We start from the raw sequence: 51,938 nt of genomic DNA, 5'->3' as shown, positions 1-51,938 counted from the left end.
GGCTGCCAGGTCTCGCGCGCGGCGACGGCCTTGCCCGGATCGGGCGTGAAAAGACGCTTGAGCGCCGGCTCCCACTGGTCCGGCGGCAGCATCTCGCCGCCGCTCTCTTCGGCCAGGCGGCTGAGCAGCGCCGTGTCCGCTTTCAACTCGCGGTACTCGCGCGGATAGGGAACGATAAAAGGAATCGTCGCGACCGTCGCCGGCGCTTCGTCTTTCTTCTCTTCCTGGAGCGCCAGCAGATAGGCGCCGCGCTCCGCTGCAGTGAGGCGACCTTCGTATCTGCCCGGCGCGATCTGGCGGAACGGCGCGGCGGCGGCCGTCTGCGCCGTAGCTACGAGATTCCCCGATAGCTTGAGCTGGTTGACGAAGTCGCCTCCTTTGGTAAGAAAATCGACGACGGCTTTGATCTCATCCCCTTCCTGGTGAAATTCCGCCCGTACATTGGCCTCCGCGAGCGTGCGCCGCGCGCTGCGCGCGAGCTGTCCGGCCCATTGGGGAAAGTCACGCCACGCGATCCATTCCCTGCCCCAGCGCCCGGTCAAATCCGACGTGAAGGCGGCGACTTTGCCGAGGCCGTAGCGCCACGAGATCAACAGCGGGTCTTCATCAACCCGCATCAGCAGTTCCGCCTGCGGCTTGGGATGCGTCAGAACGTAACCGAAAAGCGGCGGCAGGCTTGCCTGCGCGAAGCCTTTGAGCGGCCCCGTCGCTGCGACGATTTTCGGCCGCACCGGCTTTTCGACCAGCAGGTCGCGCGCGATGAGAAGCGTTTCGGTGGTAAAAATCTGCGGCACCGTCTGCGGGTCGATCGCCGCATAGACCCTGCCTTTGCCGCCGCGCGCGATGTCGGCCATCAGGCCGTAATCGGCGTCCTGTCCCACGGCGACCGTGGAGACGGTCACTCCCTGGCCGGCCATTTTCGCGACCAGCGACTGAAAGTCCGCCTTGTCCGTGAGGCCGTCCGAGAGGACGAGCACGTGCTTGATCGCCGCCTGCTTGGCCGCGAGCGAGCGCTCCGCTTCGACCATCGCCGCGTACATGTCGGTGCCGCCGTCCGACTGGATCGCCGCGAGCCGATCGGAAATCCATTCGCCCTTGCCGACCATGCGGAACGGCAGCAGCCATTCCCATTTGGCGTCGAAGGTGAGAATTCCCATCTGGTCGTTGGGATTTAAGAGATCCGCGGCGGCCAGCGCGGCGGCCTTCGCCAGCTCGAGCTTGGTCGCGCCCTCCGGGCCCGCCGCCATGCTGCCCGACTTGTCGAGGACGAAGAGCAGCGCGATGTGCGGCATTTCCAGGCGCGCCGGCGGCCGCATCTCGACCGGGAGGATGCGCTCGAGCGGCGTCCTGTAGTAGCCGCCCGCGCCGTAGCTTTGCGCGCCGCCGAGAACGATCAAGCCGCCGCCCAGGTCCTTCACGTACCTCTCGATCGCTTCCATCTTCGCTTGCGTCAGGCGAAACGCCGGAACGTTGTCGAGCACCAGGAGATCGAACGACGCGAGCTCGGGAAGCGAGAGGCGGCTTTCTTCGGGCGACGACTCGAACACCGAATAGCCCTGGGTTTGGAGCACGCGCGCGGGCGCGCGCCGGCTTTCCGCGGACGAATAAAGGTAGAGCACCCGCGGCGGCCCTTTGACCTCGACGATCCCCTGCAGGCGGTTGTTTTCGGAGAGCGTGTCCGCCGCCGACTCGACCCAAAGCTCGTACGTATGGCTCCCCGGCTCGGCGAGACTGTCCTTGAAGCCGACCCAGTTCGTGCCGGGGTTGAGAGACAGCGTCTCATCTCTCAGGATGACGCCGTCGCGGGCGAGCTTCACGCGCGCCTTGGCGTCGCCGAGCGTTTCGATCGCGCCCTTCACCTCGAAGCTTGCGCCGCCGTCCACCTGCTGCGGCAGCTTGAGATCGGTCAGATAGATTTCGTTCTTGCCGCGCGCGAGACTCACGGGCAGGACCGAGACGGAGACGCCGCGCGAGCGGAGAAAGGGCAGCGCGCGGAAAGCCTGGCCGCGGGTCTCACGGCCGTCGGAGATCAGCAGAATCTTCCCCTGCCGACCTTCGCCGATCTGGGCGACCGGCGCTTGCAGCGCGGTTTCGATGTCGGTCTCCTCGCGCCCGACCACGGGGGAAAAATCGGCCAGGGGAAAATCGGCGCGGGGGAAAAATTCCCACGACGGGCGTTGTCCGAAAAAGAGCAGCCCGGCGCGCGTATCCATGACTTTCAAGCGCCGGGCCGCCGCGAGAATTTCCAACGCCTTTGACGTTCCTTCCCGGCCCACGCTGCGCGAGGCGTCCACGGCCAGCACGACGTCGAGCGCCGCCGCCGGCTGGAAGATTTTTGGATTCCACCAGGCGAGGAGTAGCGCGCCCGCCGCCACCGTCCGGAGCGCCAGAGGATAGAGCGCCGCGCCGCGCCGGAATACCAAATAACCCTCGACGAGCAACAAGGCGAAAACCGTGGCAAGCAGGAGCGGCCAAAGCGGAAATCCCGCCTCTGTTCTCTCGGCGCTTTCCGCGCGGCTGGCGCTCCTGGCAGGATTTGCCGCCACGCGGGAGCGGATTTGCGACTCGCTCTCGCTTAGAAGATTGACTGCGAACTCACCCGCCCCGCTCTGACTGCTGTAACTGTAAAATCCCGCCGCGGCCGTGTTCGTAAACGGAAACGGACGAGCCGTGGCTCTCAAGACCTCGCGCGCGCCCGACGGGCTTTTCACCTCCACCCGGTCGTCCGCCGGCGCGAGCGGAATCGGATAGGGCTTGCCGGCCTGGACTTGCGCGCCGGGAAATTCCGCGCCGCGCGGCCGGAACCATTCGAACGCGTTGCCGAAGAGAACCGGAAAGGCGACGCGCCAGGGAAGGTCCGAAGCCAAAAGATCGAAGCCGAGAACGAGAACCCTGAGTTTTCCCCGCTCGAAGGCGAAGACGAGCGGCGCTTCTCTCGATTGCGCCAGGATTGCCGCGCCGCTCGGCGGGACCATTTGCAGCGCTTCGCGGATATAGAGGTCATCGAAGCTGAGCCCTGCGCCGAGCGGATGGCGCGCCGCCGACGGAAGAACGCGCGGCCGGGAAATCTTGCCGCGGGCGGCAAATGGTTTGGCAGAGGTATTGATCAGGATGAAGTTGCCTTCGTCGAGCACGGGCGGCGCGACGCCGTCGAGCACGATCGCATCGTAGAGCGAACGCCGCGCCGAAAGCTCTTCCTGAGTCAGACGATCCACCCGTGTGACCTGGAGGTGAGGTAGAGAATGAAACAGGTGCTCCAGGTATGGGTTGCCTTTTCCCGCGTAGAGAACCCGTACGGGCGCAGAGCTTCTGAGCGTGAGGTAGGCTCGGTCGTCGGTCGGAAAATCGTCGGCGACGCCCAAGCGCGCCTCGAGCCGCTCCGGCAAGGCTCCCCCGTAAGAATAGACGAGCACGCGGCTTTCGCCGGCGCCGATCTCGACCGTCTCCTGAGCCCAGGATTTTTCCGCCTGCGCCAGCGCCACCGGCACGCGCGCCGGCCGGGAGGTGAAGTTTTTGACCGCGACCATCGCCTGATATCGATCCGCCTTATCCGGTAGCCGGCGCAGCTCGAAGCCGACGATGCCGATATTTTCCCCGCCGGCGCCGACGCTGACGAGCTGGAGACGCGAGGCGTCCCAGGGAAGCTCTTCGGCGCCGTCGAAAGCGCCGTCGCTGATGACGATGATCCGATCGCGGCCGCCGCGCTTGATGAACGAATGCGCGAACAGAACCGCCTCTTTAACGGGCGCCGGCGCGTCGGTGGGCCTGACGGCGCGCGCCAGATCTCGAAGCGTCCGGCTCTCGCCGCTCCACGGCGCGAGGATCTCCGGCCTCGGGCCCGCGCCGATAACCATCATTTTCTGCTGCGACCGCAGCGCATCGACGAGCCTCAGGAGCTCCGCGCGCGCGTCGTCGAAGCGGCTTCCGCCCCGGCCCTTGGCTTTCATGCTGGCGCTCAAATCGAGCACGATGACGAGGTCGCCCGCCGGTCCGCCAAGGCGGATGAGCGACGGATCGGCCAGCGCCGCGATCAGCGCAATGGCGGCGAGAAGCTGGAGGATCAAGAGAAGATTTTTTCTCAGCAAGCGGCCGAGCCATTGCCCCATCTGCCGCTCTTTCAGCACGCGCTCCCAGAGAAACAGCGTTGTGGTTCTCACCTGGAGCCCTTTGGGACGGAGACTGTGTAGGATGAGAATCGCGGGGATGGCGCCCAATAAAAGGAGGAGAGCTAGCGGTGATCCCCAACTCATGTCTATTTGACCCCTTGCGCCTCGCGCAACGTGAGCAGGACGAAGTCCTCGAACGGAACCGAAGTCCTCGTCCGGAGGTAGTCCATCCGGCGGCTGCGGCAGAACGACTCGATCTCGCCGCAGTAGGCGGTGAGCTCCTCTTGAAAGCGCCGGAGCAGGTCGGGGTCGAGAAAGAGCCTTCTCTCGCGCCCGCTCTCCACGTCCGCGAGCGAGAGATCGCCGCGCGCCGCCGGATCGAATTCTCCGTCGTCCATGATATGGATCACGAGGAGCTGGTGTTTCTGCTTGAGTAATTCTTCCAGCCCCGCGCGCCAGCCGCGCGGATCGAAAAGATCGCTCAACACCACCGCCAGGCCCGGCCTGGTGAAAAGAGCGGCGAACGATTCCATCGCGGCTTTAAGATCGGTTTCGCCGTCGCACGATACCGCGGTCAGGAAGTTGAACAGCGACAGGATCTGCTTCTTGCCCCGGCCGAGAGTGAGCGGCGCGTTCAGGTCTTCAGCGAAGCTCGCGCCGCCGACCTTGTCGAGATTCTTGAGGCCGATGTAGCCGAGCGCCGCGGCGATCCGCTTGGCGTGTTCGATCTTCGGCGGATTTCCCTCCGCCATCGAACGGCTCGCATCGATCAGGAGATAAATGTTCATCTCCTCCTCGGCGGTAAAGAGCTTGAGCCACAGACGCTCCAGCCGGCGATAGACGTTCCAATCGACGTAGCGGAGGTCGTCGCCGCTCTGGTATTTTCGATAGTCGGAAAATTCCAGACTGTATCCCCTGCGGACCGAGCGGTGCTCCCCTTTCGCCGCCGTCCAGGAGAGCCGCTTGGCGATCAGCCGAAGGCGCTCCAATTTTTTAAGAAAATCGGGCTGTAAAAAAAGCCCCGCTTCTTCCGTCATGCGTTTAATCCGCCATCTCCGCCACCTGGGCAACCACTTCCTCTACTATTTTCTCGGACGTGACGCCTTCCGCCTCGCCTTCGAGATTGAGAATGACGCGGTGGCGCAGGCTTTGCGGCGCGACCGCGCGGATGTCCGCGAACGAGACGTTGGGACGCTCGTCGAGGAGCGCGCGCGCCTTGGCGGCCAATATCAAACTTTGGAGCCCCCTCGGGCTCGAGCCGTAGAGCACATATTTTTCGGCGGCCGGCGCGGCGCCGTTTTTTTTCGGATGCGTCGCGAGAATCAGCCGCGCGGCGTAGTCCTTGACCGCTTCCGCGATCGGCACCTCGCGCACCCAGGCGCGGATTTTGAGGATCGTCTCCGCGTCCAGCACGCGGTTGAGTGCGGCGGGTGGCGGGCTGGTGGTAAGATCGGCGATCCGCCCCAGCTCCGCACGGCTCGGGTACTCGAGCAGCAGCTTGAAAAAAAATCTGTCGATCTGCGCCTCGGGCAGAGGATAGGTCCCTTCCATCTCGATCGGGTTCTGCGTCGCCAGAACCATGAACGGACTCTCCAGACGATGGGCCTTGCCCGCGATCGTGACGCTTTGCTCCTGCATCGCCTCGAGCAGCGCCGATTGTGTCTTCGGCGTCGCGCGGTTGATCTCGTCGGCCAGAACGATATGGGCGAAGATCGGTCCGTGCTGGAAACCGAACAGCTTTTTTCCCGAAGGATCTTCCGTGAGCATCTGCGTGCCGGTGATGTCGGCGGGCATGAGGTCGGGCGTGAACTGGACGCGCGAGAACGAGAGATTGAGCACGGCGGCGAGGCTCCGCACCACCAACGTCTTGCCCAATCCGGGCACGCCTTCAAGCAGGCAGTGACCGCCGCAAACCAGCGCGATGAAAACCTGCCCGATGAGATCGTGATGGCCTACGATCACCCGGCCCAGCTCCGACTTTACATCTGCGAAAGAGCGCCGCGCGCTCGCCATCCGGTCGCGTACTTCAGTCAACGCCTCCATAAGTTCTCCTCTGATGCTATTCCCCAATTCTTACTTCTTCTCCATTCCGAGCGAGAGAAAATATTTTTTCACCGTTTCTTTCATCTCGTGGGGAATTTTCTCCGACGCGAGATCCTCTTCGACCTGACGGCGGTACGAGGCGGCGATTTCCTCCTCGGGAATTTTGCTCGGGCCGGCTTTCGCTTCTCCCCGCAAGGTGAAGCCGCTGCTCTTGCCTTCGCGGAGAATTCCCTGAAGGCGGCTTATGGCGTTCGCGCCCGGCTGCGGGCTCTCAGCGCTCCCGGCCGGTGAACCGGGCTGATTGCCGGCAAGCTCTCCTCTACCTCCGGCCTTCTCCGATTCCGGCGAACGGCTTTCCCCCTCGCGGCCGCCGGCAGAAATCGATTCCGTGGGAAGCTCGCCCGCCTGATTGCCCTGGAGCAGCAGAGCGAGAAAATTCTCCACATCGGCGAGCGAGCGGCGGTCCATCTCGCCGGTGACATCCCGTTCGAGCTGGTCGAGAAAACTTTTTAACCCCTCGCCGCCGGCCTTGCCCCCCGGCGCCCGGCCCTGCTCCATCGCTTCGCTCAAGCGCGGCAGCGCCGACAGCCGCTCGAACAGCTCGCTTTCCTTGATCGTCGAGCCGCGACCAAGCTGTCCCTTCATCACATCCAACTCGGCCTTGAGACTCGCAAGCGCGTCGCGATGGTAGTCGCCGAGTCTTGCGCCGCCCTCGCCTTCTTGAACCTTTCGTCCAAGCTGCTGCTTGATCGCGGCCAGATTCTCCCCCAGCTTTTGATCGCTGCCCTGGCCCTTGAGACGCTCCTCCGCCATTTCCTTTAAAGCCCGGGCGATCCTGAGACTTTCCGCCAGCTCTTGGCTTTCGGCTTTGCGCCTGAGCTCCCCGGAAAACTCTTTGAGTTTTTCGGCCAGCGAAGCGGGCCGGGAACCGGTTGGGCGAAAATCGACGCTGCCGACGTCGAGCCACACGAGCGCGAGCCAGACGAGCAGCAGAGGCGCAGCCGCCAGCGCCTGCCAGGACCACCGGCGCTTGAACGCCGCTTTGACATCCAGATCCTTTAACCTCGTCCCGGCTTCCCTGAGCACATACCGTTCGACGGCGCTGGGCATGTCGCGCGTTAGAATCTCCGCCGCCGTAATCGCCCGCTCCTCCAGGCGAAGGGTTCGGTCCAAGTTAAAAAGAGCCAGGCGAGACTCTCTGGGTCCCCACGGCCGGAGCAAAAAATAGGCGGGCGCGAGGAGCAAAAAAAGAACGACCGGTAAGTAGATCGAAGTGAACGAATCCGGCAGCAGCCCCCGCGCCGGCAACAGGGCCAGCGAGACCAGAAGCGAGATACCAACGGCTCGGAGGAGGATCGTCTCCCGAAGCTTGGCCCGCTCCCAGCGAAGCAGCTCGGCAAATTTTTCTTGGAGCAGCAGAGCCTCGTCGCTCACGACTCGATCCTCTCGATCAGCGCGCGGCGGTAGATCCATAAACCCATCCCGAGCAGCAGCCCATGAAAGACGAAGTGGACCGCGCCTGCCGGCCAGCGAATCCCCAACAAGCTCAAGCGCGCCAGCTCTTTTTCTTCCAGAAAGGAGAGCAGAAAGGCGATCGGATTCAGCGGCAGATAAAGCGCCGCGGAAACGAACATCGTGGCGATGAAAAACGCGCGGACAAAAACCTGCCGGGTCTCGAGCTTGCGCTCCCATAACGAGAGCGCCGCCAGAGCCCAGATGCCGTACGCGAGCGCGTAAAAGAAAATCAGCGCAAACACCGAAAGAATAGCGGTCGCCGGGACGCGCGCGATCGCGCCCGCCCAAACGATTAGCGGCGCGGCGAGCAGCGCCAGAAGTAAAATCTGCAAGGTCAAAAGCGCGAGATGGGCGCCGGCGATATCCACCGGGCTCAGGTTTTCATCGACCAGCCGGCGCTTGAGCGAAATAAACCGCCACGGCGCAAACTCCTGGTTGGCCACTTTCAAGCTGAAGTAGACGATCAAAATCATGGCGGCCACCGCTGAAACCTTGAACACCTGCGCCGGTCCGATCCAGACCTGGGCCTCCAGCGAGGGCAGAAACAGCGTCAGGAACACCACGGGCGTAAGCAAGATCATCAGATAGAAATAGGCCGCGAAGCCGTGCCCCTCGACGAAATGGATCTCGAGCGATTCGCGGAAGATCGGACCGGGCCTCATGGTTCGATCTTCCTCACGCTTTGATTTTCCTCAGCGTCCTGAGGCACTCGAAGGACCATGACCCTGACCCATTCGACGGTTCGATTTCCCTCACCGTGGTGAGCCTGCCGAACCATAAACTCAGGGTCACCCTGAGCCCGTCGATGGGTGAGTTCAGTCGAAGGGGTCATTCTTCCTCCTCGCCCAGAGGAAAAAGCACGCGAAAAAACGTGAACTCACGCGCCAGGACGCGCCCGCCCTCGACGGACGCGCCGTGCGGACCGCCGTTCACCCAGCCCATAAATAACGCCGCGCCGCTCAAACGCTTCTGCTCCTCGGGAAAAAACGAATGGCGCGCCAGCGCGTCGCGGATCGGGTCCTTGAAGCGGATTTCGCGCAGGTCCGAGCGCGCCGAATAACCGTCCGCCGCGCCCGCCGCCGGCCCGCTCAAAGGAAACTCCCGGACCTGGTCGGCGCCGGACGGAATGTCCCCCAGAGCTACGAGCCGGTCCGGCATGATCATCCAACACTCCGTCAGATTTTGCGCGCTCCGGTTGGCGACTTTTAAAAGGCGTTTGTCGGGCTGCGTCTCGAGCTCGACACTGACGGGAAAGCGCCTCACCGACCGCACCCGGAACAGCCGATACTCCCATTGCTTCAAGGGCGTGCGAAAGCGCGGCCGGGCGCCTTCCTCTTCGACGATGAGACTGTTGTCTTCGGCGCCCGTGAAACGGCGCGCCAGCGGCTCGAACTCGGTCAGCCCGCTCTCGAACACGAGATCGTAATCGCGCCTCAAGGTCGAGAACAGGGCCACGTTGGAGCTGGCCTCGGCGTATCCTTCGGGGAGCGATTCCAAGAGAGTCGAAGCCACCAGAACGCCGTCCGGAATATTGCCGCCGCGAATAAACCATAAATAACCGCCGCAGGAGGCGAAGGTTACGACCGATAGAAACGAAACTCCGAGCGCCCGCCAACCCAACCGCCGGCTCTGCCAGAGCCAGGTCAGGACGCCGAGCGCAGTGAGATAAAAAACCGTCCAGACGAAAAAAGCGCGAATGGGCACGTAGCTCGCGGTCAGAGCGGGATTCAGCAAGAGCTGGGAAAATACCGCTTCGTCCCACAAAGCCTGCGAAAGCTTGTTTTCGCCGGACGGCGCCAGAAGATCCCGGAACAGCAGGGGCAGTCCTTGCCAGCGAGAGAGCGGCGGGCGGCCGACGTCCAGAGCGAGATAGAGAATTTTGCCTTTGCCTCTGATCGCCTCCACCAGCACCGGAGTGCCGCGCTCTTCGATGACGCTTCTTCCTTCGATCAGCCTGGAATCCAGCGCCGCGACATTTTGCAATAAAGGCGACGACTCTCCGTATGCCTTCTGCACGCCCGGAATCGAGCTGAAACTTTTGAGCCCGGAGACGCGCACCGGCAAAAAACGGCCGAGCGCAGGCTCCTGGTAGAGCGCGTAATGGATGCTTCCCAGCAAGACGATTTTCCCGCCCGCAGCGAGCCAGGCCTCGAGCGCCAGGCTCTGCGCGGCGGAAAGCTCGCGCAAAGACGGCTCATAGAAGACTACCGCAGCGACGCCGCCATAGGCCCGCGCGTCGGACGGCAGCTCCTCCAACGACACGGCGACCAGCGGACGGGTCGCGCCGGAAGCCAAAGGCAGGGCGGAAGAGAAGTTGCTTTCCGTCAAAAGAAGAACCAGCGGAGAAGGCGCAAAGTAACGTCTGAGATCGATCTCTTGGGTGACGGTCGAGCGCGCGCCGCGAAAACTGACCACGAGGGGACGGCTGATCGAGCCGGGGTCGATCGTGAAAGCCGCCGTCTTGCGCGCGTCCGCGCCGAGAAACAGCCGTCTACGGTGATAGACCGGAAACGCGGCGCTGCCCTTGACGGCGCCGCCCTTCCAAACGACCGCCTCCACGGTCCCTTCGACGGGCGGACCTTGATTGGCGATCTCGATGCGTATTGGAAAAGGACGGCCCAACTGGAATAGACCGTGGAAGCCGACCTGGACGTTGAGCGTTATTTCGTCGGCATGAAGGGACGGTAGTAGCAAAACGATCAGAGCCGCGGACAGGCAGAATAAAAGCGCAGTCTTTGTGAGCGAGAAGGGCATGGTCCCCTACGAACCTAGGATGGGAGCTTATCACATCATCATCACACCATCATAGGCAGGGGTCCAACCGAAGCAGCAGAATAGTTGCGCTGAAAATAATGCTTGCAGGTGGCTTAAAAAACTTTCATCGGCGAGGCGATCGAGGGCAACGATTGCGACCGACGGCGCGGGTGTCTCGCAACCTGCTATTCGATAAACTCGAGGCTGAGAATTTCGAAAGTGCGGATGCCGGTCGGGGTACGAACCTGGACTTCGTCGCCCTCGGATTTGCCGATGAGAGCGCGCGCCACGGGGGAGCTGATCGAGATCTTGCCGTTCTTCGGTTCCGCTTCGTGATCACCGACGATCTGGTAGACCACCTTATCGCCCGTGTCGGCGTCGGCGAGCGAGACCGTGGCGCCGAACACGACCTTGTCGCCGGACAGCTTGGAGACTTCGATGACCTGCGCGCGGGCGAGCTTGTCTTCGATCTCGCGGATTTGCACGTCGAGGAGAGATTGCCTGTCCTTGGCGGCGTGAAATTCGGCGTTTTCGGACAGATCGCCGTGACCGCGGGCCTCTTCAATCTCCTGGACAAGTCTCGGCCGCTCGACGCTCTTCAGGCGCTTCAACTCGTCCATCAGGTATTGATACCCTTTGTGCGTCATCGGCACGCGCAAGTCCTGAGTCGCCATAGCCGCTCCTAAATAAAAATAAAGACCCCTCGCAAAGAAGTTCACGAGAGGCCCGCAAAATTTCTTTCTCCTCAGAATGGGGAGATCTCAAGTAGACTAACCGTAATCTAACATCCTTCTCGGATAAATCAACCCATGAAATGGGCGGGGATACGGCGCGCCTGGGTATGGAGAGTTTAAGGTAATATGCTGAGAGTATAGTTGCCTGCGACGGCCACCGAGGCTCCTACCGCAATGTGGTTATCGGATGCTAATTCCGCCGTTACCGACCTGCACTGACCGAATCTCACGCCGGCCAATGAATCCACCAAAGCGCCAGCAGCGTCACGGGCGGTAACGTCGGCCGTTTGAGGGCCGGCAGTCGTCACACAGACAGTAACCAAAACTTTCTGGGTGGCGGTCGTGGCATTGGTATAAATACGAGCCCTGCCGTTGGCCGCCGCAGAAAATTTGCCTTCGTGCGCGCTCTGGGCCCGCAGAGCTTCCGGGAGCAGCAGGGGAGTCGCCAAGATCAAACCGAGAATGGCAGCGAGCCGGGCGACTTCTTTTACCGATATTTTAATCATAGGTTAACTCCTTCGGCCCCGATATGTACGCTCCGGTGGCTACTTTGTCAACCTGTGGTGCTAGACCCTCTTCCCCGGACCGAAGACGTGGCAGGAGGCGCCGTGGCCGTCGGCGAACTCGAGAGCGGGCTCAATTTTGTCGCAAACATCGACGCGATAGGGGCAGCGCGGGTGAAAGCTGCAGCCGGCGGGCGGATTGACCGGGCTCGGCACGTCGCCTTGAAGAACTATCCTCTCCTTCTTGCGTTCGGGATCGGGCATCGGCACCGCCGAGAGCAGCGCCCGGGTGTAAGGATGCTTGGCTTCTTGATAGATCTTATCGCTCGGCGCGATCTCCACGATTTTTCCCAGATACATGATCGCCACGCGGTGGCTGATGTGCTCGACCACTCTGAGATCGTGGGAGATAAAAAAATAGGTGAGATGCATTTTCTCCTGCAGCTCCTGCAGCAGATTGATGATCTGCGCTTGAATGGAGACGTCGAGCGAGGAGACCGGCTCGTCGGCGACGATGAACCTGGGATTGACGGCCAGCGCGCGGGCGATGCCGATTCGCTGCCGCTGGCCGCCGCTGAACTCGTGCGGATAGCGACCGTAGTGCTCTTCTCTGAGGCCGACCTGCCTGAGCAATTCCATCACCCGGTCGCGCTTTTTCCTGCCCGCGGCAAGCTTGTGGATCTCCAGACCTTCGCCGACGATGTCGCCCACGCGCATGCGCGGGTTCAGCGAAGCGTAGGGGTCCTGGAAGATGATCTGCATCTCGCGCCGCATGTCGCGCAGCTCGCGCGGCGAAAGCTTCGAGAGATTTTTTCCCTCGAAAACGACTTCGCCATCGCTTGGCTCGATCAACCTCAGAATGGCGCGGCCGAGCGTCGATTTGCCGCAGCCGGACTCGCCGACCAGCCCGAGCGTCTCGCCGGCTTCGACCTTGAGATCGACTCCGTCCACGGCCCGGACTTCTCCCTTGCGCCGCGAGAACAGCCCGCCGCCGACGGGAAAATATTTCTTCAGACCGCGAATTTCGAGCAGACTCATCGTCTCATTTCCGATTTTGGCTTTTAGATTCTATTGTTAAATAGCTCCAACAGCTGTGTCTTTGAACTCTTCAACGCTGGGTCCTGGAAAATAACACGCCACCCAATGATTTTTCTCTTTTTCCACCAGCTCGGGCTCGGCCTCGGCGCAGAGTCCGGCCGCTCTGGGGCAGCGATCGCGGAAGCGGCAGCCGCTGGGCAATTCCAGCGGGCTCGGCACTACGCCGGGAATCGCCGCCAGCCGCTTCTTCTTATGTCCTCTCGCGCCGGGAAGCGAATTTAACAGCCCGACCGTGTACGGATGGAGCGGCCGGCTGAAGATCTCTTTGGCGGTCGTCCGCTCGACGATCTTGCCGGCGTACATGATCGCGACCTCGTCGGCGCGCTCGGCGACGACGCCCAAGTCGTGGGTGATGAGCATCAGCGCCATCCCAAGCTTGGCTTGCAGCTCTTCCATCAATTCGAGAATCTGCGCCTGAATCGTGACGTCGAGCGCGGTGGTCGGCTCGTCGGCGATCAAGAGGCTGGGATTGCAGGAGAGCGCCATCGCGATCATGACGCGCTGGCGCATGCCGCCGGAGAGCTGGTGCGGGTAGTCGTCGACCCGGGACTCGGGATCGGCGATCTTGACCAATCGGAGCATCTCGATCGTCTTCGCCCGCGTCTCTCTCTTGTTCAATCCCTGATGCAGCCGGATCGCCTCGCCGATCTGGTCGCCGACGGTAAAAACCGGATTGAGCGAGGTCATCGGCTCCTGGAAGATCATCGAGATCTCGTTGCCGCGGATGCGGCGCATCGACTCTTTGTCGAGCTTCAAGAGATCGCGTCCGCGGTAGAGGATCTCGCCGCCGACGATCCGGCCGGGAGGCGACGGCACGAGACGCAGGATCGAAAGCGCTGTGACGCTCTTGCCGCAACCCGACTCTCCGACGACGCCGAGCGTCTCGCCCTCGCCGATCTCGAAGCTCACGCCGTCGACGGCTTGAACCTCGCCTTCGGGAGTAAAAAAGGATGTCCGGAGATCTTTGACCTGGAGTAACGTGGCCACGACGAGGAATCTAATAACACATGAGGGATTTTTTTTATATACCAAGGCGTCCTGTAAGTCGTCCGCGCCGCGGCTCCGCTTGATCTTCCCCTTCAGGTGGGTTAGACGACAGCGAGCATGGGCCGAGTGAAAAGTTTGGAAGAGATCAAGGCGATGATCCGCGAGCGCAGGGGCAAGCGCAACATCTTTCGCCGCGCCAAGCGCGAAGACGTCGAATCCGTGCTGGCGCGCCTCACCAGCAAAGACCCCGAGCTGTGGGCGGCGGAGTGGTCGCGGGTCGCGAAGCCCTACGAGGAAGAAGGCGCCAGGCTCGAAAAGGCGGGAAAATCCAAGGAAGCGCGCGAGGCCTACGTCATGGCCTACACCTACTACACGACGGGACGGTATCCGGTGGCGCACACGCCGGGAAAGAAGGAATGCTTCGTCAAGAGTCTAGAACTTTATGAAAAAGCTGGACGCTACTTCGAGCCGCCGCTGGAGCGGGTCGAGATTCCCTATGGCGATAAAAACATCCCCGTCTATCTGCGCGTCGCGCGCGACGGCAAAAAACATTCCGTCGTGATCAACTTCGGCGGCATCGATTCGTTCAAGGCGGAGAGCTACGAGTATGACGAGGCGCTGCAAGCGGCGGGGATGGGAACCTGCGCCGTCGATATGCCGGGCGTCGGCGAATGTCCGATCAAAGGCTCGACCACGGCCGAATCTCTCTTCAGCGCGGTCATCGATTATTTGGCGAAGCGGCCGGAGATCGATCCCAAGCGCATCGCCATCCAAGGAAGAAGCTTCGGCGGCTACTGGGCGGCGAAGATGGCGTTCGTCGAGGCGAAACGGCTCCGCGCCGCCGTCGTCTGGGGCGGCGGCGTGCACTATTTCTTTCAGGAAGATTGGCTCCGCGAATCGACCAACGCGGAAAGCTATCTGATGGACCACGACATCGCCCGCTGCGCCGCCTTCGGCGTCGCGACCGTGGATGAGCTGGCGAAGATTTTTCCCTCACTGTCGTTGAAGACGCAAGGCTGGCTCGACAAGCCCTCCTGCCCGATGCTCATCGTCAACGGCAAAGAGGACCTGCAGACGCCGATCGACGATCTTTATATTCTTTTGGAATACGGCGCGCCGAAAGCCGCGCGCATCTTCCCCGGCGGTCACATGGGCCAGACGCCCGAGACGCTGCCGACGATCATCCGCTGGCTTAAGAATGAGCTGAGCTGAACTCAATCGAGACTGTCCGGCGACAGTTGCTGAGGCGGCCTTTTTATTTGCGCTTCTATTGTTGGCGCGGCCGGTAGCACCGCCGGCCGTTCCACGATATACTTTTCCATAAATGTTCGAGCAGCCGCTGCGCAATACCACCAGAAATGTTTTGGCAAACCTTGGCAAGCTCCCGCTGACTGAAAATTTCTATCTGACAGGAGGCACGGCTCTAGCGCTAAGCTATGGACATAGAAAATCCGACGACCTCGATTTCTTTTCGCGCGAGCGATTTAGCCCTGCTACACTGCAAACCGGGCTCGAAGGACCGTTTCGGTTTCGGTTGAGGGTTCACAGCGAAGGAACGCTTCACTGTGAGCTAAACAAGGTCAACGTGAGCTTTCTCTACTATCCCTATCCGGTCTTGCGGCGACTTTTGAATTATAAGGGTGTCGCCGTATCTCATCCTTTGGACGTTGCCCTAACCAAAATCACCGCCATCGCTCAGCGCGGCAGCCGGCGCGATTTTGTCGATCTCTATTGGGCCTGTCACAAAGGACTGACGCTGCCTCTGTTGTTCAAAAGGTTTCCGGAGAAGTACGGCAAGACCAACTACAGCCCTTACCACCTCATCAGGAGTCTGGTTTATTTCACCGACGCCGAGAAGGAGCCGATGCCAAAACTTCTCCTTCCCCTTTCCTGGCGCGACGTGAGACAGTTTATCGAAACCGAAGTCCGAAAGCTTAGGCTGAGCGTGCTCTGATATGGCGACTAGACCGAACGGGAATAAGCGCCGTCGTCTACCGCCGCGACTCTACCGATTCTTTTGGGATGTCTACCCGCGCCAGATCGATCTCAATCAGCAGTCTGAATATGTCATCGCTCGTCTGCTGGAGCATGGCGATCTGGGCGCGATTCAATGGGTACTGAAGTCTTACAGCAAAGAACACATTGCCAACGTGGTAAAGCGGAGCCGCCAACTATCCCGCAAGACCGCCAATTTCTGGCGGCTACGCTTGGCCATTCCAAGAGCAACGGTTTACGCGCTCAAGCGGCGATATTTAGTGACCCCTGAGCCGTTCTATTAGCGGAACCGCCCGCCCGGGGTTTTTCCTTAAGTCAGATACGTCGCCTGGCGGCTGAGTTGCCGCGCGATATCTTTTTCTCCGACGAGATTCTGCGGCCGGCCGTCGAGAAAGGCGATGGCGTTCTCCACCGCGGGAGCGAACTTCCAGTAATATCCCTCTTCGGTATAGCCGCCGATGTGCGGCTGCATCACGACGTTCGGCAGCGCGCGCAGCGGATGGTCTTTGGGCAGCGGCTCCTGGGAGTAGACGTCGAAGCCGGCGCCGGCGATTCGCCCGGCGCGGAGCGCTTCGATGAGCGCTTTCTCTTCTATGACGCCGCCGCGCGAGGTGATGACGACGATCGCCATCGGTTTCATCAGGCCGAATTCCCGCGCGCCGATAAATCCCCGCGTCGTGTCCGTGAGCGGGATGTGGATCGAGATCACGTCGGACTCGGCCAGCAGTCCATCCAGCGATACCGCTTCGATTCCGATCGCCGCGGCGCGTTCTTTATCGAGGGTCCGGCTCCAGCCGATCACGCGCATCTCGAACGCGAGCCCGACGCGCGCGACCCGGCCGCCGATTTTCCCCGGACCGAGGATGCCGAGCGTCTTTCCCGCCAAGCCGTGTCCCGCGCGCACCTGCCAGCCGCCGGCGCGCATAGTTTTTTGATTCAGCTCGGTGTCGCGCATGAGCGCCAGAATGAGATTCCACGTCTGCTCCGCGGTGCCGGTCTTCACCACGTCGTCGCCGTCGTCGGGACAGCGCGCGACCGCGATGCCGAGTTTCGCGGCGGCCCTGAGGTCGATGTGCGAGAGCCACGGGCCGGTTTGCGAGGTCAGCTTAACGTGCCGTATGCGCGACAGCAGCGACTCGGTGAAGCTGACGCGATTGCGCACCGGGATGACGATTGCCGCGCCGGCCATGCGCTCGACGTTCTCGTCTTCGGAAGCGGCGGGCTTGTCATAGACGACCACCTCGCAGCGCTCTCTTAGCGGCTGCATGCACGGAGCGGTGACCGCATAGTTGAGATAATCTTCGAGGACGACGGCGCGCATACCTCTATTCTCTACGCCGATGGCACCGGGAGCAACTGCGATACCGCGTCGTCCGAAGGGGCGAGCCTTGACGGACGACGGCGCCTGACCGTGCAGGTTCCACGACTCGTTGCACGCTTCTCCTTCGCTCCGCGCGGTACCATGCTGTTTCCTGCAGCTCTTGTGTTGAACGGCCTCCTCAAGGAAGAGAACTATCGCCGGCGACCGGATGGGCTCGCCCCGAGGACGACGAATAAACCAGACTAATTCAGTTTTCCGCTAGCCTCCGCTGAAGCCACTGCGTCGCGACCGCCAGCGCCTCGTCGTTTCGCTGGCCCGGAACGCGTCCCATGTGGCCGCCGTCGGCGAAGATGCGCGCCTCTTTGGGATCGCCGTGCTCCATCGCGAGATAAATATCTTCCACCGGATGCTGGTCGTCATGCTTGCCGTTGACGAAGAGCAACGGCGCGCTGGGTTGATCGAGGAGTCCTTGCGTCTTCAGCGAAAGGCGCGGCGCGATCTCCAGCACCTCTTCGAGCGTTTTCGCGCGAAAAATATACGAGCGCGAATCGAGCAGGCTCGCCGGACCCATGAGGTACTGTGAGGCGCGCTCGGTGAGCGCGGGACGAAGCCATTCCGGTTGAAACGTCAAGTGCACCCCGGCGCCCCAGTTGACGGCGCCCTTGAGCCGCTTCGCCTCGACGTAGGCGAGCTTCGCCGCCCAGTAGCCGCCGAAGCTCCGCCCCATGACCGCGATGCGCCGACCGTCGATGTCGGCGCGGCTTTCGAGATAATCCATCGCGGCGGAAAAGGTCCGCTCCGCGCGCGGCTCCTGGCCGAGCAGGGGATTTTCTCCGGCGCCCGGCATGTCGATGACGAACGTCGCAAGTCCGAGACGATGGAGCGCTTCGCTCTGCCCGCGCGAATCTTCCTTCCAGCCGTCCACCCCACCCCAGTGCATCACCACCGGCGGGCGATTCAGTCCGCGGGGAATTTGCAGATAGCCGACGACTTTTTTTCCTTCGAACGGAATTTCGATTCTTTCAATCGGAGGATCGAGATATCTGCCCGCTTTGTGAAAATTTCGCAGCGCGCCGCGGTAGCAATTCATTTTCTCCGGGCCGCTCGGCACCGGATAGCGCCCGATGCGGTAATATTCGTAGGCGAGATAATACAAATCGCCGGCGTCTTTGCTCTGCCCTTTCTTTTCTTGCTCCGCTGCGCGCGCCTCGTAGCGCGCGCCGATCCTGCCCCACTCCTTTCCCCACAAATCCGGGTCGAGGCTATTCAAGCGATCAAGCACCTCTTCGACATCTTCTTTCTTCGTCCGCTCGAACGGGTTCACCTTTCCAGCGCGCCGCAAAACCTCCGTCTTTACTTCTTCGAGAGTTCGCTCTTGTCCTGTCATGGTCTCCGCCCACCCAATTCTAGATTTTCGATTTTGGATTTCGATTATCGAACTAAACGCAAGAGCCTCACGGTCGTCTTTCCTTCAATCTAAAATCGGCAATCTAAAATCGAAAATTGGTTACTGTTCTTTGACTCCCAGCGACGCCATCGCCTTTTTCAAGAAGCGGTCGTCCATGAACTGCTTCGGGTCGAAGTTCGGCCTTTCTTTCAGCGTCGCGATCTCCAGCTCGGCGCGCTTCATGATGCCGTCGGCGCTGAGCGAAGGAACGTAGGCGTCGCGCACGAGGTCGTAAAGCGACGTAGCGGTGTCTTTATCCACCTGCCCGTGCTTCATCACCAGCTCGATGCCGCCTTCTCGATTCTGGCGGATGAAGACCATCGCCTTCACCACCGCCTTGACCGTCCGCTCGACGAGATCCGGCTCTTCTTGAATCAGCTTGGCGGTCGTGAGCATCGCGCTGAACGGCACGCCTTTGAAAACGTCGCCGAGATAGACGAGACGCTTGAAGCCCGCTTTCAGCACCGGCCCGTCCGCGGGCGGCGCCATCAGCGCCGCGGCGACTTTTCCCTGTATGAGCGCGGCGGCCTTGGCCTGATCGCCCGGCAGGTTCAGGTACTCGCCGAAATTCTGCGGCAGGCCGAAATGGCTGAGCATCGCCAACAACACGCTGTAGGTCGAGCCGCCGAAAGTCACGGCGATCTTCGCGCCCTTCAGCTCCTCGAGCTTTTTCACCTCCGGGCGGGTGATCAGGCTCATGGGGATCTGGTTGAAAATCTGGACGAGGACGCGGAGCTGCTCGCCGCGAAACATCACGTGCATCGACGGCCCGAAGGCGGAAGCGAAATGGACGCTGCCGCCGACGATCGCCTGCACGTTGATCGCGTTGCCGCGGAGGTACACCACCTGCGCGTTCGGGAGGCCCATCTCTTCGTAGTAGCCTTTATACCTCGCCGCGGTGAGCGGCAGATGCTGGACGTTGCCGGCGCTGGGAAGCGAGATGTAAACCGGCTTGGTGATCTGCGCCGCGGCTGGCGCGGCGAGCGCAGCGACAACGAGTGCGACGAGAAACGGCTTCATAGCGCCTCCCTTTGTTATTTGGAGCCTCTGAGCCTTGGATCGAGAGCGTCGCGCAACCCCTCGCCGACGAGATAGTAAGAGAGCACTGTAATAAAAATAGCCGCGCCGGGAAAGAGCGCGAGCCACCAGGCGAAAGTGTTGCTCCGCGCTTCGTTCAGGATCGAGCCCCACGTCACAGTGTCGGCCGGCACACCGATGCCGAGAAAGCTCAAGCTCGACTCGATCAAGATCGCGCCGGCGATGCCGAGCACCACCGAGACCAACACCGGCGCGAGCGCGTTGGGTAGGATATGGCGGAACATGATCTTTCTCGCCGTTACGCCGAGCGCCAGCGCCGCGGTCACATAGTCAAGATTGCGGATCTTCAAAAATTCGCCGCGGGTGAAACGGGCGATGCCAACCCAGCCGGTGAGGCCGATGATCGCCATGGTGAGGAAAATGCTCGGCGGAAACATCGCCGCAATTGCGATGAGGAGAAAAAGAGTCGGCAGCGTCAGCATGATTTCGAAGATGCGCGAGACGATGAGATCGATCCAGGAGCCGAAGTAGCCGGCGAGCGCGCCGAGAACGACACCGACCATGAGTGCGATGCCGACCGCCACGAAGCCGATCGAAAGGGAAATCCGCGAGCCGTGGACCAGCCCGGCCATCACGTCGCGCCCGAGCTTGTCCGTGCCGAGCCAGTGCCGCGCCGAAGGCTCTTCGAAAGGCGCGGTGAGATCGATGTCGCTCGCCAGATAGGGCACCGGCGGAAAAACGATGCGCGCGGCGGCAATCGTCTTGAAGTCCACGTTGAGAAGCTCGGGCTGCCATTGTGCCAGGCCGAAGCGAACCAGGCCGCTGCGAAAGACTGGGAAATAAGTTCGCCCCTGGTAGACCATATAATAGGGCTTGTTATTGGCGAGGAAATCCGCGCCAGCGGCGACGGCAAAAAGCAACAGCACAATATACAGTCCGGCGATCGCGAGGCGATTACGTTTCAATTCACGCCAAACGCCGGCCCACCGTCCTCCGGCCCTTTCGCTCGCGCCGGTTGCGAGGCTTAGGCCCGCCGCGGCCCCGGTCGCGGCGGGCGCCGAGCCGGCATCCGGCCGCGCCATAAAATTATTGCCCCCTCCGGCCGAAAGCGATCCGAGGATCGACAACCGCCAGAAGAATGTCCGACAGGAGAATGCCGATCAACGTCAAAAGCGCGCTTACCGTAAGGAGCGCCAGCACGATCGGGTAATCGCGCGCCAGAACGGCCTCATAGCCGAGCTGGCCCAGACCGGGGATGGAGAAAACCGTTTCGATGATGACGCTCCCGCCGATGAGTCCCGGCAAAATCTCGGCCAGAATGGTCACCTGCGGGATCAGCGAGTTGCGCAGCGCGTGCTTCAAAATCACCACTCGCTCGGAAAGTCCCTTCGCCCGCGCGACCTGGACGAAATCCTGCCGCAACACCTCGAGCATGCTCGAGCGCATGTAGCGCGAGAGTCCGGCAAAGCCCGCGTAAGAGAGCAGCACGACCGGCAGAAAGAGATGCCACGTTTGATCCTTGATCCTCTCCCACAACGGCCACTCCGGGCCGTAATCGATCGACGTGAGCCCGCCCGGCGGAAACAGATAGAGAAAGTCGCCGCCGCAGATGAAGACGATCGCCATGGTCGCCGCCCAGATCAGCGGGACCGAAAACAGGACGAATGCAGCGAACGTAGTGATTCGATCGCCGAAGGAATTGGCATGCGTCGCGGAGTAGATGCCCAGAGGTATGGCGACGAAGTAGACGAGCAGGATGGAAAAAAAGTTGAGCTTGATCGTGACGGGGAGCCGTTCGCGAATTTTCTCCCAAACCGGCCGCCGGTCCTTAAAGGAGTTGCCGAAATCGACCTGGGAGAGGTTTTTGAGCCAGACGAGATATTGAACGTGAAGCGGCTTGTCCAGCCCGTAAAGCGCGCGCCACTCGGCCAGCGCTTGATCGACGACGCTTCGTTTCTGGAGCGAGATGCCCGCGCCGCTCGCCCCCTTGAGCCCCCCCGCCGCCATCAGCTCGGCCGGGTCGCCGGGCGCCAGCCGCACGACCAGAAAGCAGATCAACGTGATTCCGATAAAAGTCGGAATAAAAAGGATTAGACGCTGCAAAAGGTAGGCGGCCATCTCAATTGGCGGTCCGTTTGGCGCCGTATTTTTGCTGTGAGAGCGGCACCCACCACTCCAGCGGCCGAAGACCCACGGCCAGGACCTCGACGCCGCGAAAGCGCCGCTCGACGGCGGTGACCGCCTTGCGCGAGAACAAAAAGGTGTAGGGTTGCTCCTCATTGATAATGCGCTGCAACTCTTTGCTCATCTCGGCGCGTTTTTTGGGATCGAACTCGCGGCGATAGTCTTCGAGGATCTTGTCCACGCGGGCGTTTTTGTAGCTGACGTGATTCGATCCCTTATTGGCCGCCTGCGACGAGTGCCAGAGTTGATAATTGTCCCCCTCGCTGACGGACATCGACCAGCCCAGGATGACGGCGTCGAACTTGTGGTTCTTGACGTCGTCCAAAAAGATCGTCCAGTCCACCTCGCGAACCGAGGCCGCGACGCCGCGCTTGTTGAGCTCGTTCTGGAGCACGAGAGCGACGCTCTTGCGCACGTCGTTGCCGGAATTCACTTTGATCTCGAAGCGCAATGGAACTTTTTTGCCGTCGATCGTCTTGTCCAGCACGCCGTCGCCATCGGTGTCTTTCCAACCGGCCTCTCCCAGAATCGCCAGGGCCTTTTTCGGATCGTACGGATGGCTGTAAAGCTCCTTGTCGTACTCGGGCCGGGAAAAGTAGATCGGGCCGTCGACGACTCGGCCCAGGCCGAAAAGTATCGTCTTGACCATCTGCTCGCGGTTGGTGAAATAGGTCATCGCCTGGCGCACGCGCTTGTCGCGGAAAATCGGGTGGTCGTTGTTCCAGCCGATATAGGTGTAGCTGGGTCCGTAGTACTCGTATTTTTCAAATTGCCGCTTGAACCTGTCGCTGCCGGTGCCTCGGACCGCCTGAATCGGCGTCAAGTCCATCGAGTCGAGATCGCCGCTCTTGAGTTGGATCAACGCCGCGTCCGGATTGTTGACGACGCGAAATCTCAGCCGGTCGAGATGCGGCTGGTCGATGCCCGCCTTGCCGGTGCCCCAGTAGTTCGGATCGCGGACGAGTTGTATTTCCTGCCCGGTTTTCCAGCCGTTGAATTTATACGGTCCGGTTCCCAGCGGCTTGCGGTGGTAGTTCTCGTTGAAATTTTCGGCAAAGCGCTTCACGTTGTCCGGGAGTTTCCCGGGCTCGTGGAGCAGATCGCGCACGCCGACGTTTTTCAATAAGTTTTCCGGGTCGTAGTGGTGCCGCGGCAGGACGGAGATCTCGCCGAGGACGCTCTCGTTTAAAAAGTACGGCTCCTTGGTCGTGAAGCGGATCGTGTAAGGATCGAGAAGCTCGGCGTCCACAATGGAGTCGTAGTAGACGCGCAGAAACGGCGCATCGACCAACGGGCATTTGATCGCCTTGATGCTGAAGAGGACGTCTTCCCCCGTAAGCGGCCGGCCGTCCTGGAAACGAACGTCGCGGCGGATCTTGAAAGTGTAGGCGCGCTTATCTTTCGAGATCTCCGGCCGGGACTCGGCGATCAGGGGTTTGTGTTCCAGACTGCGCGGATCGAGAACCGTAAGCGTTTCGACGATAAATCCGAGAATCTCGCTCGCCGACGCGTCGCTGCTGGTAAGCGGGTTGAGCTGCTCCGGATCGCTCAGGCTATGCAGGAGCAGCCAGTCGCCCGTGGCCGGTTTTTCGCCCGGCTGGCCGTATCCATCGCCGCTGATCGTGAACAGCGTCAATGACAGAATCGCCGCGAGAATGGCCGGAAGCCGCACGATCATCCTCCCAGGGAATCGAGCGATACCTCGCGCGCGTTTTCGGGCTTCTGTTGCATGAACAGCGCGGAAGCGAGATCCACGTTGAGCTCCGGCTCTTTATAGACGATCGCCAGGCGCCTTTGCTGGATCGGCGCTTCGAGGACGATTTTCAGCGGGAACTGTCCGGCGGGCGTATTGATAAAATCGCTGAAGCGCGCGCTCATCTCGACCTTGCCTGAGCGGTCCAGGCGCTGCCATCGGATCGGCAACAACTGCGACGGGTGGAAGGTGACCGTCTCTTTCCAGCCGCCGCCGAGTTCGCGCATGATCGCAGGTCCCTCCCTTTTCCACTCGCCCTCGCCGGCGACCGGCGGTATTCCCATCAGCACCGCAGTCACTTCGGCGACAGCCAGAGGAATCTGCGTGAATCGGTAAAGGTTCTCGATGGAGCTTTTGCCGCGATAGAAGACCCCTTCGCGCGTGTGAAAGCCGGTGATCTCATCACCCGATGCCGTAAGGATCAGCACCGCTCCCATCGGAGAGAGCGTCTCCAGGCGCAGCCGGTCGGGACGATGAACCAACACCACTTCTTGAAAACTTCCCTTGCCGTCGCTGCCGGAATAGTAAACATCGGCCAGGGCACGGAGAGATTTAAGCCCGGCGTTTCTTTGAACAAGACCTTGAACCAACTCTTGCGCCGGGCGCCGCTCTTCGGGAAAAACCTCGGGAGGTCGCGGCGCCAGGGTAGCACAGCTCCACAATGGCGCCAGAATTGAGGTAAGGACTAGATATCTGAAGAAGGGCGGCAAGGCATCAATAGCCTTACGGCACTCGAAGATCAAATTTTACGCTCCAGGAGTTTGATCTTTTCCCGCACTCTTTGGAGCTGCTCTTCCTCTTTCGACCTCTTGACGACGTCGCGATAACGCGTCAGCGCCTTGTCCGCCTTGCCGACTTTAACGTAGGCGTCGCCGAGATGCTCGATCACCACGGGATCGTCGACGATCAACTCCGCCGCCCGCTCCAGTTGTTCGACCGCCTGCTGATAATCCCCCTTCTGATAGTATACCCACCCCAGGCTATCGACGTACGCGCCTTCGTTGGGCTCGACCTTGAGCGCCCTCAGGATCAGGCTCTCGGCCTCGTCGAGTAACGTGCCCCTCTCGGCCCACGTGTAGCCGAGATAGTTCAGCGCGGCGGCGTTTTGCGGGTTCAAGTCGATGGCGATTTTCATATGCTCGATCGTCTTCTCTTTGTTCTTGCTGTCGTCGTAGACCGTACCGAGCTGGAAATGGGCCTGATCGCTCTTGGGATCGAGCTTGATGACTTTCTCCAGCGTTTCGATCGCCTTGGGGTAGTCCTTGGCTTTGCGGTAGAGCGACGCCAGCAGGCTTAAAATTTCCTTCTGCTCCTGCTTTTTCGGCAGCGCCTGCTGGACCGCCTCGATCGCCTTGGGCAGCTCGCTCTTCTGATCGTAGAGATAGGCGAGCTGAATGCGAGCGTCGGCGAAGTAGTCGCTCTTTTCCGGGATGCGCTGGAATTCTTCCAGCGCCCGGTCGTAGGCCTTCATCTCCGAATACGTGGAGCCGAGATAATAGCGCACGCGATCGTTCTCGGGATCGGAAGCAAGCACGAGGTTGAATTCCGTGACGGCGCGGGCAAAATCGCCGCGCTCGAAGGAGATGAGGCCGATTTTCGTCCGCGCCTCGCGCGGATCGGCCTCGATGCCTTCGAGGGCCTGAAACTGGGCGAGGGCATCGTCGAGCTTGTTCTGTCCGATATAGAGGTCGCCGAGCCGCTTCGTCGCCCAGACGTTTTTGGGATCGACCTGAAGAACTTTCTGATAGGTCTGGGTCGCGTCCTCGGCCTTGCCCTGAAGCTCGTAGACCAGAGCCAGGTCCATCAGCACGGCCGAGGATTTTGGATTGAGCTCCAGTGCCTTGCGGTAGCTCTCTTCCGCCGCGAGGTAGAGCTGCATCTTGGCCTTGACCCGTCCCAAATAATAGTGGGCCAGCGCCGAGTTGGGATTGGCGGCGAGAAGCTTGTCGAGATTCTGCGTCGCCTTATCGTAGTCGTTGAGCTTGAGCTGCAGCGCTCCGAGGTAGAGCAGCGCCTCTTCGTTCTGTGGATCGCGGCTGAGCGCCTCTTCATATTCCTTGAGCCCTCTGCCGTCTTCGCCGAGCGAAGAGTAGAGACCCCCCAGCAGAAGGTGCCCATCCACCCATTCAGGCGCCAGGCGTGAAGCCTCTTCCGCCTCCCGCAAGGCCGATTTCAGATCGCCCTTGCGCAGGTAAAGCGTGGCCAGGCGGAAGCGCAGGAAAGCGGTGTTGGGATCGGCCGCCGCCGCGGCCTCGAACTCCTCCAGCGCCCCATTGAATTCGCCCTCATTCAAAAGGATCTGACCCTTGGCGAAATGGGCCATCGCCTTGGCCTCGGCCGGAATCTCGACTTTTTGTTCGCGGCGAAAGGGAGCCTCGAACTCCAAAACGATATCTTTGGTCGGCTCTTGGACTCGGGTGGCCAATTGGGAACAGCCGGCCAAAAAGGCCAGAGAAAAAGCCCCAAGGACAGAGATTCGCATTGAAAAAGAGTTAACATACTGGCCCGTAGCAATCAATCTGAGCTGCCCCACGCTTCTCGCTCGCTCTCGTTTATGCTAATTTTTTGTTCTCGAAGGTTACTGACAGCATGTCGACCAAAGATTCCATCCGGAAGCAGATTCTCCACCTCCGCGAGGAGATCGAGAAGCATAACTATCGCTACTACGTCCACGACGATCCTCTGGTCAGCGACGCCGAGTACGACCGGCTGTTCCGGAGATTGCAGGAGCTGGAGGCGGAGCATACCGAGTTCGCCTCTCCCGATTCGCCGACGCAGAGAGTCGGCGCGGCGCCGCTCGCGAAATTCGCCACGGTGCGCCATACGCTGCCGATGCTTTCGCTCGGCAATGCCAACGATCGCGAGGAGATGGAGGAATTCGACGACCGGATCAAGCGCTTCCTCAAGACCGCCGAGCCGATCGAATACATGATCGAGCCCAAGATCGACGGGCTCGCGGTCGAGCTGGTTTACGACCACGGGCGCTTCACCGTCGGCGCCACCCGCGGGGACGGCGTCAACGGAGAGGACATCACGCAGAATTTGAAGACGATCCGTTCCGTGCCGCTTGCTCTCCACGCGTCGAAGCGCGGCGTGCCGGAACGGCTGGAAGTCCGCGGCGAAGTTTTTCTCTCGCGCGCGGCCTTTCAAAAGATCAACCGCGAGCGGGAGGAGGCGGGAGAGCCGGCCTTCGCCAACCCGCGCAACGCCGCCGCCGGCTCGCTCAAGCAGCTCGACCCCGCGATCACGGCCAAGCGGCCGCTCGATATTTTTTGCCATGGCGCGGGAGAAATTACCGGCGCAAGCTTTACAACCGACGCCGAGTTTCTCCATTCGCTCAAAGAATGGGGCCTCAAGCCGGTGCCGATCCTGAGTATCTGCCACGGCGTCGAGGAAATCTTCGCCCTGCATGAAAAGACCGAACGGGAGCGCGAGGAGCTTCCCTACGAGATCGACGGCATCGTCGTCAAAGTCAACAGCCTGGAACTGCAGCGGCGCCTGGGAGAAATCGCCCGCTCGCCGCGCTGGGCCGTCGCCTATAAATTCAAACCGCGCCAGGGAACCACGCGCATCCTCGACATTCAGGCGAACGTCGGGCGCACCGGCACGCTCACGCCCGTGGCCAGCCTCGAACCGATCGGCATCGGCGGCGTGACCGTCAAGAGCGCGTCGCTCCACAACATGGACGAGATCGAGCGCAAAGACATTCTGATCGGCGACACGGTCGTCGTCGAGCGCGCCGGCGACGTGATCCCTTACGTCGTCGAAGTCGTCAAGGATAAGAGAAGCGGCGACGAGCGAAAGTTCAAGATGCCCGAGCATTGTCCGGTCTGCGGCTCGTCGGTCTACCGCGAGGAAGGCGAAGCCGCCTACCGTTGCGTCGGCATCTCCTGCCCGGCGCAACTGAAAGAGAGCCTCAAGTTCTTCGGCTCGCGCGGTGCGATGGATATCGAGGGTCTGGGCGAGAAGCTGATCGACCAATTGGTCGAGCGCGGCATGGTGAAAACCCTCGCCGACCTCTACGGCCTCACGACCGAGGAGCTGGCCGGTCTGGAGCGCATGGCGAAGAAATCGGCCGAGAATCTCCGCAGCGCGCTGGAGCGGAGCAAGGATTCGACGTTGCCGCGCTTCTTGACCGCGCTCGGGATTCGCCACGTCGGCGAAGCGACGGCCAAGCTTCTCGCCGAGCAGTTCGGCGGCCTCGAAGCGGTCATGGCGGCGTCGGAAGACGAGCTCATGGAAGTGCGGGAGATCGGGCCGGAGGTGGCCAAAAGCATCGCGCGCTTCTTTGCTCAAGAGGAAAATCGCAAGGTGATCGAGAAGCTCCTCGCGGCGGGAATCCGCTTCAAGCAGCAACCGAAGCGAGAGGGAAAGCTCGCGGGATCCACGTTCGTCCTGACGGGTTCGCTGGAGAGCATGTCCCGGAGCGAGGCGCAGAAGCGGGTCGAGGCTTTGGGAGGACGCGTGGCCTCAGCGGTCAGCCGCAATGTTCATTACGTCGTCGCCGGCGCCGATCCGGGATCGAAGCTCGCCAAGGCGAAGAAGCTCGATATCAAGCTCCTCGACGAGAAAGAATTTTTGGAACTGCTTGGATGTTGAGTTATTTGATAGTCGGTCAGGCCGGTCAAAAAGGTCCAAGTTATGACGTCGCAAGGCGCGCGAGAAATCGATCCTTCGACTTCGTTCAGGACAGGCTGAGCGCAGGCGTACTCTTTTAGTGCGTCGAGCGAGTTCTTCGAAGGGCGATCAGATCGCGCGCGTCGGGCGCGATTCATTGATAACGGCCGCCATTGGCGGTCTAGGATGAGCCTTTTTCAGCGGCCTGATTTACCAGCGATTCTGGCGTGGCGGCCTCCCGCCGCCCCCGCCGGGAGCGCGGGGCTCTTGCGGCCGGGCCTCGCTCACTACGATCTTTCTGCCTTCGAAGTCGGTGCCGTTCAGGGCCTCGGTGGCGCGCGCCGCCTCTTCGTCCGAGCCCATCTCGACAAAGCCAAAGCCCTTGGACCGGCCGCTGAACTTGTCGGTGATGATCCTGGCGCTCACCACGTTGCCGTGCTGAGCGAAGAGCTCCTGAAGCTTCGCCTCGACGACCGAATAGGAAAGATTTCCCACATATAACTTCGCACCCATCTTAGCCCTCCTTCACTCAACGAAAGGGACAACAGTACCGGGATCGACTTACACGGAAGGCCAAGACGCGAAAGTTCCGAAGACAGGGGCTCTCGCAGGCTCTTCGGTAAACGGACCCGTACAAAACGGCGCAAGCTTAGCCGCGAACGAGGGGCTTGTCAATGGCAAAACAGGCACTCGCCGATAGACAAAACCCGATCCGTTTTGGCCCCCGATCAAAACTCTTGAACCGCTCGATGGCCTGCGCTAAGTGGTAAATGTTTGGCGGACATGGAAGCAAAAATCGAGGACAATATTCGCGCTCGTATACGCGTGGAAGGAAGAGTCCAGGGAGTCTTCTTTCGCGCCTCCGCGCAAGCCGAGGCGCATCGGCTGGGAGTCAGGGGTTGGGTGCGGAACTGTCACGACGGTTCCGTCGAACTCGTCGCCGAGGGAAAAAGAAAAGATATCGATGACCTCATCGCCTGGTGCCGCCATGGCCCGCGCGGGGCCGAAGTCGCGAACGTTCAGGTCGAGCGGCAGGAATTCGGCGGCGAGTTTTCGGGGTTCCGGATCACGCGGTAAAATGTACTGTCGCGCCGGTAAAGCGAAGTTCCTCACAGATGAAAGCCGGAGGAGGACGAGGTTGAGGACCGCGGACGTCCGATGAGACAGGTACGACTCACGGTACTACCCTATCGGCCGCGGTCCGAAAGCTCGGCCCCCGACAGGCTTTCGGGTAATGGTGCTTTACTTCTCTTTTTCCAGAACCATCCGGTAAATATCTTTTTTTGGATAAGAAAACTTTTCGCCCAAAATTTCCGCGATCTCTTTGACCCGCAACCCCTTTTGCAAAAGCTCTTCGATCTCTGCCTTGATCAAATCTTCCTGCGGGATCCTTTCTCCCGCGGAGCCGGCGACCACAAGCGTGAGTTCGCCGCGCGGCTGCTTGCGTTCGACCGCGGCTATCGCCTGGGAGATCCGGCCGCGGACAAACTCTTCGTGAATTTTCGTCACCTCTCGGCCGAACGCCATCTCCCGGTCTCCGAACAGCTCGAGCATGTCCGCGAGCGTTTCTCTGAGCCGGTGCGGCGCTTCGTAGAAAACGAGCGTCCTCTCCTCCCGCCGGAGACTTTGCAAGCGATTTCTTCGTTCACGTTTTTTGGCGGGAAGAAATCCTTCGAAGACGAAACGGTCCGTAGGCAGCCCGCTGGCGCTCAGCACCGCGAGGAGCGCCGACGGTCCCGGCACGGGAACGACCGAGACTCCGGCTAAAATGGCCTCGCGCACGAGGCGGAAGCCCGGATCGGCTAGCGTGGGCGTGCCGGCGTCGGAGACCAGCGCGATGTTCTTTCCGATCTTGAGCTGCTTTACGAGGAGAGCGGCCTTTTCGGCTTCGACTTCATCGTAGTAGCTGTCGAGCCGCGTCGCGATGCCGTAATGCGCGAGCAGTTTTCGGGTATGGCGCGTATCCTCGGCGGCGATGAGATCCACCTCTTTCAGAACCTTGAGCGCCCGGAGCGTGATGTCTTCCAGATTGCCGATAGGGGTCGCCACTATGTACAGCGTTCCTAGCATAACAACTTCAAACCTCTTCTCCCTGACGGCGCGGGGGTGCCTTGTAGGGCTGATGCATCGGACGAGGAGATGCGGGCGTAGTTAAAAGCTACCGTCAGTAGTTAGGCGAGCGTAAGGGGAATGTATTGCATCAGACCGGAAAGGCGCTCCCGCGCCGTCCCTCTCCTTTATTTGCCCCAGTCCCGCGCGTAGCGGAAATCACGATCGATAGTGCGCTGCGAGACTTTGGCGATGATTGGCAGACGCCGCTTGAAATGCGAGTTCATCACGCGGCGCGTGACTTCGTCGATGAATTGCTCTGAAAAACCGGCGGCCACAAGCTCCGGCTTCGAGTAGCGCTCGTCCACCATGAGATAGAGCAGCCGGTCCACGTCGAGGTAGCTGAAGCCCAGCTCCGCTTCGTCGGTCTGCCCTTCCCAGAGATCCGCCGAAGGTTTTTTCTTCACGATCGCCTCGGGCACGCCGACCGCCTCCGCCAGCGCCCAAACCTGGGTCTTGTAGAGGTCGCCCAAAGGGTTCACCGCCGAGGCCATGTCGCCGTAAAGCGTCCCATAGCCGAGCAGCAGCTCGGTCTTGTTGCTCGTCCCTAGGACGAGAGCTTCCCAACGCGCGGAATGATCGTAGAGAATCGTCATCCGCTCGCGCGCCATCTTGTTTCCCCGGCGCTTCGGGTCGGCCTCGGGAAAGCGCGCGAAATAGGCGTCGATCTGCGGCGAGATATCCACCGTCATCGACTGGATGACGCTTTTCCGGACGACCAGCTCCGCGTGCTCGAGGCTCTCCGCGCTCGAGCTTTTGTAGGGCATCATGATGCCGAGAACATTGTCCGGTCCGAGCGCCTCCGCCGCGAGCACGGCGCTGAGACTCGAATCCACGCCGCCCGAAAGACCCAACACCACGCGGCGCACTCCGACCTTCTCCACTTCGTTGCGAATAAAGGAGACGAGGATCTTGCGCAGCAGCTCGACGTTAACCGGGATTTGCATCGTTATCTTTTTCTTTTGCCCTTTTCAGCCGCCCATTTTTTTGGCGGAACCTTTTTACCTTTGCCTTTCCCTGCAACCCTTAAACCTCTTCGAGCCTGAGCCTCAGAGCCGAAGGCTTTAAATCCTTGAACCGCTCTTTTATCCGCCGGCCGCTCGCGGATGCGCAGCAGCTCGTTGATCGTGAGGTCGATGTCCTCGTCGCGGAGGAGCGGCGCCGCCGTCCGCTTGCGCCGCACGGACTCGAGCGCGACCTCGGCGACGACGAAATCCTCCTCGTAATAGTTCGCTTTGGCGATTCTCTTGCCGAAAGGATCGACGACTTCCGACCCGCCCCAGAAGCCCACGCCGTCCTCGAAGCCGACGCGGTTGCCGTAGAGCATGAATACGCCGAACATCTCCGCGTAGGTGCGGTTGATCGTCTCCCAGTAGCGCGCGTTGTCGTCCTGCGGTTGTCCTTCGGTCAAGCCGCGCAGCGGGCTCGTCGAGGGGCAGAGGATCGCCTGCGCGCCGTCCAGAGCGGCGAGGTAAATCGTCGACGGATGCCAGAGGTCTTCGCAGATGAGGATCGCCACGCGGCCGAAGCGGGTGTCGAATGCGCGCACGCGATCGCCGCGGGCAAAATAGCGCTGCTCGTCGAACATGCCGTAGGTCGGCAAGTAGACTTTGCGGTGGACGTAACGCGCCTCGCCGCGGTCGAAGAAGACCGCCGCATTGTAAAAGCGATAGTCGGGACCCTCTTCGACCAACCCGGCGACGAAAGCGACCTCGCGGCTGAGCTTTTTGAGGCGCTGGATCTCCGGCGCCGAGAGCTTAAGCGCGACGTCGGGCACCATGTCGCGGAGAAAATAGCCCGTGAGACTCAGCTCCGGAAACAGCACGAGGTCCGCGCCTTCCCGCGCTCCGCGGCGAATCTTCTCCTCGTACAGCGCAAGATTGGCGCCGAGATCTCCCAGTCGCGGATTGATCTGTGCAAGAGCGACTTTAAACGCCATGGCCTAACCTTTCGGTGAAGCTAGCACATGGGTTACAGCCTTGCAATTTACCATCAGAATCCAGAATTCAGGAGCCAGAATTCAGAATCCCCGCCGCCCCTTCTGGATTCTGGCTTCTGGATTCTATATTCTGTTTGTCATCATGGAAAAAGTTCTGATCTTCGGGCAGGATCTCTGACACTATACGCGCAACGCCCGTGAGGCCTACGCGAAGCGCAACGTCCCTTTCGATTACATCAACGTATTGAAGGACGCGGAAGGGCTCAAGCGGATGCTCGCCTTCTCCGACAACCAGCGCGACATCCCCGTCATCGTCGAAGCCGGCAAGGTCACGATCGGCTTCGGCGGCACCTGATCGGTTTAGGACCGGCGGCGCCGGCCTATCTAAAAGGATGAAGGCGGATGGATGAGGGATGATTCTCTCATCCGATTTCAGCTTTCATCACTCATCCTTCATACTTTCTTCAATGTCAGGTGCGCGATCTGCGGCGGGCAGTTGATGCGGATCGGGAGACCGGTGATGCCGATGCCGCGGCCGACGAACAACGTGGAATCCTTGGCGCGCGCGGGGTCGTCCTGTCGCCGGCGGGAAAGATGGAACAGCCCTTCGGCATAGGGAGTGATGAAGCGGGCAATCGAAAGATTCGCCGACTCGGGACCCAGCTTCACCTGTCCACCATGATAGTGGCCTGCGAGAACCACCTCGATTCCGTTCCGAGCGGCCGCCGGAAAGATCTCAGGCCGGTGCGAAAGCAGTAAACGAACCTCTCCATGATTTTTAGCCACTCGGTCGAGGGCGCGAGGCAGGTCCGGAATACCCAAGCGCAGATCATCGATGCCGAGAATGTTGAGTTTGGTGTCGTTGATCGGAAGCGAGACCCCGTCGTTGCGCAGCATGCGCATCCCTTTGTCGGCAAAGAGCCGTGTGAGGTCGTCCTCGATTCGCGCATAATAGTCATGGTTTCCCAAGCAGCCGTAGACTCCGTAGCGGGCCCGGAGCGCTGCCAAAGTTTCAACGCAGGGGGCCGCTTCACTCGGGCTGCTGGCAACGAAATCTCCGGTGAGCGCGATGAGATCCGGCTTGAGACGATTGATCGCGTCCACGTACGCCGCCAGCTCTTCCGGCAGCATGAAAGGACCGACATGCATATCGGTCAGTTGAACGACGGTAAACTGAGACATCGCGCTCGACAGTCCGTTCACTGGAAGCTCGAAGTGCTCGATTTCGAAGCGGCGACGGCCGAGCAGCGTCCCATAGCCGGAGAGCGCGAAGGGCGCCGCGGCGACGGCGCTCGCGCCGAATTTTAGAAATCGCCTCCGCTCCAGGTCGAAACCCGCGGGCCGGCGGGCCAACCTGCGGGCGGAACGCTTGACGAGGTCGCAACCCAGGAGCACCGCCGCGCACCCCGTCGAGCCGACCGTCCAGATCGAAAGTAGCAGTAGGTCCTGCCGTATCGGCCAAGGATAAGGCTCGTGGGGCAGGAGGCCAAAAACCGCAATCCACAGGAAAGGAGAAAACATCAAGATGAAGAAAACAATCGCCGCCCGACGATAATTCTTTGCCCGGCGCGGATCACGGATTCTTGTGTTCAGACCGCGTTCGAGGCGACGGAACAGATAAAGCTGCACCGCCACATAAAAAAACAGGACGATATAAAAGATAATGCGAGGACTCGTAAAATTCACGGCAGAAAAGTAATATAACGGATACGCTTCATTCAGACAAGGCGCCGAGGACAGAACATGAGCGAACCGCTGGAAAAAATCGTAGCGGAAAAAATCCAGGCCGCTTTCGGCGACAGAGCGCGGCTCGTTTCCCTCATTCCGCTCGCCGGCGACGCGTCGAGCCGCCGTTATTACCGAGCCCGGCTCGAGAGCGCGGCATCCCCAGCCTCGCTGATCGTCATGCAGCTCGCCGGCAGCTCGCTGCCGCTTTCCTCAGAGGAGTTGGCCATATTCCGCGAGCCGCCGAAGGAACTGCCGTTTCTCAACGTGCAGCGCTTTCTGCGGCAGATAAGCGTTCGGGTCCCTGAACTTTACGGCGCGTGGGGCGATGAGGGCATCCTCCTGTTGGAAGATTTGGGCGACCGCCCGCTCTGGGATGTTGTCCAGGGGCTTCCGGACTCGGAGATTTTGTCGTGGTATGAAAAAGCGCTCGATCAACTGCTCCTCATCCAGGTCGAAGGCACGCGGCAAAATAAGGACGCCTCGTGCATTGCCTTCCAGCAGTGCTTCGACTTTCGCCTTTACATGTGGGAGTTCGATCACTTCATCGAATACGGACTGGAAAAGAGGCCGGGCGGACGGATCGGCGACGGCGACAAAAAAAAGTTGAGAGAGAGCTTCGAAGAGATGGCGCGCTTTCTAGCTGCCCTGCCTCCTTGCCTTAGCCATCGGGACTATCACAGTTGGAATTTGATGGTGCGCGAGGGGGATATCGCCGTGATCGATTTTCAAGACGCTCTTTTGGCGCCGCCGCAGTACGATCTCGCTTCGCTCTTGAACGACCGCGAGACCGACCGCGTCATCCGGCCGGATTTGGAAAATCGTCTCATCGACTATTACCTCGAAAAGCGCGCGGCGATGGGCGGGACGCGGGCGAACCGGGATGAATTTGTCGAAGGCTACATTCTTTCCGTGTTGCAGCGAGACTTTAAAGTCGTGGGACGTTTTTACTACCTTGATCTGGTCAAGGGAAAACCCGGCTACAAAAAATACATCCCGCCGACTTTGAAGCGCTTGAAACGAAACCTTGAGCGCGTGCCGCGATTTAAGAGCTTGCTTCCGATTCTCGCTGCAGAGTTCGAGGAGATGCGATGAAGGCCATGGTCTTTGCCGCCGGACACGGCCTGCGGTTACGTCCATTGACGGACAAGATTCCGAAGGCTCTCGTCCCCGTGGGCGGCAGGCCCATGATCGAGTATCCGTTGTTGCTCCTCAGGCATTACGGCATCACGGAGATCATCATCAACGTGCATCACCTGGGAGAACAAATCGAGGCGCACCTGGGGGATGGAAGAAAGCTGGGGCTCCGGATCACCTACTCGAAGGAAAACAAATTGCTCGATACGGGAGGCGGTCTCTTGCAAGCCAAGTCTTTTCTGGACGGCAGAACGTTCATCGTCGTCAACACGGACGTGATGATCGACCTCCCTTTGCAAACCGCCCTCGATCAACATCGAAAATACGGGGCGACGGCGACCCTGGTCTTGAGACCGGACGCTGAGGCGGACCGTTACGGAGCAATTGAAATATCGGCGGACCGAAGAATCCAGAAATTTCTCAGCCATCAGGCTCCGTCGCGCGACGCGGCTGGGGCTCTTAGGAAATTGATGTTTACCGGAGTGCAGATCCTGGAGGCCAAAATTTTCGACTATATGGCGGGAGAGAATTCCGCCGTTTTCGGGACGACGAAAGTTACTTATCCGAAGCTGCTGACCCAAGGGGAGAGCCTTTACGGATTTCCGTTCGAAGGATTCTGGCAGGATCTTGGGAGTGCGGAGAGGATCAAAGAAGCGGAAGAAAAGCTAAAGCGCGGCGAGGTGAAACTTCACTATCTGAGATAAAAAAGCTTGCCTTAGCTGAAGTGATTGCGTGTTACTCAACGGGAATCTTAAGGTGCGTCGGCGACCTGCCTTGTTCTTTTCCAGCCGTAAAAACGTCTCCTATTCTTGAGAAGGTTTCTCTCCTCGTGGAAGATAGCGGCGCGCCTTTTCGTCGGCCTCGGCTGCCGCACGAAGGTTATTGCGCTCCCGCAGGTGGGCTCCGACCGAGTTGTAGTAGTCAAACCGCACCGTTGACTGTGTAACGGTCAGACACAGAAATAAATTTGCCAGCCCGGCGGCAACGATGTAGCGGACGGCATCCCGGTGGCCCCTCCGGGCGAGCGCGAACAACAGTATGCCCAGAAGCGCGAACGCCGTCAGAAATCCGACATTTGAAGCGCCGGGCAAATCGAGCGCAAGACCGACCGCGCCGCTGAGAATAATCATCACCAAGCTCCCCGCAACCGTCAAAGTCATCGATAGCTTCGGGGCGGTGTTGAGACTTGCCAGGAGAGGGTGGGCATAGCTCGCCACCCTTCGGCCCGGCCAAGTGACCACTTCTCCTACCCGCCATAGCATCGAAGCCGGAAGCAGGTAGATGCCGGCAAGGGCCATCATGTAGAAGCTGAACCAGCCGATGCGCAGCGCAAGAAAAACCTCGTTCACGATGCCGTGAAAGACGAGCGCCGCAACAAACGCCGGCACTCCGAGCACGCTGCGCAAAAGGCGGCGCTCACCGTCCTGCCGGACTGCCAAAAGATAGCTCGCGCCGAGAAAGATTTCTACGGTAAAAACGCTGAGAGCCATCCATTGCCAAAACTGCTCCCGGGCTACGCCCGCGTCCGCAAACCAGGATTCAACCGGCACCAGGAGCTTTTGATCTCTCGCCAGCTCTCCGATCATCAATTCCGCGCGCCAGCCCGGCTCCAACTTGTTGATCGCCGTAAAGAAGTAAATAATCGCTATCGTGATCCCCAAAAGCACATAAGCCCATGAGCTGATGTTTCCGCGACCCGCGGCCGCGTTTGCTCCCTCTCCGCGCTCTGCCGCTCGATCCACCTTCGCCGGATACAGATCGAGCCCGCGAATTCGAGGAAAGAAAATGAACGCGCCGAGAGCCAGCGACAAAAAATAGTGGTGTTGATAGTTGTCGAGCAGGCTCATCGCCCAGCTATAAGTATGGAGCGAAGCGAGAAGGATGCGCAACCACAAACCGGCTTCTGTGAAAGCGCATACGAGAGCCACAATCCCGACCAACAGTTGAACCCCGACGTAGAGACCCGGCACGGGCAAAGGCTGGAGCCAATCCAACCATTGGAAATGAGCGACGTTGAAACCGTCGACGCCGAATTTCCACCCTCTTGGCACTCGTACCAGCCAAACGTCGAACGCCAGCACAAGCAGAACGGCTTTCATGAGCAGGTAGGGCCTCACCGCGGCCACCGGCCCAAACCAAAAGCGTTCCCATGTGCTTGACGAGCTTCTTGAGGGATGTGAGGAGGATGGTTTTCGGGGTTTTTCTTTACTCTGCCTCCGGCGCCGGCTCATAAGCTCTCGTGAGTTCGTATCAACTTGCCGGTTCGGCAAATCAACCCGGTCCGATTCATCCTTGGCCGAGTCCCGGCGGCCGTCGCCGGACATAGGCGGATCAGTTGAACCTCGGCAAGTTCTGGGTGGGCCTCACAGTACCTGCGCAGGAACTTGCTCCCGACGGGGGCGTAATCGCGGGAGAGAAATTCGATCCAACCCGAAGGAATCGCCGCCTCGACCTCTTCCTTGCTCAGGACCAGCAGGTCGGCGCCCGGCCGCCATACCGCCAACGATACGCCGCACTTATTCTGCTCGAAATGAACGGCGGAAAACATACGCCACGTGAATCGCTCGTCGGACTTATCGTCCCGGAAATAGTAAACCAGAGGCAGAGTCAGTTGGCAGAGAAGATAGGCGACGATAAAGATCTTCGTTGCCGAGCGGGCCCGACCAGGAGGCGGAGAGGAAAGATTTTCTCTCGAGAAGGGCTGCACGAAAGCATCCGAGGGTGAAATGGGAAGCGGCAATCTCAGCACCTGGTCTCAATCAGAAAAGGCAGGCTGGCCCCGCATCCCCAATTTGGATGGGACACTATCCGATAAGATGGTCTTAGGTCAACCTCACCGCTGGCAAATTTTTTGGCTTGTACGTACCGTAAACGAACACGAGATCCGAGGAGCATAAATGTGACCAAGCCGGGCGAAGCGAGCGGCATTTTTCTGACATACTAACTTTACTGCCGCGGAGGAGTTTATCACTGCTTCCTCAGTATTCGAGTGGGCTCACACGTCCGGCACAAGGGCCCTAAGAAACAACATAAACGCTATTCCGGCGAGGAAGCAGGCGACGACTTTCCAATTGAACTGGCGGTGCGCTTCCGGCAACAGATCGCCGGCGCCGATATAAATAAAATCGCCGGCGATGAACGCCAGGATCTTGGGCTGCAAGTGATCGGGGATAAAGCCCGCGAGCAAGGCGCCGATCGGGTAGAGCGACCCTGCGAGGATCAACGCAAGCATCGTTCCCCGGCTGTTCCATTTCGCTTCGCGCATGATCAGCGCCGAAGTCATGCCTTGCGGGATCTCGTGGCAGACGACGGCGAGCGTGATCGTGAGTCCGAGCAGCGGGTCGATGAGATAGCCGACCATGATCCCGGCGCCGTCGATGACGTTATCGAGCGCCATGCCCAACACCGCCACCGGCCCGATGTGGTGCGTATGACATTCGGCCTCGCCGCAGGCATGGATCATCACGAGCTTCTCCAGCACATAGAAGGTGACAAAGCCCAGCGCCAGGAAGACCGCATCCGACTTGAGATTGGTCTCCGGAAGTATCTCGAAGAAGGTCACCGCCAATAACACGCCGGCGGCGAACGCGATGACGTAGCGGGGCTCGATTTTGTCCCGCTCGACGCTCAACGCGAGCCAACCCGACAAGAAGTCGCTCGAGCCGGCTATCAGCGCGTAGAGATATACCATCGGCCTCGTTCGTTAGGTCTCAAGCATCGTCTTCTTGATTGTTTGCAGCTCGCAGGGGCGGTTCGCGAACCGCCCCTGCCGATCATCCACGGTAGGACGCTACGCCACCCGAAGCTCCCGCCCGTCCAGCGGCACCTTCTCGCGCACGACGGACACGGTGTTCACCGCGTTCAGCTTCTTGAACAAAAACTCGAACCTGTCCTCGAGCTTCTTCCCGATGTCCTTGCGAAACGCCTCGGGCAGAGTCCAAAATTTTTCCTTGAGCGGGCCGAACGCTTTCTTGCGGGTCTTGTAGATGAATTGCTCGTCGGTCTCTCCTTCTACTTTCTCGGCGGCGCATTCCTTGCGGAGGTAATCGTAGATCTCCTTCTTCACGCCCGAGGGAAAGCCGGGATCGTCATAGAGCATGTTCTGAAAGCCGGTGGCCAGGTGAATCTCGGCGCACTTGCGGCGGGGAAAATGGTCGAACGCCTCTTCGGGGAGGGTGGACGCGCCGTGCTGCACGGCGCCGGCCAGGCCGTATTTTTCGCGCGCGACTTTGGAGAGCTGCTCCAGGGTGTCGAAATCGAGCTTGACGCGCGCCACCGTGCCGTCGGGCAGAGGCACGCCGCCGTGCGACGTGCCGGTCTGGATGCTGATCTTGCTGATCCCCTTGAGTCCCTTGCCCCGTTTGTCCAGCTCTTCGCGGTAGCCGTCCATGTAGGCTTCGAGCTCCTCGACGGTGCTGTTTTTTTTGCCCACCTCGCCGATCTCACCGCCGACCGAGATGGAAACTCCCTTGGGCTCCAAACCCCTGAGGTAAGCCGTCAATTCCGCCGCCACCCAGCAGTTGTCCTGCTGCTGGGCGCGGACCGTGGGCCGGCTCAAATCGACCAAGGTCGAGCTGTCGATGTCGATGTTGAAAAATTCCGCCGCGATCGCTTCTTTGATGAGATCTTTTAACGCCTGAACCTCCGCCTGGGGATTTTTCGCGAAGGTCTTCGCGCTCGCCTGGAAGTGATCGCCCTGGATGAACAGCGGCCCGTTGAAGCCTTCTTTGATCGCCGCCGCCATCACGGCATGGGCGTATTCCTCCGGCCGCTGAGACGTGTAGCCGATCTCCGACCGCGCGATCTCGAAGACCACGGCGCCGACTTGATTGCGCAGCGCGGCGCGAAAGACGGCGCGCGCCATGTCGTAGGTCAGGCCGCGAATGTTGATCGCCGGAACGGTGAAACCGCCGCACTCGCCCCGGCCAACCGCCTCGTAAAGGGGCAAAATCGAGGCCGGATGGATGCCCAGGGCCTTGGCGCTTTGACGCACCACGTTGCGCGCCGCTTGCTTGATCTCGGAGTTTTCGTGGAAGACGCCGTTGAAGACCAGGCGGTCGATCGCCTGGCCGCGGAGTTTTTCCTTGTCGAGCACGCGCACCTTGCCGTCGAACTCGACCACGCCTTTTAGGCTTTTTTTCATCTCTTCCAATCCCTGGTATCTCATCTCGCGGCCTCCTCTCGGTACAGAGAATCTCTTTCTCCCTAATAACCCAAAATCCCCCGCGGAACAAGAAACTCATCCACTCGAATTGGGCGCTTGACGGCGCGACTTGAGAATCCTCAAAGCCTCCTGATAGTGGTGCATGGCTTCCTCTTTCTTTCCCTGCTGGGCCAGTGCCCGCGCCAGGGCTTCGTGCGCCGCGACAAAGTTCGGCTGAATTCTAGCCGCCTCGCGAAATTCCTTTACCGCCTCATCCAGCCGTCCCAGAGCGGCCAAGGCTCTTCCCAGGTTGTTGTGGGCCTCGGCAAAGTTCGGCTTTACTTTTATGGCTTCGTGGTAGTGCCGCACTGCTTCGTCAAGATTGCCTTGCCTGGCTAAAATATTGCCGAGCCCAAGGTAAACATCGCTTTGGGCCGGGTCGAGCTTTAAGCTGTAGCGAAAGTGCTCGAACGCCTCATCGAATTCCCCTTGTCGCGCAAGGATTACGGCCAAGTTGTTGTGGGCTGCGACGTCGGTCGGATTGATATCGAGGGCCCGACGGTAATGCCCGATCGCCTTGCCGACCTTTCCCTGGCGTTCCAGTACAATTGCCAGGTTGAAATGCGCGCCCCAGAAATCAGGCTTGATCTTTAAAGCTTCGTTGTACTGCTCCATCGCTTCCTCCAACGATCCTTGCATCGCCAGCGCGTCGGCCAGATAGTAGTGGGCATCGGCAACGAGAGGATTGAACCGCAGCGACTTGCGGTAGTGCTCCGTCGCCTCCGGAAGCTCACCCCGCTTGTGTAAGGCATAGGCCAGGTTGTAGTGAACCGTGCTCGATGCCCGGCCGACAGCGAGAGCGTGTCTCCACAAGCTTTCCGAATCGCGCCAGACCTGTGTCTCTTTCCAGGTCAAGCCAGCTAACGCGAGCACAACCGCACCGGCAAGCGCAGGGGCAAAAATAAATTTTCTTCCTTGGACATTCCCGCCAAGACCGGCGCTCCAAAAATAGCGCAGACCCGCTGCTCCAAGGGTCGCCCAGCCCAGGCATGAAAGGTAACTGTAGCGATCGGCGACCAGTTGCGGCCCGCTCTGTGCCGTCCCCAACACCGGGAGCAGAACGACCACATAATAAATCCAAACGGCGACGCCGGCAGGCCACGCCCGCCTGGCAAGATACAGGCCCGCACTGACGGCCAGGACGACGAACCCGTTCAGGAGGAAAGGCCAGTCCCAGGGATCGAATTGAACCGGCAACTCATAGAGCGGAGACAGTCCCAAGGGAAGAACGCTCTTCCAGAGATAAAATGCGAGCCCGTAGAGCGCCTGTGCGACACGAGATCCCACATTGTAACGTTCAACGGCTTTCAACGCCCCGGCGCCTTCCTGCGCAAGCAAGGCAATGACTCCAACGGCCGCGGCCAAAAACACAAAAGGAACTTTTTCCAACCAAACTTTCCGGGCCGCCGCCCCAAACCATTTTCCCGGCCCTCCGCCGAGCCGTTTCAGCGGATAAACGTCGAGGATTAAAAGCACGACGGGGAGAACGATGCCGCTGGCCTTGGAGAGCAGCGAGAGAACATAGACGATCACCGCGGCGCTCAACCAACGCCGGCGCGCGCCATTGTTCTCTAAAGCCGCCGCGGCTTTCAGATAGAAGAGTATCGTCAACAGGAAGAAGAAGCCCGAGAGGACGTCGCGCCGTTCCGTTGCCCAGGCCACCGATTCAACTCGCAACGGGTGGACGGCGAATAATAAAGCGCCAAAACCGGCGGCGACTCGTAATGGACCATTGCCTGGAGCGGTCGGACTCGTCTGGCCCACTGAGAGCAGGCGAAGAGTGATGAAGTAAGAAAGCGCGGCGTTGGCCGCGTGAAGCAAGAGATTGGTCAGATGATAACCGAACGGTTCTAGTCCGCCCAGGAGATAGTCCGCGCCAAAGGTCACCCAGCTTAAAGGCTGATAGTGGCCCATGTAGAAAGTCGTGAACATCCAGCGGAGCTGCGCCCACCCGAGCCCCCGGTAGTTTTGGTTTTCCACCAGAGTTTTGTAATCGTCCCAATCGACAAAGCTGTTCCACAAAGCGGGGAGAAAAGCCGCAAGAGTCAACAAGACGACAACTAAAGGCGTGAGAGAATCGACCCGCCACGATTTCGATTCGGCGGTTGCCTTGGCGAGATGCTGGGTCTTTTGATTTCTTCGAATTTTTGACTTCATGATCGGGCGCCGGCGTGAGCTTACTATGGCAGCACGAGAGCGAATCTTACGGGACCTTACCGGCTTCGCCACGCGACTGCAACAAGGAAAGATTCCGTCAGGCTTTTTGAAACCTTGACTTCGTAGCGCCTCTCGGATTAGACATTGCTCTCAATGAATAACGGCCGACGGTTGGCTAGATGGCGTATAACAATTTAGAAGAGTTCCTACAAGTTTTGCAGCGGGAAGGCGAGCTGAAGCGCATCTCCTATCCCGTCAAGCCGGAATTGGAGATCGCCGAGATCGCCGACCGGGTGATGAAGTGCGGCGGTCCCGCGCTTCTGTTCGACAACGTCGTTGGAAAAAATATTCCGGTCCTGATCAACGCCTTCGGCTCGCTCAGGCGCATGGCCCTGGCTCTCGGGGTTTCTGACCTCGAGGAGATCGCGCGCCGGATCGAGCATCTCACGCGCATGAAGCCGCCGGCTTCCCTGCGCGAGAAGCTGAGTCTCTTGCCGGAACTTTTGCGCCTGGCCGGCGCGGCGCCGAAATCCGTCGGCGACGGCGAGTGTCACGAGGTCGTCGAGCGCGATCCCAATTTAAGCACGCTTCCGATTCTCACTTGCTGGCCGGGAGACGCCGGCCCGTTCATCACGCTTCCGCTCGTCATTTCCCGCGATCCGCGCGACGGCAAGCGCAACGTCGGCCTCTACCGCATGCAGGTTTTCGACTCGCGCACGACCGGCATGCACTGGCACCCGCATAAAGTAGGAGCGCGCCACTTCCAACGCCGGAAGGAAGACAAAGGCCGCATGGAGGTCGCGGCCTGCATCGGCGGCGATCCTGCTCTCACTTACGCGGCGACGGCGCCGCTGCCCGACCAGATCGATGAGTTTCTGTTCGCCGGCTTTTTGAGACAAAAGGGCGTGGAGCTGGTGAAGGCGGTTACCATCGACGTCGAGGTGCCGGCCAGCGCGGATATCGTGATCGAAGGCACCATCGATCCGTCCGAGCCGCTCCGCCGCGAAGGGCCGTTTGGCGACCACACCGGCTTTTATTCTCTGGCCGACGACTACCCCGCGTTTCACGTGACCTGCATCACGCGCAAGAAAAAGCCGATCTACTTGACGACGATCGTCGGACGTCCGCCGATGGAAGATGCCTATCTTGGAAAAGCGACGGAGCGAATTTTTCTACCGCTCGTGCGCCTCACCTTCCCGGAGATCGTGGACATGAGCTTGCCTGTGCACGGCGTGTTTCACAACCTCGCCATCGTCTCGATCAAGAAAGAATATCCGGCCCACGCGCGAAAGATCATGCACGGCCTTTGGGGCCTGGGGCAAATGATGTTCACCAAGACGATTATCGTCGTCGATCACGACGTCAACGTGCAGGACCCTGCAGAGGTGACCTGGATCGCCGGCAACCAGATCGATCCCAAACGCGACATCGTCTTCGTCGAGGGACCGGTGGACGTGCTCGATCACGCCGCGCCGCTCACGGGCTACGGCTCCAAGATGGGGATCGACGCGACGCGGAAATGGAAGAACGAGGGCTTCGAGCGCGAGTGGCCCGATCCCATCGTGATGGACGAAAAAACCAAAAAATATATCGATTCGATCTGGGAGAAACTTGGAATATCGTGACTCGTGCTCGTGGTCGGGATACGAAAGGGTAGGCCAGATGCTCACGCGCCTGGGCCAGTCCCTGGATCACAAGTAACCATGGCCACCAACGGGGACGAGCGATTTACGAACACGAGCACGAGCCACGAGCACGATATGAACCTACTGGAAAAGATACGCGATTATGGCCGTCTCATCCGCTTCTCCCATACCATCTTCGCGCTGCCCTTCGCCCTCGCCTCGGTAGCTCTAGCCTGGGTCAAATACCCGGTCACGATCCGCTCTCTGGCGTGGATTCTCGTCGCTATGGTAAGCGCCCGGAGCGCCGCGATGGGTTTCAACCGCCTGGCGGACAAGAGATTCGACGCGCTGAATCCACGGACCAGTTCGTGGGAGCTGCCACAGGGGAAAGTCAAGGTCTGGGAGGCAGTGGCGCTGACCGCCCTCGCCTCGCTGCTCTTCATCTACGCGGCTTATCGCCTGAATCCGATCTGCTTTGCGCTCTCGCTGGCTGCGCTGGCGATCGTCTTCTTTTACTCGTTGACCAAGAGATTCACCTGGGCGTCGCATCTCTTTTTGGGACTCGCTCTAGCGCTCGCGCCCGTGGGCGCCTGGCTCGCGATCAGCGGAACCCCGGCCGGTCCGGCTGATCTGGCGATTCCTTTTTCCCTGGGACTCGCGGTCCTCTTTTGGCTCGCGGGATTCGATATCATCTATTCGCTTCAGGATTATGAGTTCGATCGCAGCCACGGCCTTTATTCGATCCCGGCGCGCTTCGGCGTACCGATGGGATTGAGGCTTTCGAGCCTGTTTCACCTTGTGACGGTGGTGTTTTTGCTCTTCGTCGGCCTCAGCGCGCGTCTGGGGCCGATCTATTGGCTGGGGGTCGCGGCGGTTTCTCTAATCCTTTTCTGGGAGCATCGTCTGGTGCGCCCGAACGATCTGTCGAGGATCAACAAGGCGTTTTTCGATTTGAACGCCTACGTGAGCCTGGGTTACTTCCTGACGACCCTGGCCGACATCCTTTTGAATAGTCCGCTTCTAAACGGTAGGTGAACGGCTGGGTATGGTAGCGCCCTTCCTGAGTCGCTGCCACCACGATCCAACTCCCCAACAAGACGGGGCGGCGGTTGAGGCGCTACCGCGGACTCTTACGGCGGTTGAAGTCCCTCGTTTGCTTTTGATAATTCTCTTCGTCGTCCATTCGAGCGAGCAGAGTCTCGCAATTCCGAATCAAGCTTGCCTTCGCTTCGGATCCTTTCTTGACGTCCACGGCGCTCCTTGAGATGTAAGTACGGACCAGCGCCTTGTTGTCCCACTCTTTAAAATCGCGGTAGCCGCTCTTCGAGACTTTGCTGATGAGAGTGATCGCGCCTTGAAGGGTTTCGATCCCCTTCTCATCTTGGCCGAGTCGCAGTTGGGCGAGTCCCAACGCCATCCAGGCGATCTCGTCGTCCTTATTGACCAGCAAAGCCCGCTGTAGAATCTGCCTGGCGATCTCATATTTTCCCGTGTTGTAATAGGCCCTGCCCAGGAGCGTGAGGCTGTCCTTGTAGGTGGGATCCTCGCGGACCACGGCATCCAGGGCGGCAATCGCCGTCTCCATATTCCCGCCCCTGCCTCTTAGAAACTGTTCTTTGCCCTCGTTGTATCGTCCGCCAATTCCGACCCTCGGGATATGGTCCATGAACTTCTCGCCGCAACCGGAAAATAACCCGAGGCCAAGCGCCAGGAAGAGGAGCCCAATGAATGCAAAATGCAAAGTGAAAATTGAAAAACGGAAAATCCGGATTGGCCATTTTGATGTTTGCAATTTGCAATCTTCCTTTTGCAATGAATTTCTCGAGGCGGGAAGACCCCCCTTACCGCTTTCTTGCCTTATCACGTTTCTGCTTTTCCTTTCCCTTGGATTTGGCATCTCCAGTTTTGATATTGAGGCTGGCGACCATGTCCCGCGCCAGAAGCGCCGTGTATTCTTTAAGAGGCATGTCCCTTAAACGCTCGATAGATATCTTCCGAAATCCCTTCTTTTTCCCCCCGCTTCTTTTTTTCATACGCATCCTCCAAGCCCCGCAAGAGCTTGGCCCCCAAATCTTCTCTCGTGTACTTCCGCGCCACCGCCTGAACAAACTTGAGGTCGGCCGCCGCCGCCTTTCCCCGCCCCCTGCTGTTGTCGATGATCGCGATCTCAACCCGTTTGTCTCCCTTGTAAGTCTCGGCGACTTTAAGCAGAACTTCGGGCGCCCCTATATGAGTATCCAGAAACACTTCCAGAGGAAGCGTTCTGCCGTTCCTTTCCGCTCGCGGCAACGCGCCTCCGACCAACGAATCGATCGGATCGCGGTACACGAAGATGATGCTCACCGTTTTTCCGGCATCCAGCGCTTGGGAGATTCTATCCAGCGACGATCTCAAGCTGGAGAGGGTCGTATCGTAGACGATCTGAGCGGCCTCGACCGCGTGCCCCAAGCCCGCAATTTGCTGAATGCCCGTTGTCTTTCCCGACCCCGCGCCGCCCGCGGTGAAAACCACTTGGCTCCGTTCGTTTGGCGCCGCGGCTTTTTTCAATTCCCTGCGGTAGATCTCCTTGGTGAGCGCGCTCGAAGGCTCGTGCACGGCCGAGCTCCATTGGGCGCGGGCGGCCCGCGTGCGCGCGTCTTCCGCATCCATTCCTCCCGGAGCATAGTCCTGGGACAGCTCGCGCGCATTGTCGGTGTTGATCTCCTTGCCGTACTTCGCCTGATAGCGAGCGATGGCTTCATCGGTGCGCTCTTCGAGATATTTCGCAAAACGGGCCTCGACCTCGCGCTCCTGCGGCGTGAGGTTTTTAGCCTTGGCGATCGCCAACTTTCCCGGATAGAAGCCGCCCTCCTGCGCCCAGGGCGATTCCGGCGAAAGCCAGAAAACGAAAACAACGAGCGTGAGCGACCGTAGCAGGGAAGTTGATCTCTTCTTCATGAAACGCGCTCCGCTAAGAAGAGGCTTCCTCATAGAACGCGCCCTTTCAAGAAGAACGGCATAGAAGAGCCGGCGTTCGGTTTAACGCCGGACTTTTCGGTCGTGGAGGTAGAAGAGCAGACCGACAATGATCGCAATGGCACCAGTTAGAGTAAAGAGTACTAAAAGTGGATCCATATTCAACCTCCCTTGTCAACCAAGTATGCCGAAGCGAGCAGCAAAAAGCGTCGCGGTAGCTCCTGCGATAAGGCTGGGGACACTGAAAGCTTCTGGTGTAACAATCGGGCCAAGCACAAGAGCCGCGAAAACCAACTTGGCAAGATCGTAAATCGCCTTCGCTAGATTCTCGCGCTTCTTCACGATCGACAAATTATCATTGGCGCGTGAAAAAGACAACGAGGGGGGATGGGCGATGCCCTTCGACGAGGCTCAGGGCAGGCACGATGCGGGGGCGATACGTAGATCACGCTGGCGGGGAATTTTTTGTGGCTCTTCCAGGATTAGTGTGGACGAGGATTCACCACGAAGGACCTAGCGCACGAAGGAAAGACGGGTTTGTTCCCGCCAAGACGCCAAGAACGCCAAGTTCGGAATCGGGTTTTCCTTTGCGCCTTTGCGTCTTTGCGCGAGATATTCCGATTTTCGGCGCGTAGCCGCGATGAGATCTTCGTGATGAGAGAAAAGAAGGGGGGATACTGCCAAGTTATCCATACAAAAGCCTGAAGAACCTTTTTTGTAGGGGCAGACCTGCGTGTCTGCCCTGGGCGGGGAGGGCGGACACATCGGTCCGCCCCTACGAATCCTCGGACCACGGGCGAACACATCGCCTGCCAAAAAAAAGGGGAGCCGTTGGCTCCCCTTTTTTACAGTTTAGCTTCGTATGGGCTTAGAACCTGACGCGGAAGTTTAAGGCCACGTCGACCCAACTGCCGCCTCTGGCGGTGGTGGGATGATTTAGTATCCCGAGATTGGCAAGGCTAAAAGTGGGAATGTTAGACGCGTCGTACCAGGTCCAGTTGATGCCCACGCTCATCCGGTTCATCAGGAAGTAGTAAACACCCCACTCGCGGACGAGCACAATGATTCGATTAAAGCCCCGGTTCGTGCATCCACCGGTCTTACCAACCGCAGGATTAAGACCAGGCCCCCCGCCGCCGTAATTACAATCGGCGGTGCTACGCTCGAAGCGAGTTCCCACCAGCACCGAACCAGGAGTGGTGGGCGAGCCGGTCAACCAGCCCTTGGGGCTAAAGAGCCAAAGGTCATGCGCGATATTGAAGCCGTTCGCCTTGGTATGTCCAGGGCGGGTATCGGCGCCGGTATCCTGACCATTTTTCCAGCGCGCGAACTGGCCTGTAGCGCGCAGAGTGTACGGACCGATTTCCCACTGAACTCCGGGGTAGAGATAGTGCATCGGGCCGCGGCCAATAACTCCCGTACCCGTGTCGAACAGAGTCGTCCTGCCGCCGTCGCCGTTGTCACGCAGGCGCAGCCTTGCACAATCCTGGTCGGGTTCCGAGACCGTGCTCTGACCATCCCCGACATTGCCGCCGGCTTCAAAACGATCGATCTTACACAACCAGTATCCCATTTCAAATTCGAAACCTTCCAGCCACTTGCTCTTCAACTCCGAGAAGGGGGCCACATTGATATACCAGAGCATGTTATGCCCGGCGTCTAAAAATGTGCTCGTTCCCTCCCCGGCCTCGGCGATGCCGGCCACCGCGAAATTAATCCGGGTGATCTTACCGGGGATTCCGATCGACGAGAGCGGCTTATCGTCCCAGTTAAAGCCGAAGCCGTTGCTGGCCGAGCCGGTATTGGGAAGCCCCCGCAGAATTAGCGGTTTCTCCATTTGCCAGCCGGTGAAGCCGTCGCCATCGGGAAACTCACCCGTTGACGACGGGATATCCAGTCCGAGGTAGAATGTCGGCAGCCAGGGGCTGATCTGCTCTAAATGGACCCACACTGCGCCGCGCTGAATTGCCGAGTTACCGCCGAAACCGTCGTTGTCGTAAGCGAGTTCGATCTCGTAGAAGCAGTTGACGACGCAGAAGTTCCACCGCGGTCTGAACCGGCGGCCTTGCACCTCGCCGTTGGTCCGGCCGGCATGCGATCTCCCGCTCTCGAAGAGCATCCGCATATGGGCTTCCATGGCAAAACGGATCGACCACGACTTGTCCGCCGCTTCGATGCGCAAACCGGCGGCCGGCCGGTACGTGAACGTCGGCAGAGCGCCTTCGGCGGCCAGCGCGTTTTTCCTCAGCTCGATCTGCTCCGACTTCACCTCCACCTGCTCGGCTTTTAGCCGGGCCAACTCCGCTTCCAACGTGCTGATCCTTTGATCAACACTTTCAGCCCATGCCGGCAGCGCCGCTGCGAAAATAATCGCGAGCATGAAGCCGAGGGCGGTCAAACCAGATACCTTCTTCATTGTCGCCTCCTCCATTCCTGATATTCTTAGCACCCCGAAGATCCGATTCTGCCTCTTCGTAACAATGCCGACGATAGCGCTCTCGCCATAGAGGCGTGAGCTCAAATTTTGCTCTTTGTACCCCAATCGAAAACCTCCTGTCAAGAGGAAAATCCAATTTTTTTTGGGGGTACCGAAGTTGCCTCCTTGGAGCGATTTGGGGTAGGGTGGCGCACATAGTCCCCCGGATGCGGAAATGGACCCCAATCATACACGAAACCGATCAGCGTGGGAGAGAGGTCCCGTCCTAAGGGCTATCCAGACGGCTGTCCTGATTTTCTGCCTGGGGCTGGCGGCCTGCGCGCCCAAAATCGTCCAGATCGAGCCCACCGAGGGCGCGCCCGGGACCGTGGTAAGCCTCTCGATGGAGTATCTTGTAGGCTGGCCGAGGGTGGAAATGGGCGGCCAAGTTATGGACTATCCCCGCCTCAAGCTTCTGGGGCTGAAACCCGAGCGGAGAGACGTTCCTGATAAGGAATTGGTTTGGATCGAGGATAAGATCCTGCAGTTCCGGGTGCCCGATCTCCCGCCGGGAGAATATACGGTCACGATCCACGACGACAAGGGGCCTCCCGGAGACTTGGTTTACTCTTTTTTGGAGACGACCGCGTATTTGATATTTCCGCCGGTCTGGCCGTTCGTCCTGCGCTCGAACAAGACACAGGCGAGCTTTCGAGTAATGGTACGAGAAAACTAGCCGAACATATTTGAAATCTTTGCTTACATTCGGCTTACGGAATCGCAGAAAAGATGCCTCGCGCAAAGACGCAAAGCGCGCCAAGTTCGGAGAAACAGAAAATATTTCTTTCTTTGCGTCCTTGGCGGCTTGGCGCGATAAATATTCTTGAAGTCGTTCTGTCTACATTTCAGAGGTAAGAATTCAATCGCTCCATGCTTGACTCGACACCGAGCGATCTATAAGATGGGTAAAAATTTTCGCCCCATCCTAACTAATACCCCGAGGCCAAGCGGCCCCGGCGAAATGACGGCGTTTATGTTTCACACGCCAAGCAACCGACAAAATCCCTTAAAATCATTTACGCAGTTTGCGCCGCGCTATCTGATCTCAGCCCTCATGGCTCTGAGCGCCGGTTGCTCTTCCGCTTCTCTGCCCTCGCTTCCGACTCTTCCACCTCTTCCACCGATGCCCTGGTCGTCGCCGGGTTCACAACCGAACGCCAGCGCCGAAACGCTGTATAAAGAGGGCACGGAGTTTTTCAACAAGAAAAGATACGCTCTGGCGATCGATCGATTCCAGAAGCTGAGGTCCGAGCATCCGTTCGCTCCTGAAATCGTGTCAGCCGAGCTGAAGCTGGGCGAGGCCTATTATTTCAACCAGCAATACACGGAGGCGGTGGAGACGCTGAAGGAATTTCAGGCGATGCATCCCAGCAATGAGAACGTTCCGTACGCCGTGTATCTTTCCGGCATGGCCCACTTCGACCAATTTTCTTCTATCGACCGAGATCAAAAAATGACCGAGGCCGCCAAGGGTTTTTTCGAAAGGGTCATCAATAACTACCCCCAGTCTCCTTATGCGGCAAAGTCGCGGGAAAAGCTGGCCAAGTGCATCGAGTACCTCGCCGAGCACGAATTTTACATCGCGTCGTTCTACATGGGAGAAAAGAAATATCCGGCCGCGCGGGATCGCCTCGAGGGGATTCTCCGCCTCTATAAGCATACCCCCACCGCGGCCAAGGCGCTCTATCAACTGGGAGAAAGCTACCGGCTGGAGAAGAACACCGTAAAAGCGTCTCTCGCCTATGAGGCGCTCGTCGAGCACTACCCGACCGACCCCTTGGCCAAAACCGCCCAGGTCCAGTTGAAAGAGCTGGCTCAGGAAAAACGCGACCCGCTGGCGCTCCTGCTCAAACCGGAAGGAAGAGCGGCGGCACCGGCCGTAGCAGAAAACAAAGCGCCGACCGGCGAAGTGAAGCTGCCGCAAAACTTCGTGGCAAAAACAGAAGTCGTCGACGAAAAGCCGGGAAAAGAAAAAACCTTTGTCGGCCGCATGGTGGACAAAATAAATCCATTCGCCCCGCCCACTCAGATCGTCTCGCCTGATCAGGCATCTTCGAGCGGCGACGAGAAAAAAGACCAGGCCGCCAAGGCCAACGCCGCCGGCAAAAAAGAATCGGGCGGCTTTTTTTCCTCGTTGTGGCCGTTCGGCAAAAAACAGGAGTCCGGCGCCGAGACCAAGACGGCATCGGCGAAAAGTTCCCAATTGGTCGGCAACATCGACGACTCGCTGAAGCAGCGCGGAATCGACGCGAAGCAGGGCTCCGATCCCAAGCCCCCGGGCGCCGACTTGCCTAAAGAACCTGAGGCGAAACCGCAGGTGACCACGGACCTGGGCGCAATCGACAGCAAGCTCGAGAAAAAAGGGAAAACCCTGAGCGCGCTTCCGGCCCCACCCGAGGCGGCCCCGGCATTGAAAGCCCCCTACGACGAGAAAGCCGTGGAGCGCGCCAAGGCCGCGGCTAACCCCGCGCCCGATACCGGAACGCTTTTCTCTAATATCGACCAGAAATTGAAGCG

43 protein-coding genes are annotated in these 51,938 nt (G+C 59.7%); 12 read left to right on the top strand and 31 right to left on the bottom strand.

The genetic code is table 11. The features are described from left to right. From VGL70_15210 to VGL70_15165, 10 genes are all read right to left on the bottom strand, one after another. Nucleotides 1–4,250 (bottom strand): VWA domain-containing protein (locus VGL70_15210; GenBank protein HEY3304871.1); only part of this gene is annotated, 4,250 nt, incomplete at its 3' end. A gap of 2 nt (nt 4,251–4,252) precedes the next feature. Further along, the gene (locus tag VGL70_15205) at nt 4,253–5,143 is read right to left on the bottom strand and encodes a DUF58 domain-containing protein (GenBank protein ID HEY3304870.1); all 891 of its coding nucleotides are present in this window, start codon (nt 5,141–5,143) and stop codon (nt 4,253–4,255) included. Nucleotides 5,144–5,147: 4 nt separating this feature from the next. Then, nucleotides 5,148–6,149, bottom strand: a complete 1,002-nt coding sequence (locus VGL70_15200; GenBank protein ID HEY3304869.1) for a MoxR family ATPase — start codon at nt 6,147–6,149, stop codon at nt 5,148–5,150. Between the two features lie 30 nt (nt 6,150–6,179). After that, nucleotides 6,180–7,622 carry a hypothetical protein gene (locus VGL70_15195; GenBank protein HEY3304868.1) on the bottom strand — a complete coding sequence of 481 codons (1,443 nt, stop codon included), beginning with the start codon at nt 7,620–7,622 and terminating at the stop codon, nt 6,180–6,182. Then, nucleotides 7,580–8,326, bottom strand: coding sequence for a hypothetical protein (locus VGL70_15190; GenBank protein ID HEY3304867.1), 747 nt, complete (start codon nt 8,324–8,326; stop codon nt 7,580–7,582). The genes VGL70_15195 and VGL70_15190 overlap by 43 nt, the downstream gene beginning before the upstream one ends. Before the next feature lie 166 nt (nt 8,327–8,492). After that, nucleotides 8,493–10,418 (bottom strand): hypothetical protein, encoded by a 1,926-nt coding sequence (locus VGL70_15185; GenBank protein HEY3304866.1) that lies wholly within the window; start codon nt 10,416–10,418, stop codon nt 8,493–8,495. A gap of 185 nt (nt 10,419–10,603) precedes the next feature. Then, the gene (greA, locus tag VGL70_15180; protein HEY3304865.1) at nt 10,604–11,092 is read right to left on the bottom strand and encodes a transcription elongation factor GreA; all 489 of its coding nucleotides are present in this window, start codon (nt 11,090–11,092) and stop codon (nt 10,604–10,606) included. A gap of 176 nt (nt 11,093–11,268) precedes the next feature. Continuing rightward, entirely contained in the window at nt 11,269–11,658 is a 390-nt protein-coding gene (locus VGL70_15175; GenBank protein HEY3304864.1) for a hypothetical protein, read from the bottom strand. 60 nt (nt 11,659–11,718) lie between these two features. Then, nucleotides 11,719–12,693 (bottom strand): dipeptide ABC transporter ATP-binding protein, encoded by a 975-nt coding sequence (locus tag VGL70_15170; protein ID HEY3304863.1) that lies wholly within the window; start codon nt 12,691–12,693, stop codon nt 11,719–11,721. A gap of 36 nt (nt 12,694–12,729) precedes the next feature. Continuing rightward, nucleotides 12,730–13,740 (bottom strand): ABC transporter ATP-binding protein, encoded by a 1,011-nt coding sequence (locus VGL70_15165; protein HEY3304862.1) that lies wholly within the window; start codon nt 13,738–13,740, stop codon nt 12,730–12,732. A gap of 117 nt (nt 13,741–13,857) precedes the next feature. Here VGL70_15165 and VGL70_15160 point away from each other — a divergent pair, with 117 nt between their 5' ends. From VGL70_15160 to VGL70_15150, 3 genes are all read left to right on the top strand, one after another. Then, a complete protein-coding gene (locus tag VGL70_15160; GenBank protein ID HEY3304861.1) occupies nt 13,858–14,952 on the top strand; it encodes an alpha/beta hydrolase in 1,095 nt (364 codons plus the stop codon). A gap of 373 nt (nt 14,953–15,325) precedes the next feature. Next, nucleotides 15,326–15,694 (top strand): nucleotidyl transferase AbiEii/AbiGii toxin family protein, encoded by a 369-nt coding sequence (locus VGL70_15155; protein HEY3304860.1) that lies wholly within the window; start codon nt 15,326–15,328, stop codon nt 15,692–15,694. A gap of 1 nt (nt 15,695) precedes the next feature. Continuing rightward, nucleotides 15,696–16,019 (top strand): hypothetical protein, encoded by a 324-nt coding sequence (locus VGL70_15150; GenBank protein ID HEY3304859.1) that lies wholly within the window; start codon nt 15,696–15,698, stop codon nt 16,017–16,019. Between the two features lie 26 nt (nt 16,020–16,045). Here VGL70_15150 and VGL70_15145 read toward each other — a convergent pair whose 3' ends face one another. The 8 genes from VGL70_15145 to VGL70_15110 form a co-directional block, all read right to left on the bottom strand. Beyond that, complete coding sequence (locus VGL70_15145) at nt 16,046–17,056, bottom strand: D-2-hydroxyacid dehydrogenase family protein (protein ID HEY3304858.1); 1,011 nt, start codon at nt 17,054–17,056, stop codon at nt 16,046–16,048. Nucleotides 17,057–17,303: 247 nt separating this feature from the next. Continuing rightward, nucleotides 17,304–18,443 carry an alpha/beta fold hydrolase gene (locus VGL70_15140; GenBank protein ID HEY3304857.1) on the bottom strand — a complete coding sequence of 380 codons (1,140 nt, stop codon included), beginning with the start codon at nt 18,441–18,443 and terminating at the stop codon, nt 17,304–17,306. Nucleotides 18,444–18,563: 120 nt separating this feature from the next. After that, nucleotides 18,564–19,523, bottom strand: coding sequence for an ABC transporter substrate-binding protein (locus VGL70_15135; protein ID HEY3304856.1), 960 nt, complete (start codon nt 19,521–19,523; stop codon nt 18,564–18,566). 14 nt (nt 19,524–19,537) lie between these two features. Continuing rightward, the gene (locus tag VGL70_15130; protein HEY3304855.1) at nt 19,538–20,623 is read right to left on the bottom strand and encodes an ABC transporter permease; all 1,086 of its coding nucleotides are present in this window, start codon (nt 20,621–20,623) and stop codon (nt 19,538–19,540) included. Between the two features lie 4 nt (nt 20,624–20,627). After that, complete coding sequence (locus VGL70_15125; protein HEY3304854.1) at nt 20,628–21,659, bottom strand: ABC transporter permease; 1,032 nt, start codon at nt 21,657–21,659, stop codon at nt 20,628–20,630. Between the two features lies 1 nt (nt 21,660). After that, nucleotides 21,661–23,397, bottom strand: a complete 1,737-nt coding sequence (locus VGL70_15120) for a peptide-binding protein (protein ID HEY3304853.1) — start codon at nt 23,395–23,397, stop codon at nt 21,661–21,663. Nucleotides 23,398–23,399: 2 nt separating this feature from the next. Then, the gene (locus tag VGL70_15115; GenBank protein HEY3304852.1) at nt 23,400–24,068 is read right to left on the bottom strand and encodes a DUF4292 domain-containing protein; all 669 of its coding nucleotides are present in this window, start codon (nt 24,066–24,068) and stop codon (nt 23,400–23,402) included. Nucleotides 24,069–24,217: 149 nt separating this feature from the next. Beyond that, entirely contained in the window at nt 24,218–25,903 is a 1,686-nt protein-coding gene (locus tag VGL70_15110) for a tetratricopeptide repeat protein (protein HEY3304851.1), read from the bottom strand. A 164-nt stretch (nt 25,904–26,067) separates the two neighbouring features. On the opposite strand from VGL70_15110, the gene ligA reads away from it, so the two are divergent. Next, nucleotides 26,068–28,077 (top strand): NAD-dependent DNA ligase LigA, encoded by a 2,010-nt coding sequence (gene ligA, locus VGL70_15105; GenBank protein HEY3304850.1) that lies wholly within the window; start codon nt 26,068–26,070, stop codon nt 28,075–28,077. 228 nt (nt 28,078–28,305) lie between these two features. On the opposite strand, the gene VGL70_15100 is transcribed toward ligA, so the two are convergent. Further along, on the bottom strand, nt 28,306–28,608 hold the full coding sequence (locus VGL70_15100; GenBank protein ID HEY3304849.1) for an RNA-binding protein: 303 nt from the start codon (nt 28,606–28,608) through the stop codon (nt 28,306–28,308). Nucleotides 28,609–28,878: 270 nt separating this feature from the next. On the opposite strand from VGL70_15100, the gene VGL70_15095 reads away from it, so the two are divergent. Next, nucleotides 28,879–29,172, top strand: coding sequence for an acylphosphatase (locus tag VGL70_15095; GenBank protein ID HEY3304848.1), 294 nt, complete (start codon nt 28,879–28,881; stop codon nt 29,170–29,172). A 165-nt stretch (nt 29,173–29,337) separates the two neighbouring features. On the opposite strand, the gene rsmI is transcribed toward VGL70_15095, so the two are convergent. The 3 genes from rsmI to VGL70_15080 form a co-directional block, all read right to left on the bottom strand. Then, entirely contained in the window at nt 29,338–30,144 is an 807-nt protein-coding gene (rsmI, locus tag VGL70_15090; GenBank protein ID HEY3304847.1) for a 16S rRNA (cytidine(1402)-2'-O)-methyltransferase, read from the bottom strand. 188 nt (nt 30,145–30,332) lie between these two features. Next, a complete protein-coding gene (locus tag VGL70_15085; protein HEY3304846.1) occupies nt 30,333–31,151 on the bottom strand; it encodes an NAD+ synthase in 819 nt (272 codons plus the stop codon). Nucleotides 31,152–31,153: 2 nt separating this feature from the next. Continuing rightward, on the bottom strand, nt 31,154–32,143 hold the full coding sequence (locus tag VGL70_15080; GenBank protein HEY3304845.1) for a nitrilase-related carbon-nitrogen hydrolase: 990 nt from the start codon (nt 32,141–32,143) through the stop codon (nt 31,154–31,156). A gap of 142 nt (nt 32,144–32,285) precedes the next feature. On the opposite strand from VGL70_15080, the gene VGL70_15075 reads away from it, so the two are divergent. After that, nucleotides 32,286–32,498, top strand: coding sequence for a UXX-star (seleno)protein family 1 (locus VGL70_15075; protein ID HEY3304844.1), 213 nt, complete (start codon nt 32,286–32,288; stop codon nt 32,496–32,498). 98 nt (nt 32,499–32,596) lie between these two features. On the opposite strand, the gene VGL70_15070 is transcribed toward VGL70_15075, so the two are convergent. After that, a complete protein-coding gene (locus VGL70_15070) occupies nt 32,597–33,664 on the bottom strand; it encodes a metallophosphoesterase (GenBank protein ID HEY3304843.1) in 1,068 nt (355 codons plus the stop codon). Between the two features lie 222 nt (nt 33,665–33,886). Between VGL70_15070 and VGL70_15065 the strand changes: the two genes are divergently transcribed. Then, the gene (locus tag VGL70_15065; GenBank protein ID HEY3304842.1) at nt 33,887–34,963 is read left to right on the top strand and encodes a phosphotransferase; all 1,077 of its coding nucleotides are present in this window, start codon (nt 33,887–33,889) and stop codon (nt 34,961–34,963) included. Then, the gene (locus tag VGL70_15060; GenBank protein ID HEY3304841.1) at nt 34,960–35,709 is read left to right on the top strand and encodes an NDP-sugar synthase; all 750 of its coding nucleotides are present in this window, start codon (nt 34,960–34,962) and stop codon (nt 35,707–35,709) included. Before VGL70_15065 ends, VGL70_15060 begins: the two co-directional genes overlap by 4 nt. Before the next feature lie 99 nt (nt 35,710–35,808). Here the strand turns inward: VGL70_15060 and VGL70_15055 are convergent, their stop codons facing one another. From VGL70_15055 to VGL70_15035, 5 genes are all read right to left on the bottom strand, one after another. Beyond that, entirely contained in the window at nt 35,809–37,104 is a 1,296-nt protein-coding gene (locus VGL70_15055; protein ID HEY3304840.1) for an HTTM domain-containing protein, read from the bottom strand. A 128-nt stretch (nt 37,105–37,232) separates the two neighbouring features. After that, complete coding sequence (locus tag VGL70_15050) at nt 37,233–37,712, bottom strand: hypothetical protein (GenBank protein HEY3304839.1); 480 nt, start codon at nt 37,710–37,712, stop codon at nt 37,233–37,235. Nucleotides 37,713–38,000: 288 nt separating this feature from the next. After that, nucleotides 38,001–38,696 (bottom strand): ZIP family metal transporter, encoded by a 696-nt coding sequence (locus VGL70_15045; protein ID HEY3304838.1) that lies wholly within the window; start codon nt 38,694–38,696, stop codon nt 38,001–38,003. Nucleotides 38,697–38,795: 99 nt separating this feature from the next. Continuing rightward, a complete protein-coding gene (locus VGL70_15040; protein HEY3304837.1) occupies nt 38,796–40,172 on the bottom strand; it encodes a class II fructose-bisphosphate aldolase in 1,377 nt (458 codons plus the stop codon). Between the two features lie 72 nt (nt 40,173–40,244). Then, a complete protein-coding gene (locus tag VGL70_15035; protein ID HEY3304836.1) occupies nt 40,245–42,365 on the bottom strand; it encodes a tetratricopeptide repeat protein in 2,121 nt (706 codons plus the stop codon). A 179-nt stretch (nt 42,366–42,544) separates the two neighbouring features. Here VGL70_15035 and VGL70_15030 point away from each other — a divergent pair, with 179 nt between their 5' ends. Further along, the gene (locus tag VGL70_15030) at nt 42,545–43,990 is read left to right on the top strand and encodes a menaquinone biosynthesis decarboxylase (protein ID HEY3304835.1); all 1,446 of its coding nucleotides are present in this window, start codon (nt 42,545–42,547) and stop codon (nt 43,988–43,990) included. A 78-nt stretch (nt 43,991–44,068) separates the two neighbouring features. Then, nucleotides 44,069–45,025 (top strand): UbiA-like polyprenyltransferase, encoded by a 957-nt coding sequence (locus VGL70_15025; protein HEY3304834.1) that lies wholly within the window; start codon nt 44,069–44,071, stop codon nt 45,023–45,025. 82 nt (nt 45,026–45,107) lie between these two features. On the opposite strand, the gene VGL70_15020 is transcribed toward VGL70_15025, so the two are convergent. The 3 genes from VGL70_15020 to VGL70_15010 form a co-directional block, all read right to left on the bottom strand. Continuing rightward, nucleotides 45,108–45,656, bottom strand: coding sequence for a tetratricopeptide repeat protein (locus VGL70_15020; GenBank protein HEY3304833.1), 549 nt, complete (start codon nt 45,654–45,656; stop codon nt 45,108–45,110). Nucleotides 45,657–45,946: 290 nt separating this feature from the next. Continuing rightward, nucleotides 45,947–46,927 carry a hypothetical protein gene (locus VGL70_15015; protein HEY3304832.1) on the bottom strand — a complete coding sequence of 327 codons (981 nt, stop codon included), beginning with the start codon at nt 46,925–46,927 and terminating at the stop codon, nt 45,947–45,949. Nucleotides 46,928–47,813: 886 nt separating this feature from the next. After that, nucleotides 47,814–49,361, bottom strand: a complete 1,548-nt coding sequence (locus VGL70_15010) for a hypothetical protein (protein ID HEY3304831.1) — start codon at nt 49,359–49,361, stop codon at nt 47,814–47,816. A 235-nt stretch (nt 49,362–49,596) separates the two neighbouring features. On the opposite strand from VGL70_15010, the gene VGL70_15005 reads away from it, so the two are divergent. Next, nucleotides 49,597–50,097 (top strand): hypothetical protein, encoded by a 501-nt coding sequence (locus tag VGL70_15005; GenBank protein ID HEY3304830.1) that lies wholly within the window; start codon nt 49,597–49,599, stop codon nt 50,095–50,097. A gap of 225 nt (nt 50,098–50,322) precedes the next feature. After that, nucleotides 50,323–51,938, top strand: a 1,616-nt coding sequence (locus VGL70_15000; GenBank protein HEY3304829.1) for an outer membrane protein assembly factor BamD, incomplete at its 3' end; no start/stop codon positions are given.

The sequence above is a fragment of the Candidatus Binatia bacterium genome (genome assembly GCA_036504975.1).
GTDB lineage: Bacteria > Desulfobacterota > Binatia > UBA9968 > UBA9968 > JAJPJQ01.
This window is presented reverse-complemented; position numbering and strand designations above follow the sequence as displayed.

Bases quoted from the DNA above. Each gene is read 5' to 3' on its own strand.
- VGL70_15160 (HEY3304861.1), top strand. From the start codon at position 13,858: ATGGGCCGAGTGAAAAGTTTGGAAGAGATCAAGGCGATGATCCGCGAG.
- VGL70_15130 (HEY3304855.1), bottom strand. From the start codon at position 20,623: ATGGCGCGGCCGGATGCCGGCTCGGCGCCCGCCGCGACCGGGGCCGCG.
- VGL70_15065 (HEY3304842.1), top strand. From the start codon at position 33,887: ATGAGCGAACCGCTGGAAAAAATCGTAGCGGAAAAAATCCAGGCCGCT.
- VGL70_15205 (HEY3304870.1), bottom strand. From the start codon at position 5,143: ATGACGGAAGAAGCGGGGCTTTTTTTACAGCCCGATTTTCTTAAAAAA.
- VGL70_15015 (HEY3304832.1), bottom strand. From the start codon at position 46,927: ATGAAGAAGAGATCAACTTCCCTGCTACGGTCGCTCACGCTCGTTGTT.
- VGL70_15200 (HEY3304869.1), bottom strand. From the start codon at position 6,149: ATGGAGGCGTTGACTGAAGTACGCGACCGGATGGCGAGCGCGCGGCGC.
- VGL70_15125 (HEY3304854.1), bottom strand. From the start codon at position 21,659: ATGGCCGCCTACCTTTTGCAGCGTCTAATCCTTTTTATTCCGACTTTT.
- VGL70_15070 (HEY3304843.1), bottom strand. From the start codon at position 33,664: ATGTTTTCTCCTTTCCTGTGGATTGCGGTTTTTGGCCTCCTGCCCCAC.
- VGL70_15145 (HEY3304858.1), bottom strand. From the start codon at position 17,056: ATGCGCGCCGTCGTCCTCGAAGATTATCTCAACTATGCGGTCACCGCT.
- VGL70_15185 (HEY3304866.1), bottom strand. From the start codon at position 10,418: ATGCCCTTCTCGCTCACAAAGACTGCGCTTTTATTCTGCCTGTCCGCG.
- VGL70_15035 (HEY3304836.1), bottom strand. From the start codon at position 42,365: ATGAAGTCAAAAATTCGAAGAAATCAAAAGACCCAGCATCTCGCCAAG.
- VGL70_15045 (HEY3304838.1), bottom strand. From the start codon at position 38,696: ATGGTATATCTCTACGCGCTGATAGCCGGCTCGAGCGACTTCTTGTCG.
- VGL70_15175 (HEY3304864.1), bottom strand. From the start codon at position 11,658: ATGATTAAAATATCGGTAAAAGAAGTCGCCCGGCTCGCTGCCATTCTC.
- greA (HEY3304865.1), bottom strand. From the start codon at position 11,092: ATGGCGACTCAGGACTTGCGCGTGCCGATGACGCACAAAGGGTATCAA.
- VGL70_15055 (HEY3304840.1), bottom strand. From the start codon at position 37,104: ATGAAAGCCGTTCTGCTTGTGCTGGCGTTCGACGTTTGGCTGGTACGA.
- VGL70_15095 (HEY3304848.1), top strand. From the start codon at position 28,879: ATGGAAGCAAAAATCGAGGACAATATTCGCGCTCGTATACGCGTGGAA.
- VGL70_15140 (HEY3304857.1), bottom strand. From the start codon at position 18,443: ATGACAGGACAAGAGCGAACTCTCGAAGAAGTAAAGACGGAGGTTTTG.
- VGL70_15195 (HEY3304868.1), bottom strand. From the start codon at position 7,622: ATGGATCTACCGCCGCGCGCTGATCGAGAGGATCGAGTCGTGAGCGAC.
- VGL70_15030 (HEY3304835.1), top strand. From the start codon at position 42,545: ATGGCGTATAACAATTTAGAAGAGTTCCTACAAGTTTTGCAGCGGGAA.
- VGL70_15100 (HEY3304849.1), bottom strand. From the start codon at position 28,608: ATGGGTGCGAAGTTATATGTGGGAAATCTTTCCTATTCGGTCGTCGAG.
- VGL70_15020 (HEY3304833.1), bottom strand. From the start codon at position 45,656: ATGGACCATATCCCGAGGGTCGGAATTGGCGGACGATACAACGAGGGC.
- VGL70_15005 (HEY3304830.1), top strand. From the start codon at position 49,597: ATGGACCCCAATCATACACGAAACCGATCAGCGTGGGAGAGAGGTCCC.
- VGL70_15040 (HEY3304837.1), bottom strand. From the start codon at position 40,172: ATGAGATACCAGGGATTGGAAGAGATGAAAAAAAGCCTAAAAGGCGTG.
- VGL70_15135 (HEY3304856.1), bottom strand. From the start codon at position 19,523: ATGAAGCCGTTTCTCGTCGCACTCGTTGTCGCTGCGCTCGCCGCGCCA.
- VGL70_15080 (HEY3304845.1), bottom strand. From the start codon at position 32,143: ATGGCGTTTAAAGTCGCTCTTGCACAGATCAATCCGCGACTGGGAGAT.
- VGL70_15190 (HEY3304867.1), bottom strand. From the start codon at position 8,326: ATGAGGCCCGGTCCGATCTTCCGCGAATCGCTCGAGATCCATTTCGTC.
- VGL70_15170 (HEY3304863.1), bottom strand. From the start codon at position 12,693: ATGAGTCTGCTCGAAATTCGCGGTCTGAAGAAATATTTTCCCGTCGGC.
- VGL70_15025 (HEY3304834.1), top strand. From the start codon at position 44,069: ATGGCCACCAACGGGGACGAGCGATTTACGAACACGAGCACGAGCCAC.
- VGL70_15085 (HEY3304846.1), bottom strand. From the start codon at position 31,151: ATGCAAATCCCGGTTAACGTCGAGCTGCTGCGCAAGATCCTCGTCTCC.
- VGL70_15150 (HEY3304859.1), top strand. From the start codon at position 15,696: ATGGCGACTAGACCGAACGGGAATAAGCGCCGTCGTCTACCGCCGCGA.
- VGL70_15060 (HEY3304841.1), top strand. From the start codon at position 34,960: ATGAAGGCCATGGTCTTTGCCGCCGGACACGGCCTGCGGTTACGTCCA.
- VGL70_15010 (HEY3304831.1), bottom strand. From the start codon at position 49,361: ATGAAGAAGGTATCTGGTTTGACCGCCCTCGGCTTCATGCTCGCGATT.
- ligA (HEY3304850.1), top strand. From the start codon at position 26,068: ATGTCGACCAAAGATTCCATCCGGAAGCAGATTCTCCACCTCCGCGAG.